Consider the following 56,314-nt stretch of genomic DNA (forward strand, 5'->3'; position numbering starts at 1 on the left):
GGCAAGGACGTCCGGGTGCTGGTGATCAAGCTGGCGGACCGGCTGCACAACATGCGGACGCTCGGCGTACGCTCGGCCGCCTCCCGGGAGCGGATCGCCCGCAAGACCCAGGAGGTGCTGGTCCCGCTCTGCGACCGGCTGGGCATCCAGACCCTCAAACGCGAACTGGACGACGTGGTGCTGCTGCACCTGCGGCCGGAGGAGCACGCGCGGATCGCCCGGTTCGTGCACGACCGGCCCGGCTGGGACGCCTACCTGGCCGACGTGGTGGCGCGCACCCGGGCGGCGTTGCGCCGCAACCGGGTCGACGCCGACGTCTCCCCCCGCCCCCGGCACCTCTACTCGATCTGGAAGGACACCGTCGCCGGCGACCACGCCGCCCCGTTCGACCTGCCCCGCATCGCGATCGTGGTGGACGGTCCGGCGACCGACTGTTACGCCGCTCTGGGCGCCGTGCACGGGCTGTGGCGGCCGGTGCCGGGCCGGTTCAAGGACTTCATCGCCTCCCCGAAGAACAACCTCTACCGATCCCTGCACACGAGTGTCTGCGGCCCGCAGGACCGCACCGTCGAGGTGCTGATCCGCACCACCGAGATGCACCGCTCCGCGGAGTACGGCGTAGCCGCCCACTACCGGTTCCCCCGGGCCGCGGGCCGGGGCGCCGACCGGGCGGACGAGCTGGCCTGGCTGCGCCGGGTGCTCGACTGGGAGCAGGAGACGGTCGACCCGACCCAGTTCATGGAGTCGCTGCGCTGCGACCTGTCCGAGGCGCAGATCCAGGTGGTGGCCGACGGGCGGCAGGTCGTGCTGCCGGCCGGGGCCACGCCGGTCGACCTCGCGTACGAGCTGGGCACCGAGCGCGGCGACCACTGCCTGGCCGCCCGGATCAACGGCCGGCTGGCACCGCTCTCCTCGGAACTGGAGGAGGGCGACGTGGTGGAGATCTTCACCGAGAACGACGCGGAGAGCGGCTTCGAGGCGGACGTGGCCCCGCGCGGCCCGCGCCGGGAGTGGCTGGGCTTCGTGAAGTCCCCGCACGCCCAGATGCAGATCAACCGCTGGTTCGCCGAGCACACCGAGCCGGGCATCTCGATCGCCGACAAGGTCCGGCTCGGCCGGGCCTCGATCGGCCTGGCGTTGCGCAAGCACAACCGGGGCCTGGCCAGCGACCTGCCGCTGCTGCGGCTGTCCGAGGAACTGGGCTACCCCGACCTGGAGACGCTGCTGGTGGCGGTCTTCGACCGCACCGTCGAGCCGGACACGGTGGTCCAGCAGTTGATCGATCTGGTCGACCACAGGCAGTAGACGGAGCCGGTCCGCGCCGGGACCACTAGCCTGGACGACATGATCCCCCGCGCGCGTGCCACCGGACGGGCCCTCGGCTACCAGATCTTCTACCGGCTTCCGGTCCCGCTGCGGCGGCGGCTGGTCCGGCTGGCCGTACCGAAGTACGTCGTCGGCGCGGTCACGCTGGTCAAGGACACGGAGGCCACCGGCGCGGGCCGGATCCTGCTGCTGCGCCAGCCGCCCGGCTACAGCTGGACGCTCCCGGCCGGGCTGCTGCAACGCGGCGAGGCCCCGGTGGTGGGCGCCGCCCGCGAGCTGTACGAGGAATCAGGCGTCCGCCTGTCCCCCGACGCGCTGCGCCCGGCGGTGCCGAACGCGGTGGTGCACGCCAAGGGCTGGGTCGACGTCGTCTTCGAGGCCGAGGTGCCGGCGTCGACCACCGAGCTGAAGGTGGACGGCGCCGAGGTGTTCGAGGCCGCCTTCCATCCGCTCGACGACCTGCCCCGGCTCAGCCGCGCCACCGCCAACCTGCTCGGCTACTACGGCATCGGCCCGCGCGCCGGCGAACACCCACCGGCCGCGTGAGCACCCCGTACGCGGGCACCGCGGCACCGGGGGTCGAGGTGTGCGCGGTGGTGCTTGCAGCGGGTGAGGGCACCCGGCTGCGCCCGCTCACCGAGCGGGTACCCAAGGCGCTCTGCCCGGTCGGGAACGTCCCGTTGCTGGACCGGGCGCTGGCCCGGCTGGCCGGGCTGGGTCTGACCGGCCCGGAGCGGGTCGCGGTGAACGCCTGCTACCTGGGCGACCAGGTGGTCGCGCGGGTCGGCGGACGGGCCCACCTGTCGGTCGAGCCGGACGCCCCGCTGGGCACCGCCGGGGGCGTGGGCCGGCTGCGGGACTGGATCGACGGCCGGGGCGTGCTGGTCGGCAACGCCGACGCGTACCTGTCCGACCCGCAGGCCCCGCCCGGCCCGGACATCGCCGCGCTGCTGGACGGGTGGGACGGGCACGGCGTACGCCTGCTCGGCCGGCCCGCCGACGACCCGCACGCCCCCGGAACCTTCGACGGCCACGAGTTCGTGGGTTTCTCGCTGCTGCCGTGGCGGCTGGTCCGCGACCTGCCGGCCACGTTCGGCGACCTGGTCCGGGCGGTGTGGCGGCCCGCGGAGGCCGCCGGGGCGCTCACCGTCGTGCCCTACCGAGGCACGTTCTACGACACCGGCACCCCGGCCGACTACCTGGCCGCCAACCTGCACGCGGCCGGCCCGGACGGGCTGGTGGACCCGGCGGCGACGGTGACCGGCCGGGTCACCGGCTCGGTGGTCGGCGCCGGGGCGCTGGTGCACGGCGACGTGGACCGGTCGGTGGTGTGGCCCGGCGCGAGCGTCGCGGCCGGGGAACGCCTGCGCGAGGTGATCCGGGCCGGTGACGACCTGACCGTCCCGGCGGCGCGGTGAGGGGCGCGGGCTCTAGCATGGGCCTCGTCGCCGACGAACGGAGAACCGTCCCGTGATCACCGCGATCGTGCTGATCGACTGCGCCACCGACTCCATCCCCGAGGTGGCCGAGACCCTGGCCAACCTGCCCGGCGTCAGCGAGGTCTACTCGGTGGCGGGGCACGTCGACCTGATCGCCATGGTCCGGGTCCGGGAGTTCGAGCAGATCGCCCAGGTCATCGCCGGCAGCATCTCGAAGGTGCCGGGCGTGCTGAACACCGAGTCGCACATCGCGTTCCGCGCCTACTCCCAGCACGACCTGGAGGAGGCGTTCGCGATCGGGCTGGCGAACGCCGACTGACACGAGCCGGTGACCGGCCTGCCCTCACGGGCGGACCGGCCACCGTGGACCGTGCGGTACGTCAGCTCTGGCTGGGCACCGGGGTCTCCGTGGTGCCCGGAGCGGGCTCCTCGGTCTCGGTGCCGCCCGGAGCCGGCGACTCGGTGCCACCCGGGGACGTGGTGCCGCCCGGGCTGGGCGTGCCGCTGGCGCTGGTCTGCGGAACCGGGACGCCCAAGGTCTGGGCCAGGGCCACGAGCGCGTCGTAGTGCGCCTGGAGGACCGGCAGCGCGTCCTGCGCGATCTGCACCACCGACTGCTCCGAGCCCTGCGAGATCTCGGTCTGGGTGGCCTGGATCGCCTGGACGTGGCCGGCGAGCTGCGCGGTCACCCACGCCTTGTCGAACTCGGCCCCGCTGAGGTTGTTCAGCTTGTCCAGGACCTTCTGCTGGTCGGCGGTCGGGTCGGCCGGCAACTGCACGTTGAGCTGCTGCGCGGTCGACTGCACCGTCTGGTCCAGCTGGGTGTGGTCCGTCACGAACATCTTGCCCAGGTCCTTGACCTGCTGGTTCTGACCCTTCTGCTGGGCCAGGTTACCGGCGGTGATCTCGAACAGGTTGACCTGGTGCACCGCCTGCAGGTACTGCGTGTCCTGCGTCGACGGCTGCGCCGCAGCCTGCGACGCGGCGGCGGGCGCCAGCCCCACGACCACCAGCGCGGCCAGCAGGCCCAGGCGTTTGATTCCCAACATTCGTTCCTCCCCCATGAGACGTCGGACCGCACGGATACCCGGCTGACCGGGGTTATTCCTGCGATTCCACCCGTCCGTGTCGGGGGCGACGGCCGTCCGCGCACCGGCCTCCCGGCGTGCGCGGGAGGGAACGGGACGACCGGGCGGAAACGGCAGTGGCGCCCGCCGGATGATCCGGCGGGCGCCACTGTCAGTCGTACCGGGGAGGGTCAGCGACGGCTCTCGCCGCTGCCGATCTCCTCCCGCTCCGGCCGGGCCTCGACCGGCGGGTGCCCCGGCGAGACCGGCGCCTCGGCCGGCTTCTCGATCGGGTAGAAGAAGCCCCGGATCGCCGGGCCGAGGGCACCGAGCCGGTTCATCTTCTTCGGCACCACCCAGCCGACGTAGTCCAGCGCCGGCGGGTGACCGTCGTGGCCGTCGGCCGAGGTGAGCGGCTGGTGGACCTCGACGAACCGGCCGTCGGGCAGCCGCTTGATGATGCCGGTCTCCACGCCGTGCGCCAGCACCTCCCGGTCGTGCTGCTGCAGACCCAGGCAGATCCGGTACGTGACGTAGTACGCGATCGGCGGCAGGATCAGCAGGCCGATCCGGCCGGCCCAGGTCATCGCGTTCAGGCTGATGTGGAACTTGTCCGCGATGACGTCGTTGGCGCCGGAGAGGGTCAGCACGATGTAGAAGGCGAGCGCCATGGCGCCCACGGCGGTCCGGGCCGGAACGTCCCGGGGCCGCTGGAGCAGGTTGTGGTGCTTGTAGTCCTTGAGGCGGCGCGCCTCCAGGAACGGATACATCGTCGACAGGCCGACCAGGATTCCGGGTAGCACCACAGTCGGCCAGAACAACGGTGGGATGACGTACCCGTTGCCGATCGGGATGTGGATCTCCCAGCCCGGCATGAGCCGGGTCGAGCCGTCGAGGAACATGACGTACCAGTCGGGCTGGCTGGCGGCCGAGACCACCCACGCCTCGTACGGGCCGAACAGCCAGATCGGGTTGATCTGGAACAGGCCACCCATCAGCGCGATCACGCCGAAGACGACCATGAAGAAGCCGCCCTGCTTGAGCGCGTAGCGCGGGAACATCCGCTCGCCGACCACGTTGGAGTTGGTCCGGCCGGGGCCGGGCCACTGGGTGTGCTTCTGCTTGAACACCAGGCCGAGGTGCACGCTGATCAGCGCCACCAGCAGACCCGGGACGAGCAGCACGTGGGCGATGAAGAAGCGGCTGATGATGATGGTGCCGGGGAACTCCCCGCCGAAGATCGACGAGCTGACCCAGGAGCCGATCACCGGGATCGACAGGATGATCGCGGAGGCGATCCGCAGACCGGTGCCGGACAGGCCGTCGTCCGGCAGCGAGTAGCCGGTGAAGCCGGCCAGGAAGCCGACCCAGAACAGCAGCGAGCCGATGATCCAGTTGGTCTCACGCGGCTTGCGGAACGCGCCGGTGAAGAAGACCCGCAGCATGTGGACCACGATGGCGGCCATGAACAGCAGGGCCGACCAGTGGTGCATCTGCCGCATGATCAGACCACCCCGGACATCGAACGAGATGTCCAGGCTGGAGGCGTAGGCGGCCGACATCGGGGTGCCCCGCAGCGGCGCGTAGCTGCCGTTGTAGATGACCTCGGTCATAGCCGGCTCGAAGAAGAACGTCAGGAAGACGCCGGTGAGCAGCAGGACGATGAACGAGAACAGCGCGATCTCGCCGAGCAGGAAGGACCAGTGGTCGGGGAAGACCTTGTTCAGCAGCTTGCGCAGGGGCGTGGCCACCTGGAAGCGGTCGTCCACCGCCCGCGCGCTCTTGGCCGGCAGCGCGGCCGCATCAAACTTTCGGCGCTTCATGGCCGCTCCCAGAAGTCGGGACCGATGGTCTCGGTGTAGTCGGACTTCGCCACGAAGAAGCCCTCCTCGTCCACCTCGATCGGCAGCTGCGGCAGCGGCCGGTTCGCCGGGCCGAAGATCGGCTTGGCGTTGTCGGTGATGAGGAACTGCGACTGGTGGCAGGGGCAGAGCAGGCGGTTGGTCTGCTGCTCGTAGAGGCTGGCCGGGCAGCCCGCGTGCGTGCAGATCTTGGAGAACGCGACGTAGTTGCCCCACATGTAGTCGCCGTGGCCCTTGCGCTCGTTCGCGGCGCGCGACTTCTGCGCGTCGTCCTCCCGCAGGTGGATGAGCAGGGTGGGCGAGTCGGCGTGCAGGTTGCTCACGCCGCCGTCGATGCCTGGGAACACGGTCAGCTGGCCGCCGACGCTGACGTCGGCCGGGCGGATCGGGCGGCCGTCCTCACGGATCAGCCGGATCTTCTTGCCGCCCTCGCCCGGCTGGAAGCCGGTGGTGAACATCTGGTTGTTCTTGTGCGGCTGCTCGATCAGGCCACCGATCAGCGGTGCCGCGGCCACCGCGCCCACCGGCGCCAGGCCGGCGAGCAGCGAGATGCCCAGCAGCGGCCGGCGGCGTACGCCCATCTCGTCGGCCAGGTAGAGCATGGTCTCGCCGGTGATCTTGCGACCCTCCGGGTCGTCGGCCTGGTCGTGCCGGTCCTGGATCGAGACCTCCTTGGGCAGCAGCTTCTTGCCCCAGGTCAGGATGCCGAAGCCGATGCCCAGCAGCGCGAGGCCGAGGGTCAGGCCGAGCAGCGGCGTGTAGAGCTTGTCGCCGCCGGTACCCGGCTCCCACTGCCACGGCCACCAGATGTAGACCACCAGGAAGGCCGTCGCGAAGACGCCGGTCAGCAGGAACATCAGGGCGACCGTGCGGGTCAGCCGGCGCTCGGCCTTGCTGCCCGGGACCACCTGCGGCTCGTAGTGGACGATCTCGATGTCGTCCCGCCGCGCGCCCTCCTGGACGATGTCGAACCGGGAGAGCCGGGGGTCGTTCACGTCGAGCGGCTCCGGGCCCTGCTGGGCCTGGTGCTCGGTGTGGGTGCTCATGCCGTCACCTCGCTACGGGTGACGCCGGGGGCCGGCGCCACAGCACTGGAAGCATTGATCCGTCCGGTCACGACTTGCCCGCGATCCACAGGCTCGCGAAGACCAGCGCGACGATGCCGACCAGGAAGATCGCGAGACCCTCGGTCGACGGGCCGTAGCGGCCCAGGTTGAAGCCGCCCGGGTCGCCGTCGTGCTTCAGCGTCTCCTGGATGTAGGCGATGATGTCCGCCTTCTCCTCGGGCGTGATCTGGTTGTCGCCGAACACCGGCATGTTCTGCGGGCCGCTCAGCATCGCGGCGTAGATCTGCCGGTCACTGGCCGGCGCCAGGCTCGGCGCGTACTTGCCGGAGGACAGCGCACCGCCGCCGCCGCTGAAGGCGTGGCACTGCGAGCAGTTGATCCGGAACAGCTCACCACCGGTGGACAGGTTGGCGCCCTCACGCAGGTCGCCGTTGGGGACCTCCGGGCCGCCGCCGAGCTCCTGGATGTACTGCCCGAGCTGGCGCACCTGCTCGTCGGTGAACTGCGGCGGCTTGCGCATGGCCTGGGCCTCCTGCCGGGCCATCGGCATGCGACCGCTGCTGACCTGGAACTCCACCGAGGCCGCTCCGACGCCGATCAGGCTCGGACCGCGGCCCTCGACGCCCTGGGCGTTGCGACCGTGACAGGTCACACAGCTCACGTCGAACAGCGCCTTGCCCTCGTTGCCTGCGGCGGTCAACGGAGGGTTGTCCTGCGCCTGCACGCCGGGGGCGAAGACGGTGTAGGCACCGCCGGCCAGCATCAGCGCGGCGAACAGCCGGACCGCGGCACCCAGCCGGCGGCGGCCCCTGCTGCGCGCTACGGGCCGCCCGCGCAGCCGCGCGAGCAGACCGCGTCGGCGGTCGTTGTCAGAAGTCATGACCTGTGTCCTTAACCGGTTGGACCTTGTCTCAGGGGACGGAGCAGCGGCGCGGTTCGTGACGCGCCAAGATCACTGGAGCCAGTAGATCATGGCGTAGAGCCCGATCCACACGACGTCCACGAAGTGCCAGTAGTAGGACACGACGATCGCCGAGGTCGCCTGGGCGGGGGTGAACCGGCCCATCGTGGTACGGATCATGAAGATCACGAAGGCGATGAGACCGCCGGTCACGTGCAGACCGTGGAAGCCGGTGGTGAGGTAGAACATCGACCCGTAACCGTCTTCGTTGATCTTCACACCCTCGTGCACCAGGGTCCGGTACTCGTTCAGCTGACCGAGCACGAAGATCAGACCCATCACGAAGGTGATCGTGAACCACCGGCGCAGAGCGTGGACGTCACCGCGCTCGGCCGCGAACACGCCGATCTGGCAGGTGATCGAGGAGAGCACCAGGATCACCGTGAACGTGGTCGCGTACGGGATGTTCAGCACCTCGGTGTGCTTCTCCCACTGCTCCGGCGCCGCCGCGCGGATGGAGAAGTACATCGCGAACAGCGCCGCGAAGAACATGAGTTCGCTGGAGAGCCACACGATCGTCCCGACGCTGACCATGTTGGGTCGGGTCAGGGAGTGGATCCGGCTCTTGTCAATGGCTGGGGCCGCAGTCACGCGGTCATTATTGCCCCTGACCGGGACCGACGATCAGCGGGGTGGCAAACCCGGCCCTTCCGTGGCCCGATCGTGGTGGTCCGCTTCGCCTGACCTACCCTGAAAAGCGTGCTGCACGTCGATCAGATCCGCGCCGTCACCTCGGCTGTTCCGGCGACGCTGGCGGCGGGAGGCGAGGGCGCCCCGCCGCCGTTCACCGTGACCCGGGTGTTCACGGAGACCCGGCTGGACAGCTGGCTCACGCTGGGCATCGTCCTGGCCGCCGGCCTCTACCTCTACGGGGTGCACCGGCTGCGGCTGCGCGGCGACCGCTGGCCGGTCATCCGTACCGTGTCGTTCCTCGGCCCGGGCCTCGGCGGCATCGCCCTGGTCACGCTCACCGGCCTCGGCGCGTACGACACCGCGCTGCTCTCGGTGCACATGGTGCAGCACATGGTGCTGTCCATGATCGCGCCGATCTTCCTGGCGCTCGGCGCCCCGATGACGCTGGCGCTGCGCACGCTGCCGGCACGGCCCCGCAAGCGGCTGCTCGCGATCGTGCACAGCAAGGTGATCCGGATCTACAGCTTCCCGCTTGTGGCGTTCGCCATCTTCGTGGTGAACCCGTTCGCGCTGTACTTCACCGACCTCTACGAGTTCACCCTGCGCCACGAGTGGGCGCACGAGCTGGTCCACGCGCACTTCATCGCCACCGGCTGCGTCTTCTTCTGGCCGCTGCTCGGCCTCGACCCGCTGCCCGGCCGCTGGCCGTACCCGGGCCGCGCGCTGCTCATGCTGCTCTCGGTGCCGTTCCACACCGTCCTCGGCCTGACCATCATGCAGAGCACCACGCTGTTCGGCGGCGACTGGTACCCGTCGCTCAACCTGTCCTGGTCCGACCCCTGGAACGACCAGGTGGTCGCGGGCGGGATCCTGTGGGCCGGCGGCGAGTTCGTCAGCGTCACCATGCTCGCCGTCCTGGTCGTCCAGTGGGTCAAGCAGTCCGAGCGCGAGGCCCGGCGGCTCGACCGCGAGCTGGACCGCCAGGAGGCCCGCCAGCGCGCCGCGGAGACGAGCGCCTGACGGCCCGTTCCGGGGTACGCCCCGAGCCCGCCGGGCGGGGCGACAGCCCGGATGTGACGACCGCTACGATCAGCGGGCAGCTACGAGGTGGGAGCCACGTCACGATGAGCGATCGTCTTTGCACCGTCCTGCTCTACAGCGACGACCCGAAGGTCCGCGACCGGATGCGGCTCGCCGTGGGCACCCGGCCGGCGCCCGGGCTCGAGATCGAGTTCGTCGAGGCCGACGACTACAACGCCTGCATCCGGCTGGTCGACGACTACGAGATCGACCTGCTCCTGCTCGACGGCGAGGCGACCCCGGGCGGCGGCATCGGCATCGCCCGCCAGATCAAGGACGACCGGGACGACGCGCCGCCCACCTGCGTGGTGCTCGCCCGCGCCGCCGACCGCTGGCTGGCCGCGTACGCCGAGGTCGACGCCACGCTGACCCACCCGCTGGACCCGGTGGTCGCCGGCAGCACCGTGGCGGAGCTGCTGCGCCGCACCCACGCCGCAGCCTGACCCCGCCGGTCTTCGCGCGCCACGGCGACGCGGCCGTGGCGCGCCCCAACCGCATTCCTCACGCCGCTCGGGAGGCCCGTCATGGGCGAACGGACCTGGCCGCTTCTGCTCAACGCGCTGCTGCGCGGCGAGGAGCTCTCCACCGCCGACACCGCGTGGGCGATGGGCGAGATCATGGCCGGCTCGGCCACCCCGGCGCAGATCGCCGGGTTCGCCGTGGCGCTGCGCACCAAGGGTGAGACCCCCGCCGAGCTGGGCGGCCTGGTCGAGACCATGCTGACCCGCGCGGTGCCGGTGCACCTGCCCGAGGACGTACGCGCGAGCGCGCTGGACGTGGTCGGCACCGGCGGCGACCTCGCCCACACGGTGAACATCTCCACCATGGCCGCGCTGGTGGTCGCCGGGGCCGGGGTCCGCGTGGTCAAGCACGGCAACCGGGCCGCCTCCTCCTCGTGTGGCACCGCCGACGTGCTGGAGCAGCTCGGCGTACCCCTCGACCTGGCACCCGAGCAGGTGGCCCGCTGCGTGACCGAGGCCGGCATCGGCTTCTGCTTCGCCGCCCGCTTCCACCCCGGCATGCGCCACACCGGCCCGGTCCGGCGCGAGATCGGCGTACCCACCGCGTTCAACTTCCTCGGCCCGCTGACCAACCCGGCGCGGCCCCGTGCGGGCGCGGTGGGCTGCTTCGACAAGCGGATGGCCCCGGTGATGGCCGCCGTGTTCGCGGCCCGGGGTGACTCCGCGATCGTGGTACGCGGCGAGGACGGCCTGGACGAGTTCAGCACCGGCGCCCCCACCCGGGTCTGGGTGGCGCAGCAGGGCACCGTCACGGAGGCCGTGCTGGACGCTACGGACCTCGGTGTGCCCCGGGCCACCCTGGCCGACCTGCGCGGCGGGGACGCGGTCTACAACGCCGACGTGGTCCGGCGCCTGCTCGCCGGCGAGACCGGGCCGGTACGGGACGCGGTGCTGGTCAACGCCGCCGTCGCGCTTGCCACCCAGGGGCCGCTCGACGGCGATCTGCACGAGGTGCTGCGGGCCAACCTGGACCGGGCCGCCGAGGCGGTCGACTCCGGTGCCGCGGCGGCAGCGCTGGACCGCTGGCTCGAGGTGGCACGCGCGGCCTGATGCCGTTGTTGTCGTACCCGCGTGCCAAACTACACGGGAGTTATTCTCCGTTTTCGGTCTATCCGTTTTCGGTCTTCGGTCCACCGACCGGCGGCTTCCCGCCCCGGCCGATGCCCGGAGCGAGAGGAGCCACCCGTGTCTGACCGCGAGCTGCACTGTGACACCTGCGAGGGCGTCGTGCTGTTCGAGGCGCCGCCGTGCGGCGACGGGCACGGCGCCGACTGCCCGGAGCTGATCTGCACCGGTTGCGGCGCGGCAGTGGTGATCGCCACGTTCACGTTCCGCGAGACCCGCCTGGCGAGCCGCCGCGCTTCCCGCCGCCCATCCCACCCCCAGGCCGCCTGACCTCCACCCCTTCGGCGCCCGTCTTCGCCCTTCCCGAGCCGCCCACGCTCCTCCCGAGCCGCGCCGTGCCCCTTCGGGCCACGGCGCGCGGCGAGATCTTGGAAGGAAACGGCCCTCATGGAGGCCGTTTCCTTCCAAGATCTCGTGTGGTCCTGGTGAGTGGAACGGTGCTCTTCGGCGAATGGAACAGCGCAGCGTGAGCCAGGCAGTGCGCGTCGGAGGTGAGCGGGAGAGCGCCAGGCTGACCGCATCAGGCGGTGACCATGAAGTTGGCGGGGACAAAAGGGACCGCCGGTGCCGTCAACTTCATGATCGACGCAGGCAGCGCGCGGGGACGGCGCGCGGGGCAGGCACGGGGAAAGCGACAGGCCCGCTACCCCGGGAGGGGGTGCGGGCCTGCGACTGTGCTTCGGGTCAGTGCTCGGCGGTGCGGCGGGTGCCCGAGTAGTACTCGAACAGCAGCCCGCAGGTGGCGAGGACGACCGCCACCAGGCCCAGTCCCAGCAGCCAGAACTGCCAGAACACCAGGCCGAGACCGGCGATCGCGGCGGCCAGCGCCAGCCCGAACGGCCAGTAGCTACCCGGGCTGAAGAAGCCGACCTCACCGGCGCCGTCGGCGATCTCGCCGTCCGGCCGGTCCTCGGGGCGCAGGTCGATACGGCGGGAGACGAACCAGAAGAAGCCGCCGCACATGGCGCAGAGCAGGAAGGACAGCAGCAGCGCCACAGTGCCGATCCACTCGACGTGGCCGCCGCTGTCGGCGTACGTCCAGGCGCCGTAGAGGATCGTCGCGCCGAGGAGGAACGTGGCGATGGTCAGGAAGATCTTCCACTCGGTCTTCATGCCGAACCCCTCAGCTTCCCGCGCCGGCCGACGCGTCGGACGGGTTGAAGTTGTTCACGTCGCGCCGGGTGTCGAACGGCTTCGTCTCGGTGGCGTACTCCGGCTCACCGATCGCGCCGAGCGCCTCCTGGGTCGACTTGCCGGCCTTCTTGGCCGCCAGGAACTGGTCGTACTTCTCCGGCGACACGACCCGCAGTTCGAAGTTCATGAAGGCGTGGTAGCTGCCGCACAGCTCGGCGCAGCGGCCGACGAACGCGCCCTCCTGGTCGATGCTGGAGACCTCGAACGTGTTGCGCACGTTGCCCGGCATGACGTCCCGCTTGAACAGCAGCTCCGGCACCCAGAACGAGTGGATGACGTCGCGGCTGGTCTCCTCGAAGCGGATCGAGCGGCCGCTGGGCAGCACCAGCACCGGGATGACCTCGCTGGTGCCGAGCACCGAGGCGACGGTGTTGGCCTCCGGGCCCTGACCGTCGCGGTAGTTGAACTGCCAGTTCCACTTGAACGCGACGACCTCGACGGTGACGTCCGGGTTCTTCGACTCCTTGTTCACGTCGGTCTGCACGACCGCCGTGTAGTAGAAGAGCACGGAGACCACGAGGATCGGCGCGATGGTGTAGAGGAACTCCATCGGCAGGTTGTAGCGGGTCTGCACCGGCAGCTCGTTGCCGCGCTTGCGGTAGCGGACCACGCACCAGAAGATCAGGCCCCACACGAACACGCCGACGGCGAGCGCCGCGATGCAGGACGCGATCCACAGGTCGTACATGCGGTGCGACTCGGGCGTGATGCCGCCCTGCGGCCAGCCGAACCCGCCGAACGTCTTGCCGACGTCACAGCCGGTGAGCGAGACCAGCAGCGCCGCCGCGCCGAGACCGAGCCCGGCGATTCGACCAGCACCACGCCGCCGGCGTCCACCGGCCCCCGGGGAAGCGCTGTGCCGTACGGCCGAGCGCCGTACCTCCGAACTCCTTGCGACCACCTGGTCCTGCCTCCCTAGCGCGCCGCGGCGGTTGTTCTCCTTGACACCGACGGCAAAGGCGTCACCGACGGTCGCAGATTACTCGACCATGACCGGCCAGGCCGTCTTGGGGTCGCTGTCCACCCCCATCGGGGGGATCTTGGGCGTAACCGGGCGATAGCGTGGAACCCCATGAGCGCCTCCCCGGTCTACCTCGACGCCGCCACCGCGGCGCCGCTGCATCCGGTCGCGCGGCAGGCGATGCTGGCCGCCCTGGACGACGGCTGGGCCGACCCGGCCCGGCTCTACTCGGCGGCCCGCCGGGCCCGCCAGCTCCTCGACGCCGCACGGGAGGCCGCCGCGCAGACGCTCGGCGTCCGCGCCGACGAGCTGTCCTTCACCCCCAGCGGTACGACGGCAGCGCACGCCGCAGTACTCGGTGGCCTGGCCGGGCGCCGGCGGGCCGGGGCGACGCTTGTGCACTCGGCGATCGAACACTCGGCGGTGCTGCACGCCGCCCAGCGGCACACGGCGGCCGGCGGCACGGCGGTGTCCGTACCCGTGGACCGGTCGGGCCGGCTGGACCTGGACGCCTGGTCGGCGGCGGTGGCCGCGCCCGGCGTGGCCCTCGCCGCGCTGATCGCTGCCAGTCACGAGGTGGGCACGGTGCAGCCGGTGCCCGCCGCGGCGGAGTCGTGCACCGAGGCGGGCGTACCGCTGTACGTGGACGCGGCGCAGCTGGCCGGCCGGGCACCGCTGCCGGCGGGCTGGTCGGTGCTGAGCGCCAGCGCGCACAAGTGGGGCGGGCCGCCCGGCGTCGGGCTGCTCGTGGTGCGCAAGGGCACCCGGTGGGAGTCGCCCTACCCGGCCGACGAGCGGGAGTCGGGACGTACCCCCGGGGTGGTGAACCTGCCGGCGGTGGTGGCGGCGGCGGCGAGCCTGCGCGCGGCGGCGGCCGACGCGGCGGCCGAGGCGGCCCGGCTGGGTCCGCTTGTCGACCGGATCCGGGCGCGGGTGGCGGCCGAGGTGCCGGACGTGGAGGTGGTCGGCGACCCGGTGGACCGGTTGCCGCACCTGGTGACGTTCTCCTGCCTGTACGTGGACGGCGAGGCGTTGCTGCACGCGCTGGACCGGCGCGGGTTCGCGGTGTCCTCCGGCTCGTCGTGCACGTCGTCGACGGTGCGCCCGTCACACGTGCTGGAGGCGATGGGGGTGCTGTCGCACGGCAACGTACGGGTGTCGCTGCACCGGGAGACCACCGAGGCGGACGTGGAGCGGTTCCTGGCCGAGCTGCCCGGGATCGTGGCGGACCTGCGGGTGGAAGCAGGGGTGACGGACCTGTGAGCGCGAGGAGTGAGCCGCTCCTGCGAGCCCCGCAGTCGGGAACGGAGACGGCACTGTGAGCGAGCCGGACGAGGTGCTGGACTGCCGGGGGCAGCGCTGCCCGCTGCCAGTGATCAATCTCGCCCGGCTGGTGCCCGGCCTGCCGGCCGGCGCGGTGGTGCGGGTGCTGGCCGACGACCCGGCGGCGGCCGTCGACATCCCGGCGTGGTGCCGGATGCGCGGCCACGAGTTCCTCGACGCGCACCCCGGCCCCGCCTACGACGTCCGGGTGAGCGGTTAGCGCAGGTACGCGAGGATGCCCGGCAACGGGTCGGCCGCCACGGCGGTGTCGACCACCAGGCGCGGGCCGATCAGCGGCTCGTACTCGGCCCGGCGGCGCAGCGTCTGCTCCCAGGTGCCGTGCTCCTCGGGCGGGCGGGCCTCGACGCGGCGGCGGTGCTCCTCCTCGTCGCCGCAGTGCACCTCGATCACCCGCAGCGGCACACCGGCCCGCTCGGCCACGTCGTGCCAGAGCCCTCGGGCGCTGGCGACCGGGTTCACCGCGTCGACCACCACGCTGAGCCCCAGGCCGAGCTGCACCTCGGCCAGCCCGGCGACCGCGCCGTAGGCGGCCATGCCGGGTACGTCGCCGGTGAGGCCGTAGCGGTGCAGGGCCCGCTCGACCGGGTCGACCGGCAGGACCGGGGCGCGCAGGGCGGCGCCGACCCGGGCGGCCAGGGTGGTCTTGCCCACACCGGGCAGCCCGGCGAACGCGACGAGGACCGGGCCGCCGGTGCCGGGGCGGACCTCCGGGTCCACCCCGCCGGCCGGGCCGGTCACAGCAGGTGCGGCCGGACGTCCTCGGCGGCCGCGTCACCGTACGACTCGGCGAGTCGCTTCACGAACAGGTCGCGGCGGACCTCGTACTCCTGGCCGCCGAAGTTCTCCAGCACGAGCGTGGCCAGCAGACAGCCGACCTGGGCCGCGCGCTCCAGGCCGACGCCCCAGTCGAGCGCGGCGAAGAAGCCGGCCCGGAAGCCGTCGCCGACACCGGTCGGGTCGACCGCCTGGATCTCCCGCGCGATCGGCACCCGGATCGTGCCGACCTCCCGACCGGCGATCTCCACGCCCTGCTTGCCCAGCGTGGTGACCCGCACCTTGACCCGGTCCAGCAGCTGCTCGTCGGAGAGGCCGGCCTTGCTCTGCAGCAGGGACTTCTCGTACTCGTTTGTCATCAGGTAGTCGGCGCCGTCGATCAGGCCGAGCACGTCCGCGCCGTCCATCCGGGCGAGCTGCTGCGACGGGTCGGCGACGAAGGCGTAGCCGCGGTCCCGGCACTCGCCGGAGTGCCGGATCATCGCGGCCGGGTCGTTGGCGCTGACCAGCACCAGGTCCAGCCCGCCGAGGCGCTGCGCCACCGGGGCCAGCTCGATGTTGCGGGCCTCGCTCATCGCCCCGGCGTAGAAGGAGGCGATCTGGCACATGTCGGTGTCGGTGGTGCAGACGAAGCGTGCCGTGTGCGCGATCTCGCTGACGTGCACCGAGTCGCAGTCGACGCCGTGGCGCTCCAGCCAGGAGCGGTAGTCGGCGAAGTCGGCGCCGACCGCGCCGAGCAGCACCGGGCGCAGGCCGAGCTGGGCCATGCCGAAGGCGATGTTCGCCGCGGTGCCGCCACGCCGGAGCACCAGTTCGTCGACGAGGAAGGACAGCGAGACCTTGTCGAGCTGGTCGGCGATGAGCTGATCGGCGAAGCGGCCGGGGAAGCTCATCAGGTGGTCGGTCGCGATCGAGCCGGTCACGGCGATCTTCATGTCAACCCTCGGGGTCGGGAGCACGGCGCGGTCAGCCTACCGGCCCCCGGACCGGACGGACGGCGGTCGGTCACCAACCGGTCGATCAGCGCACATCCGGGCGTCACACCCCTGGGGTACGACGAAGCGGCGGACCGCCCCACCCGGGACGGCCCGCCGCTGCCGGTCGGTCGTCGACTCAGCTGAAGGAGTCGCCGCAGGCGCAGGAGTTGCCCGCGTTCGGGTTGTCGATGGTGAAGCCCTGGGCGTCGATCCGGTCGGCGAAGTCGATGGTGGCGCCGGCCAGGTAGGGGGCGCTCATCCGGTCGACGACGACCTCGACACCGTCGAAGTCGGTGACGACGTCACCGTCGAGCGAGCGCTCGTCGAAGAACAGCTGGTACCGCAGGCCGGAGCAGCCACCCGGCTGCACGGCGACCCGGAGCCGCAGGTCGTCGCGGCCCTCCTGCTCGATCAGGGCCTTGACCTTCTGCGCCGCGACGTCGGTGAGGACGACGGTGCTGGGGGCCTTGGCCTCGGTCGACTCGGTCTGCGCTGGCGTGGTCACGTGGAAGTCTCCCTGCGCGGTATGAGGTCCGGACGTCCTGGCCAACGCCGCACGTCCGCCAGTGATTCCCGGTGTGGTCCGTCTTTCGATCGTACGCCGCCTCCGGCGCCGCCACCCGGCGGCGTGACCAGCGGAACCGGTCAGCGGCTCCACTGCCGGGCAAGGCGGGCGCCGAGTGCGCGCAGCCCCTCGGCCGGGCGGGTCATCGCCGCCTCCACTCCCCCGTGTTCCTCGCCGCCGAAGTGCTCGACCAGGCTGTACGCCTCGGTGACGCCTGCTGCCGCGGCCTCCCGTCGCCCGGTGCTCACCCGTCCTGCCAGCACCACGCAGGGCACGCCCCGGTCCCGGGCGGCCCCGGCCACTCCGGCGACCACCTTGCCGCGCAGCGACTGGTGGTCGAACGAGCCCTCGCCGGTGATCACCAGGTCGGCGGCGTCGAGCGCGGCGTCCAGTTTCACCGCGCGGGTGACCAGGCCGATGCCCGATTCGCACCGGCCGCCGAGCGCCAGCACCGCCGCGCCGAGGCCGCCTGCGGCGCCGCCGCCGGGCAGCGCGCCCAGCCCGGACGGGCAGCCGGGCAGGCGTTCGGTCAGCACCTCCGCCCAGCGGGTCAGCGCGGCGTCCAGCAGCAGCACGTCCGCCCGGTCGGCGCCCTTCTGGGGGCCGAAGACGCTGCTCGCGCCGTGCAGCCCGAGCAGCGGGTTGTCGACGTCGGTGGCGGCGACGAGCGTCGTGCCGCGCAGCCGGGGCTCCCCGTCGAGCGCGGCCACCTCGGCCAGCGCCGCGCCGCCGTACGGCAGGGCCCAGCCGGCGCCGTCGAGCGGCGTGACGCCCAGCGGGACGAGCATCCCGGCGCCGCCGTCGTTCGTGGCCGAGCCGCCCAGCCCCACCACCACGGTCCGCGCGCCCGCCTCGACCGCGGCGGCCACGAGCAGCCCCAGCCCGTACGAGGTGGTCGCCTTCGGGTCGCGTTCGGCGGCGGTGAGCAGGTGCAGTCCGCACGCCTGGGCGCTCTCCAGGTACGCCGTGCCGTCGTCGGTGAGCAGGATCTCACCGGCGGCCGGGCGGCCCAGCGGGTCGACGGTGGGCACCGGCACCCGGCGCCCGCCCAGCGCTCCGGCGAGCACGTCGACGAACCCCGGTCCGCCGTCGGCGAGTGGCCGGGCCAGCAGGTCGTCGCCGGGGGCCACGTCACGCCAGCCGTCGGCCACCGCGGCGGCCACGTCGGGGGCCGGCAGCGTGCCGGCGAACTTGTCCGGACAGAGCAGCACGCGCATGCGCAGCAGTGTGGCAGGCCACATCCGAGGCGGCTGCGGCGCGGGCGCGCTGTGGGACCATGGGGTCGTGACTTCGACCTGGGTTGAGCCGTCCAACACCGCCACGGCGCTGCTGCTCCTCGGCCGCGGCAGCGACCCCGCCACCGAACGTGGCGTGGAGTGTCCGGGTGATCTCCCCGCGCCGAGCGACCCCGACCTGGTGGCCCGCGCCGCCGCCGCGAAGGCCGCGCTCGGCACGAAGGTGTTCGTCCTGGGCCACCACTACCAGCGCGACGAGGTGATCCAGTTCGCCGACGTGACGGGCGACTCGTTCAAGCTGGCCCGGGAGGCGGCGGCGCGCCCGGACGCGGAGTACATCGTCTTCTGCGGCGTGCACTTCATGGCGGAGAGCGCGGACATCCTCACCTCGGACGCGCAGAAGGTGATCCTGCCCGATCTCGCCGCCGGCTGCTCGATGGCCGACATGGCGGTGCTGTCGCAGGTCGAGGCCGCGTGGGACACGCTCACCGACCTGGGCATCGCGGCCGAGACCGTGCCGGTGACGTACATGAACTCCTCGGCGGACATCAAGGGCTTCGTCGGCCGCAACGGCGGCGTGGTCTGCACCTCGTCGAACGCCAAGCGGGCCCTGGACTGGGCCTTCGAGCAGGGCCGCAAGGTGCTGTTCCTGCCCGACCAGCACCTCGGCCGCAACACCGCCGTGCTGGAGATGGGCTTCTCGCTGGACGACTGCGTGCTCTACGACCCGCACAAGCCGAACGGCGGGCTGACCCCGGAGCAGCTGCGGGACGCGAAGATGATCCTGTGGCGCGGCCACTGCTCGGTGCACGGCCGGTTCACGCTCGACAGCGTCAAGGACGTCCGCGAGCGGGTGCCGGGCGTGAACGTGCTGGTGCACCCGGAGTGCCGCCACGAGGTGGTGAACGCCGCCGACCTGGTCGGCTCGACCGAGTTCATCATCAGGACGATCGAGGCGGCCCCGGCCGGCTCGGCGTGGGCGGTCGGCACCGAGCTGAACCTGGTGCGCCGGCTCGCCCTGGCCCACCCGGACAAGCAGATCATGTTCCTCGACCGGGCGGTCTGCTACTGCTCGACGATGAACCGGATCGACCTGCCGCACCTGGTCTGGGCGTTGGAGGAACTAGTCGCCGGGCGCGTGGTCAACCAGATCACGGTGGACCCGGAGACCGCCCGACACGCCCGGTCGGCGCTGGACCAGATGCTCGCCCTTCCGGGAGCCTGATCACCGTCGGTGACCCCGCTGGCACGGAAACGCACCGGACACCCCGGTTCGTGCCCTCGCTGGCGATGTGACCGATTCCATTCCCGTCACGGAGGGCTATGCTGCCGGGGCGACGACACACGCGGCCCGTTTTTCCATGACCGCGTTCCGGGTAGCGATGAACTTCGTGCACCCATCACTAGACACGGCAGCACCCAACGCGCTGGAGGTTGCGTTGACCGACGACGTCCTGGTCGTACACGGAGGCACTCCGCTTGAAGGGCGGATCCGCGTGCGCGGCGCGAAGAACCTGGTGTCCAAGGCGATGGTGGCCGCCCTGCTGGGCGACACACCGAGCCGGCTGTTCGACGTGCCGCGTATCCGTGACGTCGAGGTGGTCCGCGGTCTGCTCGGCCTGCACGGCGTCAAGGTCAGCGACGGCGTGGAGGAGGGCGAACTCGTCTTCGACCCCTCGAACGTCGAGAGCGCCAGCACCGACCAGATCAACGTGCACGCCGGGTCCAGCCGGATCCCGATCCTGTTCTGCGGCCCGCTGCTGCACCGGCTCGGCCACGCCTTCATCCCCGACCTGGGCGGCTGCCACATCGGCCCGCGCCCGATCGACTTCCACCTCCAGGCGCTGCGTGAGTTCGGCGCCACCGTCGAGAAGACCCCGGAAGGGCTGCACCTGTCCGCGCCGAACGGGCTGCACGGCACGAAGTTCGCGCTGCCGTACCCGAGCGTGGGCGCCACCGAGCAGGTGCTGCTCACCGCGGTGATGGCCGAGGGCGTCACCGAGCTGCGCAACGCGGCGGTCGAGCCGGAGATCATCGACCTCATCTGCGTGCTGCAGAAGATGGGCGCGATCATCAAGGTCCACACCGACCGGGTGATCGAGATCCAGGGCGTCAAGAAGCTGCACGGCTACACCCACCGGCCGATCCCGGACCGGATCGAGGCGGCCAGCTGGGCGGCGGCGGCGCTGGCCACCCGCGGTCACGTCGAGGTGCTTGGTGCCCAGCAGGCCGACATGATGACCTTCCTGAACATCTTCCGGTCGGTCGGTGGCGAGTACGAGGTCACCGACCTGCGCCCGCCGCGCGGCGGCAGCCCGGGCCAGGAAGGCGGCATCCGGTTCTGGCACCCGGGCGGCGAGCTGAACGCGGTGGCGCTGGAGACCGACGTGCACCCCGGTTTCATGACCGACTGGCAGCAGCCGCTGGTGGTCGCGCTCACCCAGGCCCGGGGCCTGTCGATCGTCCACGAGACGGTCTACGAGCAGCGGCTCGGCTACACCGAGGCGCTGAACACGATGGGCGCCAACATCCAGGTCTACCGGGACTGCCTCGGCGGCACCCCGTGCCGCTTCGGCCGGCGCAACTTCAAGCACTCCGCGGTGATCGCCGGGCCGAGCAAGCTGCACGCCGCCGACCTGGTCATCCCGGACCTGCGTGCCGGGTTCAGCCACCTGATCGCGGCGCTGGCCGCCGAGGGCACCTCCCGGGTGTACGGCGTGGACCTGATCAACCGTGGCTACGAGGACTTCGAGGCCAAGCTGGCCGACCTCGGCGCGCACGTCGAGCGTCCCTGACCGTCCCGTTCACTCGTCCGGCCGCGCCCGGTGCACCCGTGATGTGCACCGGGCGCGGCCGGTTGGCTACCCTTGCCGCGTGCCGTCGCTGTTTCGCCGCAAGCCCGCCGACCTCGTCGAGGAGTCCGTCACCACGGTGACGACCGACGAGGAGTCCGCCGCCCGCCCCCGGGGCTACACGCCCAGCAAGAAGGAACTCGGGCAGGTCACGCCGAAGCGCCCGGTCGCCGGTCGCCGGCCGACCGCGCCGGCGAAGCCGCTGACCAAGGAGGAGGCCCGCGCGCAGCGCCGCGCCGCCCGCGCCGAGGCCGCCGCCGAGTTCCGCCGCGAGGGCGGCCCGCGTGACCGCGGCCCCGAGCGGCTGCTGGCCCGCAACGTGGTCGACTCCCGCCGTACGATCGGCACCTGGTTCTTCGGCGGCGCGCTGATCGTGCTGTTCGGCTCCAACCAGGCCATGCCGCCGATCGTGCGGCTGCTGTCGAACGTGCTCTGGGGCGCGCTGGCACTCGGCGTGCTGATCGACTCGATCCTGATCTCCCGGAAGATCAAGCGGCTGGTCCGCGAGCGCTTCCCGAAGAGCACCGAGAAGCTCGGCTCGCTCTACTTCTACGCGATCATGCGGTCGATCACGTTCCGCCGGATGCGCGCTCCCGCGCCCCGGGTGAACATCGGCGACAAGGTCTGACCCGGCGTCAGGCCACGCCGAGCAGGCGCAGCACCGCGGTGGTGGCCGCCGCCGCGACCACGACCAGCACGAACGGCGCCCGCCGCCAGGCGAGCACCAGGCCGACCAGCACCCCGGCGGGCCGGGCGTAACCGGCGAAGCCGCCGGCCTCGGTGAGCGCCGCGGTGGCGGCGAGCGCGGCCAGCAACGTGGCGGCGCCGACCGGCAGCAGGTGACGGGACCACTCGGGCAGGTCCAGCCGGTCCCGCAGCAGCACCCCGGCGACCCGGAAACCGTAGGTGCCGGCGGCCAGCGCCAGGATCACGGCGATCAGCACGAGACCTCCCCGGCCCGCGCACTCCGCCGAGCCCCGCCGTCGTCCACCGGTCCGCCGCCGGCCGCGTCCGGCACGGCGACGGGACCGCCGCCCGGCGCGGCGTCCGGGTCGGACGGCACGACGGACCGGTCGGCGGACGCGGGGTTCGGGTCGGCGGCCGGCGAAGCGGGTGGGCGGCGGCGGGCCAGCAGCGGCAGGACCAGCGCGGCGAGCGCGAGCAGCACCGGCAGCCCGGCCGGCAGCAGCGGGGTGGCCAGCACGGCCAGGCCGGCGCCGAGGACCGCCACCCGGCGGGTCTCCCGGTCGCGCAGGCTGGGCAGCAGCAGGGCGGCCAGCCCCGCGGGGAACGCGGCATCGAGTCCCAGCGTTGCCGGGTCGCCGGCCGCGCCACCGGCGAGCACGCCGAGCGCGGTGCCGGCGTTCCAGGCCAGGAACAGCAGCACCCCGGCGAGCCAGAACGCCCGCCGCCGCTGCGGACCGGCCGGGCGGGCCAGCGCGAACGCGGTCGCCTCGTCGGTCATCAGGTGGCTGCCGAGCAGCCGCTGCGCGCGCCGGGTGCCGAGCGCACCGCCGAGGGCCAGGCCGAACGGCAGGTGCCGGGCGTTGAGGAGCAGGCCGGCGAGGACCGCAGCGAACGGGCTGCCGGCCGCGACGAGCCCGACGGCCATGAACTGGGCGCCACCGGCGTAGACGACAGCGGACATGGCGAGCGTGGCCCAGACGGGCAGGCCGGCGGCCACCGCCACGGCACCGAACGAGGCGCCCACGGCGAACATCGCCGCGCCGATGGCGGCGACGTCGCGGAGCACCCGGGCGTCGCCCGTTCGATCTGCCGTACGCATGTCCATTATCCTGAACGGGAGCCCGCTGGTTCGTCAAACCGAACAAAACGACCGATGGAGCGAACACATGGCGATCGACCCCGCTCCCCCACTCGCCACCATCGCCGCCGCGCTGCGCCGCGAGCGCGAGCGGGCGGGGCTGTCGCTCACCGAACTGGCCCGCCGCGCCGGCATCGCCAAGTCCACCCTGTCCCAGCTGGAGTCCGGGTCCGGCAACCCCAGCGTCGAGACGCTCTGGGCGCTCGGCGTGGCGCTCGACGTACCGTTCAGCCGCCTGGTCGAACCACCCACCGCCGCCGTCCGGGTGGTCCGGGCCGGGCAGGGGCCCCGGATCCGCTCCGAGCACGCCGACTTCTCGGCCACCCTGCTCGCCGCCGGAGCGCCGCACGCCCGCCGGGACGTCTACGTGATGGAGCTGGAACCCGGCGCGGTACGGATCGCCGAGGCGCACACCCCGCGCAGCGTCGAGCACGTCGTGGTAGCCGCCGGGCGGATGCGCGTGGGCCCCGAGAGCGACCTGGTCGAGCTGGAACCGGGCGACTACGCCACCTTCCCGGGCGACACCCCGCACCGCTACGAGGCGCTGGCCCCGGGCACCTTCGCCGTACTCGTCATGGAGCACCCGTGACCGCGGCCGGCGCCCGATAGAGCCGGGTCACCACCTCCTCGATGTCCGGCTCCACGATCGAGATGTCCCGCAGCGTGGTCAGGCCGGCCAGCCCGGCCACCACCTCGGCGACGCTCGCCCGTTCCAGCGCGAAGACCAGCCGCCGCCCGTCCGCCTCCACCCGCTGCACCGGCGCGCCGGGCAGCACCGGCGGCTCGGGCAGCGCCGCGTCCAGCTCGGCGACCACCATCCGGCGCGAGCCGTACCGGCGGTGCAGCTCCGCGATCGACCCGTCGTGCACCACCCGCCCGTGGTCGATCACCACGAGCCGCCGGCACAGCCGCTCGATGTCGGCCAGGTCGTGCGTGGTCAGCACGAGCGTGGTGTCCCCGGCCCGGCCCAGCTCGGCCAGGAAACCGCGTACCGCCTGCTTGCTGACCACGTCCAGGCCGATCGTCGGCTCGTCCAGGAACAACACCTCCGGGCCGTGCAGCAGCGCCGCGGTCAGCTCACCGCGCATCCGCTGACCCAGCGAGAGCTGCCGGACCGGAGTGTCCAGGAACCCGTCCAGGTCGAGCAGGTCCCGGCAGCGGGCCAGCCGGGCCGCGTGCTCGCCGGCCGGCACCCGGTAGACGTGCCGCAGCAGGTCGAACGAGTCCCGCAGCGGCAGGTCCCACCAGAGCTGCGAGCGCTGCCCGAACACCACCCCGATACGCAGCGCCAACCGGGTCCGGTCGGCCACCGGGCGTAGCCCGCACACCCGGGCCCGCCCGGACGACGGCGTCAGCACACCGGTGAGCATCTTCAGCGTGGTCGACTTCCCGGCGCCGTTCGGGCCGATGTAGCCGAGCATCTCGCCGCGCTCCACCCGCAGGTCGACCCCGTCGACGGCGGTCACCGTCCGCTTCTCGCGCCGCAGCGGACCGGCCTTCACCCGGACCGTGAACTCCTTGCGCAGGCCGTCCATCTCGATGACGCTCATGACCCCGTACTCCGGTAGTGACGGACCCCGACGCGCCAGGCCAGGGCGGCCAGCGCCGCGGCGACCACCGCGACGCCCGGCGCGGCCCAGCCCGTCCACTGCGGCAGGCCGAGCGGGTCGGCGCGGCCCAGCAGCGCCAGCGCCGGGTGGTAACTGACGAAGGCGAACCCCATCCCGTACGCGAACAGCGCGCGGAACCACCCGCCGTACACGGTGACCGGGTACGAGGTGAAGTCGCGCCCGCCGTAGGTGACCGCGTTCGCCAGCTCGCCCGAGTCGACCCAGTAGAACGACACGGTCGCGGTCAGCACGAAGACCGAGCCGAAGAAGACCACCGCGGCCGCCGGGGCGACCACCGCCAGCGCGATCCGCCCCGGCGTCCAGTCGATGCCGGCCGAGATGAGCGCGAACAGCAGCACGGCGAGCCCGAACACGGCCCGGGACAGCTTGCGCAGCGGCAGATCCATCAGCAGCAGTTGCGGCAGCGCCCCGAGCGGGCGGACCAGCACCGCGTCGAAGAGGCCGGTGCGCACGTACCGGGGAAGCCGTTCGATGTTGCCGACCAGCAGGTCGGCGGTGGCGAAGCCGCACGACGACAGGCCGACCACGACGAGCGTCTCGCGCAGCGTGAAGCCGCCCAGCTCCCGCGTCACGCCGAAGATCACCAGGACGGTGACCACGTCGAACACGGTGGCGCCCACGTTGCCGACCAGGTCCACCACGAACGACGTGCGGTACGCGGCCTGCGAGCGCGCCTGCGCACCGAGCAGCGCCCGGTACGCGCGCAGTTCAGCCAGGTCAGCCACCCTGGGCGCGCTGCCGCGCTCAGCCACCCTGGGGGCGCTGCCGCGCTCAGCCACCCTGGGGGCGCTGCCGCGCTCAGCCACCCTGGACCACCAGGCGGCGCTCGGCTCGGCGCTGCACCAGCCGGCACAGCGCCAGCAGCAGCACCGCCCAGCCGGCCTGCACCCCGACCAGGGTGAGACCGGTGGCCATCGGCTCCCGCTCGACGAGCACGTCCAGCGGCACCTGGAGGATGCTGGGGAAGGGGGTGCCGTACCGCAGGACCGCCTCCAGCGGGCCGGGCAGGAACCCGAGCGGGAAGTAGAGCCCGGCCAGCACGCCCGAACCGAGCGTCCACAGGATCATCGGGCCCCGGACGTCCTGCAACCAGTACGCGGTCGCGTTGACCAGGTAGCGGCAGCCGAAGCAGACCACCACCGCGAGCAGCGCGGAGAGCAGGAACAGCGGCACCGTGGCCCAGTGCCGGGGTACGTACACGGCGAAGAAGAACGGGCCGACCACCAGCGGCGGCACCAGCCGGGCCAGCGACGCGAACCCGGCCCGGCCCAGGTCGGTGGCGAGGTAGCTGGTCACCGGATGCACCGGCCGCAACAGGTCGGCGGCGACCTCGCCGGTACGGATCCGGTCGGCCAGATCGGTCCAGCCCCAGATCGCGATCACCGCCAGCAGACCCTGGCCGGCCCAGACGAACGTGGCGAGCTGCGCCCTGTCGTAGCCGGCCACGGTGCCCGCCGCACCCGTCGCCGCGAGGAAGATGTAGCACCGCAGGAAGCCGAACACGGTGTTGGTGCACAACCCCGCCAGGGCGGCCTGACGGTAGGTCGCGTGCCGCCGGAACCCGGCCGCCGCGATCGCGCCGAATGTCCGAAACCATGGGGTAACGTGTGCGCCGGTGGGTGGTGCCACAGTGGCGGTGACCGAGCCCACGCCGTTACCCTCCTTCCGCAGCCATGACGTGCTGGACCGGGCGACTGTACCGGCACGTCCGGCGCCCCAGCGCGAGAATTTCCAATGAGGTGACACCGCCGTGAGCGAGCGACGCGAGCCGGCCCCGGGGCCGTCCCGCGCGAGCGGCCGGAGGGGTTGCCGATGAGCGGCTGGGGGAGCTGGCGCGAGCCGGCCGAACCGGCCTGGGCCGCCGAGCCCACCCACGAGTGGCAGCCGCAGTTCCCCGGGCAGCGCTACCCGGGTGACATCGGCATCGAGAACCTGACGCCGCGTCCGCGCGCCGTGATCGGCCGGGCCGAGGTACGCCCGGTCAGTCCCGCGCCGGACGAGGAGACGTACCCGGTGAGTCCCGCCGGTTCCCGGCCCTCCGGGTACGAGGGCGGGCGCCCGGTGAGTCCGGCCGGTGGTCATCCGGTCAGCCCGGCCGCCCCGCGCGGCGGTGAGCCGGTCAGTCCGGCCGGTCCGCGCGGCGCACACCCCGTCGGTGCCGGTCCGCGCGATGCGTCTCCGACCGGCTCCGCTCGTCCACGGTGGGCGGACCCGGTCAGCCCGGCCGGCCCGCGCGAGGCGCACCGCGCGGGCCCGGACGCGTACCCGGTCAGCCCGGCCGGTCCGCACGGCGCGTACCCGACCAGTCCGGCGGCGCCGCGCGAGGCGTACCCGATCAGTCCCGCGGTCCCGCCCGGCGTGCACCCGACAAGCCCCGCCGGGCCACGCGGCGCGCACCCGGACGGACCGGCAGGTCCAGGCGGCGCGCACCCGAACAATGCGGTACCGCGCGGCGGGCACTCGGACGGATCGGCGGGACCACGCGGCACGTACCTGGACGGGCCGGGTGCCTCGCGCGGGGCGTACCCGATCGGTTCCGCCGGTCCCGGCGGGCAGCGCGCCGCGGGGCCGGACGAGCGGCGCGGGCATCCGGACGGCCCCGGCGCGGACGGCCGCCGGCCCCACCGTCCCGGTCCGCCGCCGGAGCGGCTCGACCAACGCTGGGTACACCCCGACGGCCCGCCCCGTCGGGTCGCCCAGCCGGGCTGGATGCCGGAGCCGAACGAGGCTCCGCACCGGGCCGATCGCCCGGCGGACGGCGGGCGCACCCCGGCCGACGGCCGTCCGGCGGCTTCCGGCGACCGGTGGGGCAAGGCGCCCGACGCTCGTCGTGACCACTCCCCCGCCGCGCGTGGCGGTCCCCTGCCCGACGGGCGTCGCGGCCCCTTCCCGGAGCCGTCACAGGTCGATCCCGCCCGTGGGGGGCGCGGTCCCGGCGTGGAGGGGCGGGACGAGGCCGTGCCGCCCTCGGAGCGCAGCGCTGCCGGCCGGGTCGAGCCGGGTCGGCGCGAACCGGGCTGGGCCGATCCGGCTCGTGACGGCCGGCGCGAACCAGGCTGGAGCGAGCCGGGCCACGGCGGCCCTGGTTGGGGCGGTTCGGGCCACGACGGCCGGCGCGAGTCCACGCGTGACGGCTGGCGCGAGCCCGGCCCACGTCTCCCGGCGGACCGGCGCGACCCGGCCGGTGGCCGGTGGGACGACCGTGCGCCGGGCCGCGAGGCCGCCGCGTACCCAGAGACCCAGCGCCGGGCACCCGGGAACGGGCGGCCCGCGCCGCAGAGCGAGCCCGACCGGTACGGCGCGCAGGGATACCGCCCGGCCGACCCGCAAGCGTCCGCCCCGGCGCGACCGGGCGCCGACCAGCGTCGGCCGCGCCCGCACCAGGGCGAGTGGCCCGTCATCGAGCCCCGCCCCCGGCCGGAGCCCGACGCGTACCGGCCGGACGAGCGGCACCGCCCACCCGCGGAGCGGCCCGTACCGCCCCGGCACCCGATGCCGCCCGCCGACGGTCCACGCCCCGACGCGCGGCGTCCCGGGCAGGACGGTCCCGTCCGTCCGGACCCACGCGACGCTCGGCCTGCCGGTACGGGCGCGCAGCCCGACGGCACCGGTCCGCGTACCCACGCCACCCGGCCGCCCACCGCCCCGACCCGCCCCGAGACCGGGCGGTCGCAGCCGGAGCAGGACCGTCACCGGCCGGGCGAGGTCGCCGCGCGTTCCGAGTCCCGGCCGCAGCAGTGGCCGGTACGGCCCGACGAGCGCCGTCCGGACACCCCGGACCAGGCGGCCGCGCGTTCCGACGACCGTGCCCGCCCTGCCCCGGCGGTACCGGATCCACTGTCGGCACCGCGTACGCCCGCGCGCCCCGGCGACGGCTCGCCGTCGACCGGCCCGGCCCCGCTGCGGCCCGTGCCACCAGCCGGTTCGGACGAGCAGCACCGGACGCCGGCGCCGGGCCGGACCGAGGAACGTCAGGGACTTCCTCCGGCCGGTCCCGCCCAGCCGACCCAGGCCACGCCGGCTCGTCCCGCGCCGCCCACCTATCCGGGCCCCGCCCAGGCCGGTCCGACCGCGCCACCACCGGTTGTCCCACAGACGCGCCCCGCCGAACCGGCGCCGCGCCCCGCCGAACCGGCGCCGCGCCCCGCCGAACCGGCGCCGCGCCCCGCCGAACCGGAAGCACAGGCGGCTCGGCCCACGGCAGGCACGAGCGCCCGTCCCGTTCCGCACACGGACGCCGACCGCCTCGAAGCCGACGCCGGAGCGACCCCCGGAGTGGGCACCCGACCCGAGCCGGCCACGGGCACCGGGACGGGGACGGGCACGGGCACCGGGACAGGCACTGGCGGTCCGGGATCCGGCGCGTACTCCGGCGCGACGCCCGACACGAGCGCCCGCGCGGTCCCGGACATGAGGGCCGATCGCCCGGTAGCCGACCCGCGTCCCCGAACCTCGCCCGGCACCCCGACTACGCCTGGCACGGACACCGACCGTCGGGCGGTCGACGCGCACGCCGAGACGACGCAGCCCCGGACGGTCACCCAGGCCACGCCGACCGCCGGCACCGGCCAGCCCGAGACCGATGTGCACGTCCCGGTCGAGGACGGCGACCGGCAGGCCGGTGCAGTCACCCGGCCCGAGTCCCGCTCAGACGGAGGCCGGCCCGATGCCGAAGCGGACGTGAAAGCCGCGTCCACTACGGACATCGTCTCTCCGGAAGCCGACGCCGACACCCGGCCCGCACAGGGCGCGGACCGGCTCGGAGCCGAGGCGTCCTCCGGCCGGAGTGACAAGCCGTCGGAGAACGGCCGACCGGCGGAGAAGACACCTCCGCCGTCTCCCGGCGCCGAGGCATGGTTCCGCCCGAACCAGCCCGCCGAAGCTCCGAAGCCGGAGATCTTGGACGATTTCGGCCCCTCTGGGGGCCCTTTCGTACCAAGATCTCTAGCCGGCCAGGAGTCGATCGTGCCGGCGGAGGCTTCGGCGGAGACGAACACAGCGGACGGTAGGAAGTCTCCGGAACTCGATGCCGTGGTGCCTCCAGCACCGGCGTCCACTGCCGACTCGACCGCACCCACACCCGCGCCTGAACCGGCGCCGGACCCCGCACCGGTCGTCACCGCGTCCGCCCTGGACGACGCCGATGCCCGCCGTGCCCGGTCCGGAGGAGCTACCGCGTCAACTGCCGGCGCACCGGCCGATGCCACAACGACCACCGGCCCACCGGCCGAACCCGTGCCCGCGCCGATCACCCCGCCGCCGGCCGAGCCGACGACGGCGGACACCAGCGTCCCCGCACCCGACGGCCCGCCTGCCGAGCCCGAGCCGCACGACGCGATTGCTACGGCACCCGAGCAGTCCAGCCCTCCGCCGGAGCGCAATCCGAACGATGTCGCCACCTCCGGCACCACCGAGGCCCGGCAGGACGGCGCGGCACCGGAGACCACTGCCGACGAGACGACGCGGGAGACCATCGCCGACCGCACAGCCCAGGAACCAGCGGCGGCCGACGGCACCGGCCACTCCCCGCCCACACCGTCCACCCCGGAGCCGGTCGCCACGGCCGCTGATGCGGACGCCACCGCCGCCGCGCTCCCGCAACAGGCGCAAGCACAGGCCGAAGACACCGAACCGACCCCGGCCGGCACCGAGCACGACGCCGAACACGCCGGCAGCGCCGAGCACACCAACGGCGAAGACGAAGGCGACGCGCAGGATCCGCGTACCCCCGAAGTCGGAGCCCACGACGGCGCCGAACCGGCGGCGGACGCCGAACCGCCGCCTTCCGTCGACCCGGAGCAGGCCCTCGCGGCGGTCGGCTGGGAACTGGATCCGCTGACGCTGCGCGAGCGGGCCCCCGACCCGGCGCACCTGCGGGTGATCCGGGACGGGCTCACCGGCAAGCTGGACACCACACTCGACAACCGCAGCCGGGCCCGGCTGCTCAGCCTGCGCGCGGTGGCGTCGCGGATCCTCGGTGACCTGGACGACGCGCTCGGGGACGCGCGGCTGGCCGTCACGTACGCGGAGGCCACCGGCGAGTTCCGGCGGACCGCGCTGGCCCGCGCGCGTCTCGCCGAGGCGCTGCGGTGGCGGGGCGACCACGCGGAGGCGGACCGGCTCTTCGCCGAGGCCAACTCGCCGGAGCTGCCGGACCGGCTGCGCGCGCTGCTGCACGAGCACGCCGGGCGGTGCTGCTTCGACCAGGGCCGGCTGACCGAGGCGTGCCTGCACTTCGAGCGGGCGCTGGACCTGCGTCACGGCGAGGACGCGCAGCTCAACGCCCGGGTCGAGGTCGCGCTGGACGCGGTCGCGACGCGGGCCGCCGCCGACGGCTTCGGGCCCGCGCCGCGCCGGCCCGAGGAGGTGCTCGGCACGCCGCGTCCGCCGATGCCGACGTTCGACGAGGAGCAGGAGCTCTGGGGGTACGCGGACGCCGACGGCGAGATGGTCATCGCGCACCGGTACGCCGAGGCGCAGCCGTTCCACGAGGGACTGGCCTGGGTACGGCGGCCGGAGGCGTCCCGGTGGGCGCTGATCGACCCGTCCGGCGCGGCGCTGATCGAGGCGAACAACGGCTACCGGGCGGTGGTGCCCTTCTCGGACGGGCTGTCCTGGGTGTCGATGGACGGCAAGAGCCGGTGGATGGCCGTCGACCGGATGAACATCGTGAAGATCCCGCCCGGGTACGAGGAGGCCAGGCCGTTCCGCAACGGCCTGGCGGCGGTACGGCAGAACGGCGGCTGGGGCGCGGTGGACCTGACCGGCGAGGTGGTGGTGCCGACCCGCTACCACCGTCTCGGCACGCCGCTCGCGGACGGGCGTGAGGTCGACGGGTTCACCGCCGACGGACTGGCGGTGGTCGAGCTGGCCGGCCGCCGGGGCGTGGTGGACCGGACCGGCCGGGTGGTGGTGCCACCGGCGTACCCGACGGTGGTGGTGCACCCGGTGGCGTTCCTGGTCGCCGCCGAGTCGGGCCGGTGGGGCGCGCTGGACCGGCGCGGCGAGCCGCTCATCGACCCGGTGCACCCGGGGCGCACGGCGGTGGTCGCGGAGATCGACCGGCTGCTCGCCGACGCCAGCCCGGTGCTCTGACCGGGGCAGGTCTAGGGTCGGGAGCATGGAATTCCGTCACCTGGGCCGTTCCGGCCTTATGGTCAGCGAGATCTCGTACGGCAACTGGATCACCCACGGCTCGCAGGTCGAGGAGGACGCGGCGGTCGCGTGCGTCCGCGCCGCGATCGACAGCGGCATCACCACCTTCGACACCGCCGACGTGTACGCGGGCACCCGCGCCGAGTCGGTGCTCGGCCGCGCGCTCAAGGGCGAGCGTCGCGAAGGGCTGGAGATCTTCACCAAGGTCTACTGGCCGACCGGTCCCGGCCGCAACGACCGGGGGCTGTCCCGCAAGCACATCATGGAGTCGATCGACGGCTCGCTGCGTCGCCTCCAGACCGACCACGTGGACCTGTACCAGGCTCACCGCTACGACTACAGCACCCCGCTGGAGGAGACGATGGAGGCCTTCGCCGACGTCGTACGCTCCGGCAAGGCGCACTACATCGGCGTCTCCGAGTGGAAGGCGTCCCAGCTGCGTGAGGCGCACGCGCTGGCCCGTGAGCTGCGCATCCCGCTGATCTCGAACCAGCCGCAGTACTCGATGCTGTGGCGGGTCATCGAGACCGAGGTGGTCCCCACCAGCGAGGAGCTGGGCATCGGCCAGATCGTCTGGTCGCCGATGGCCCAGGGTGTGCTGTCCGGCAAGTACCTGCCGGGACAGCCGCCGCCCGCCGGTTCGCGCGCCACCGACGAGAAGTCCGGCGCCGGGTTCATCGCCCGGTTCATGACCGACGAGGTGCTCACCCGGGTGCAGCGGCTCAAGCCGCTGGCCGAGCAGGCCGGGCTGACCATGCCGCAGCTCGCCGTCGCCTGGGTGCTGCAGAACCCGAACGTCTCGTCGGCGATCATCGGCGCGTCCCGGCCGGAGCAGGTGCACGACAACGTGAAGGCGGCGGGCGTGAAGCTCGACGCCGACCTGCTCAAGGCGATCGACGAGATCGTCGAGCCGGTCACCGAGCGGGACCCGGCGAAGACCGAGAGCCCGGCTCAGCGCCCGTGACCTCGCGTCGTTCCCGGGCCGGCTCGCACCGGCCCGGGAACGACCGGGCCGGCTACTCCCAGAAGCGGATCAGGGCGTAGCCGATCTGGTACAGCTCGCGCGGCAGGCCGAGCGCGTCGCCGACGGCGAAGACCGCGCCGAAGAACGCCCGGTTGATCTGCGGGCTCCACAGCAGCGCGAAGAGCAGAATGAAGCCGTACGGGGCGAACAGGTCGTACATCCGCCGGTAGGCGGGGCTGAGCCAGGGCTGGAGCATGTTGCCGCCGTCCAGACCGGGCACCGGCAGCAGGTTGAGCACGCTGGCGGTGAGCTGGAGGAACGCGAGCAGCCCGACGCCGGCCCAGAACTCCAGCGGCCCGCCCAGCTCCGGCCCCCACGCCACCGCCGCGACCAGCACCAGCGTGAACAGCACGTTGGTCGCCGGACCGGCCAGGCTGACCAGCGTGTGCCGCAGCCGGCCGGGGATCGCGTGCCGGTCCACCCAGACCGCGCCGCCGGGCAGGCCGATGCCGCCGAGCAGCACCACGACCACCGGCAGGACGATCGACAGCAGCGGGCTGGTGTACTTCAGTGGGTTCAGCGTGAGGTAGCCGCGGTGCGCGATGTCCCGGTCACCGGACCGGTACGCGACCACGGCGTGCGCGTACTCGTGCAGGCACAGCGAGACCAGCCAGCCGGACACGACGAAGAGGAACACGTCGAAGCCGACGTTGCCGTACCGGTTCCACGTCATCACCCCGGCGGCGACGAACAGCGCCACCAGGGCCAGGAAGATCGGGCTGGGCCGGAACGCCGCCCGGGGCACGCCGAGGATCAGCGGCTCGCCCGGGCGGTCGTAGCCCGTCATTCGGCCGGGGGTTGCAGGCTCATCCGGTAGTCCACCCGGTCGTCCTCGACCAGCACGACCGTGGTGACGCCGGATGCCGCGAGCTCCCGCCAGGTCTGGCCGATCCACGACTCGGCGTCCGCCTGGCTCGTGAACGACTCGGCCGGCCCGTCGGCCGCGTCGCCGTTCGTGCCCTCGTACCGCCAGCTCCACGCCATGCCGCGTCTCCCCTCGCCGCCGTCGTCCCGTGGGACGCCAAACCTCCGCAAGCCTAGTCGGCCCCGCCGACGACGGCCCGTCACCACATGGATCATGCCGACCTGCCCCGCCCACCGCACCGTCGATCTTGCGGTTGGTGCCCCGGCAGAGCGGTCATTCCCGGCATCCCGGGGGCCGCAAGTGCAAGATCGGCGGCGGGGAGAGGGTGGGGCGCGGGCGGGGAGAGGGTGGGGCGCGGGCGGGGAGAGGGTGGGGCGCGGGCGGGGCGGGGGTGGGGAGGGGCGAGCTGCCCGGAACGCGGGCGGGCGAACTAAGGTACGGGCATGTCCGTTGACGGGTGGCACACCCTCCTGGTGCTCGGCGGTATCCGCTCCGGCAAGTCCGAGTTCGCCGAGTCACTGGTCGCCGACGCGCCCACGGTCCGGTACGTGGCCACCGCCCCGGCCGGCGATCCGGAGGACACCGAGTGGGCGACCCGCCTCGCGGCGCACCGCGCCCGGCGGCCGGGGAGCTGGAGCACCGAGGAGACCGCTGCGGACCCGGGCCGGCTGGTCGAGGTGATCGCCGCCGCCGGGCCGAACGAGACGCTGCTCGTGGACGATCTGGGCGGCTGGGTGACAGTGCTGCTCGACCCGGCCCACCAGCCCGCTGACGACACCGCGACGATCGCCGAGCTGGCCGGGGCGGTGCGGTCCAGCACGGCCCGGCTGGTGCTGGTCAGCCCCGAGGTGGGCCTGTCGCTGGTGCCCACCACGCCGCTGGGCCGGGCGTTCACCGACGCGCTGGGCGCCACGAACCGCGCGGTCGCCGACGCCTGCGACGCGGTCGCGCTCGTCGTCGCCGGTCAGACCGCCTGGCTGAAGCCGGCCACCCCGGCCCCCGCGCACGCCGTGCCGCCCGCCGCCACGTCGCCCGAGGCCGAGCCGGGCCGCGCCACGACGCCCAGGACAGATCGCGGCCACGCCCCGGCGCCCTGGGCCGGGGCCCCCGAGGCCACGCCGGCCCAGACCGCAGCGCCCGAGACCGCGCCCTCCCGGACCACGTCCGGCCGGGCCGACTTCGGCGCCGGGGACGTGACGCTGCCCGAGGTGCTCACCCCCGCCGCCGCCCCGGTGCCCGCCCCGGCCGCACACGACTCGTCGAGTACGGGCGACTGGGCCGCACCCACGATGGCGTTGCCGATGATCGCCACCGGCCTGGTGATCCAGCCGGGCATGGAACTGCCGATGCCCGACGACTACACCGGACCGCAGGCGGTCGACCGGCTCGCCACCCTCGACATCCCCGGTGCCGGTCTCGGCGTGCTGGAGCAGGTGGTCGGCTTCGCCGCCGCCACCCAGGGCACCTCCACGCCGCGTCCGTGGGACTCGGTGCGCGTACTGCTGATCCAGGGCGACCACGAGGGCGGCGCGTCGGCCGGCGCGACGCCCGGTGAGTCGGCCCGCCGTGCCCGGCAGGCCCGGGCCGGCCGGGGCGCGCTGGCCCGGCTCGCCGCCGAGAACCGGGCCGGCCTGCAGATCGTCGAGGCGCCCGTCTCGGCGCCGATGGAGGACGGCCCCGCCCTGCCCGCCGACGAGGTCGAGGCGGCGCTGCGCTACGGCTGGCGGCTCGCCGAGCAGGCCGCCGACGCCGGGGTGCAGCTACTGGTGCTCGCCGCGTGCGGCGCGGGCGCCGAGGCCGCCGCCGCGGCGGTGCTCGCGGCCACCGCCGGCGCGGAGCCGCCGACGGTGCTCGGCCGGGTGATCACCGAGCAGGGCGAGATCGACGACACCGCCTGGATGGTCCGCTGCGCGGCGGTGCGGGACGCGCTGCACCGCACCCGGCGCTCCGCCCGGGAGGCCAAGGACGTGCTGGCCGAGCTGGGCGGCGGCGACATCGCGCTGGCCACCGGCGTGCTGCTGGGCGCCACCGCCCGCAAGGTGCCGGTACTGCTGGACGGGCCAGTCGGCACCGCCGCCGCGATGGTCAGCCGCGACCTGGCCGGGCAGGCGCGGCACTGGTGCCTGCTGCCCGACCACGGCGGCCGTCCGGGCGTGCGGCTCGCCGCCGACGTGCTCGGCCTGACGCCGCTGGTGGACCTGCGGCTCGACCTGGGCGAGGGGGCGACCGCGCTGGCCGCGCTGCCGCTGCTGCGCTCCGCGCTGACGCTCGCCGCCACGCTGCCGGTGCACCCGTCGCTGGGCGGCCCCGGCGACAGCGACACCGACGACGCCGTCGGCGACCGCACCAGCCCCGGTATCGGCGAGCCCACCGGCGACGACGACTGGACCGGCGGCGGGGCCGAACCGGACTTCACCGAGCCGGAGCCGGCCGGGCCGGGACCGACCACGATCGGGTCCGACGAGCCGGTCTTCCCCGGCCGACGTGCCGACTGAGGCGCGGCTCGCCGACGGCATCCGGCTGGCGTTCACCACGTTCACCACCCTCCCGGTACGCGCCGGCCGGGTCGACCGGGCCGCCGCCGGTACCGCGATGGCGCTCGCGCCGCTGGTCGGGGCGCTGCTCGGCGCCGTACTCGGCGGGGTGCTGCTGCTCACCGGGGCGCTCGCGCCACCGCTCGTCGCCGCAGTGGTCACCGTGGGGCTGGGCGCGCTGCTCACCCGGGGCCTGCACCTGGACGGGCTGGCCGACACCGTGGACGCGCTCGGCTCGTACCGGCGTGGTCCGGCCGCGCTGGAGATCATGAAGCAGCCGGACGTCGGCCCGTTCGGGGTGGTCGCGCTGGTGGTCGTACTCCTGCTGCAGAGCGCGGTGCTCGCGGAGCTGGCCGGCCGGGACGCCCTCGCCGCGTTCGCCGCCGTGGTCGCGGCCACCGCGGCCGGGCGGCTCGCCGTGGGCCTGGCCTGCCGGCGCGGCGTGCCGGCGGCCCGGCCGGAGGGCCTGGGCGCGCTCGTCGCCGGCACCGTCGGGTGGGCCGCGCCGGCGCTCGGCGCGGTCGCCGTCGCGCTGGCGGCGGTGCCCGCGGTGCCGGACCGTCCGTGGCAGGGTCCGCTCGCCGTCCTCGCCGCGCTCGCCGTCGCGGCCGGGCTGCTGCGGCACCTGGTACGCCGCTTCGGCGGCATCACCGGCGACGTGCTCGGGGCGCTCGTGGAGATCGTCACCACGCTGTCCTACCTGGGACTGGTGCTGACCGGCTGAGCGCCACCGGTCCGGGCGGGTAGCGTTCGGGGCGAGTGCACCGGCGCGGTCGAGGGGGACGGCATGCTCATCACGGACGACTTCCTGCCGGTACCGGTGCCCGAGTCGCTCGACGCGACGTACCTGGTACCGATCACGGGGCTGCCGAAGGTGAGCCCGAAGACAGCAGTGGAAGGGCTGGCCGGCCGGCTCGCCGAACCGGTGCACGGGCTGGCCCGGCAGATGCTCGACAGCCCGCTGATGACGGTGGACACCCGCACCGTCGACGAGTTCCCCGAGCTGCCGCCGGACCTGCTCACCGCGTTCGGCGCCACCGAGGAGCAGCTGGCCCGGCTGGCCGCCGCCACCCACCTCGTGGTGGTGCAGGCCGAGTACCGGCCGGGCTGGCCGCCGGCGCACGAGTGGGCCGCCCGCGCGGTGGCCGCCGCGGTCGCCGAGACCGTCGGCGGGGACGTGGTGGACGTCTTCGGGCTCCAATTCCTCGACCCGGCGGCGGCGCTGCGCTCGCTGCCCGACGAGCAGGGCCGGATCCGGCTCGTCGACTGGGTGCTGGTGCCCTACTCCTCGGACTCCGACGGGCTCTGGTTCACCACGAAGGGGCTGCGCCGGTTCGGGCTGCTGGAGTTGCAGGCCCAGGGCGTGCCGGACCACCTGACCCGGGCGTGGGGCGCGGTGATGACCGGCGCGGCCCGGCGGCTGCTGCGGGACTGGACCGACGGGCTCACCGGTGAGGAGGTGCCGGCGTTCGTGCAGCTTCCGGTGCTGGCCACGGTGACCGGGCACGACATCGCCGTGGCGTACGGCAATCCGGAGCAGCACGGCGCGACCGCACCGGTGCTGCTGCGGCTGGAGCTGGACCCGGCCACCGACCCGGACGCCGACTCGTTCCTGAGCCTGAACCCGCCGCCCGGGCATCCGGGTCCGCCCGGCCGCTACTTCGCCGCCGCCTGCGCGACGCTGTTCAACGGCATCCAGCCGGACGTGCGCTACACCCGCACCGGCGACGCGATGAGCCGCGCGGTGGAGACGGCCCGGGAGGCGCTCGGCGACATCCGGGCCCGGTTCCTGGCCGGGCGGCTGCCCGAGGAGAGCCAGCTCGTGGTCAAGTACGGCCTGCCCGGCGACGACGGCCCCGAGTACGTCTGGGCCGGGGTGACCTCGTGGGACACCCCGGAACGGATCGTCGGCGCCAGCGCCAGCGACGCCAACACCGACCCGAGCGTGCGGATCGGCTCGCCGGTGGTGGTGGAGGCGACGGACGTCGTCGACTGGGCCGTGCTGGACGGCACCGGCGTGCTGGAGGGCGGCTGGACGCAGGCAGTCCTCGACGCCGGGGAGCGCGGCGAGGACTGACCCGCGCGGCTCAGCGCACCGAGGGGGGTCCGCCTCGGGGCTCAGCGCACCGAGGGCTTGACGAACGGCGGCCGGGTCAGGCGCATCCGGGCGCGGCGGCCACGGATGTCCACCTCCAGCTCGTCGCCGTCGGCAAGCTTCGGGTCGGTGTCGACCAGCGCCAGCGCGACGCCGTGCTTGAGCGTCGGGCTGAACGTGCCGCTGGTGACGGTGCCGACCTGGCGGTCGCCCGCGTACACGGCCATGCCGGGGCGCGGGATGGCCCGGTCGACGGCGGTGAGGCCGCGCAGCGTACGGGCCGGGCCGGCGGCCTTCTCGGCGCGCAGCGCGTCGCGGCCCCAGAACGCCGGCTTGTCCCAGCCCACCGCCCAGCCGGAGCGGCCCTGCACCGGGGTGATCTCCGGGGACAGGTCCTGCCCGTGCAGCGGGTAGCCCATCTCGGTGCGCAGCGTGTCCCGGGCGGCCAGGCCGCAGGCGCGTACGTCGCCTGCCGCGGCGAAGAGCGCGTCCCAGACGGCGACCGCGTGCTCGGCCGGTACGACCAGCTCGTAGCCCAGCTCGCCGGTGTAGCCGGTGCGGCACACGGTCAGCTCCACCCCGTCGAGCGTGGCGGTGGAGAAGCTCATGTAGTCGTGGCCGGTGGGCAGGCCGAGCGCGCCCAGCAGGTCCGCCGAGCGCGGTCCCTGGACGGCGAGCACCGCGTACGCCTCGTGCTCGTCGGTGACGGTGACGCCGGCGGGCGCGGCGGCGCGCAGCCGGCGGGCCACCTCGGCGGTGTTCGCGGCGTTGGGGATCAGGAAGACGTGGTCGTCGGCGTGCAGGTAGGCGATGATGTCGTCCACCACGCCGCCGGTGGCGTCGTCGCAGCAGAGCGTGTACTGCGCCTGGCCGGGGGCGATCCGGCCGAGGTCGTTGGTGAGGCAGGCGTTGACGAAGTCCGCCGCGCCCGGCCCGGTGACCCGGATCTTGCCCAGGTGCGAGACGTCGAACACGCCGACGCCCTCGCGGACGGCCGTGTGCTCCTTGAGCACGCCGCCACCGGCGTACTCCAGCGGCATCTGCCAGCCCCCGAAGGGGGCGAACTTCGCGCCGAGCGCGGTGTGCCGCTCGTGCAGCGGGGAGCGGCGCAGCCGGGTCTCGGCGGCGTCGGAGGTCACCTCGGTCATGGGTGGCAACTTACCGGCCCGGACCGCTGTGGTTAGCATCGGCGGGATCCCGTCGGCACGCATCGGCGGGACAGCCACGCCTCCCGGCGGGTAGGTTGCCGCCGGAGAGACCTTCATCGCCGGTACGCGACTACGCGGCCGGCCCGGCCCGCCCGGAGTAGCTTTCGTGACATCGCCCCGCACCACCCTCAGCCTGGTCGACACCGACCCCGCCGAACTCGCCGTCGACGCGATCGTGATCGGCGTGCACAGCCAGACCACCGAGCCGGGCAGCGGCGCACCCGCCCACGCCCTGCTGCTGGCCACCGGCGGGGAGAGCATCGCCGCCGCGTTCGACGGAAAGCTGACCGAGACGCTGGCCCTGCTCGGCGCGACAGGTGGCCCGGGCGAGGTGATCAAGCTGGCCACGCTGGGCACCGTGACCGCGCCGCTGGTCGTCGCCGTCGGCCTCGGCCCCGAGCCCTCGGGCGCCGCTCCGGCGCCGGAGTCGCTGCGCCGGGCCGCCGGTGCCGCGGTGCGGGCGCTGGCGGGAGCCCCGCGCGTCGCGCTGGCCCTGCCGCTGCCCGACGACGCCGACGCCCCGGCCGCGCTGCGCGCGGTCGCCGAGGGCGCGCTGCTGGGCGGCTACCGGTTCGCCGGCTACAAGACCAAGCCGCAGCCGGCCCGGCGTGAGCCGGTGGCCGAGGTGCTGGTGGCGGTGCCGGACGCGGCGGACGCGACCGCCCAGGCCGAGATCGCGCGGGCGCAGGCCGTGGCCGGCGCGGTGCGGACCAGCCGGGACTGGGTCAACACCGCGCCGAACGAGCTGCGTCCCCCGGCGTTCGCCGACGTCGTCTCCGCCGCCGCCCGCGAGGCGGGGCTGGAGGTCGAGGTGCTGGACGAGGCGGCGCTGAAGGCCGGCGGCTACGGCGGCATCCTCGCCGTCGGACAGGGCTCCGAGGCCCCGCCGCGGCTGGTGAAGCTCACCTGGACGCCCGCCGGCGGCGGCAACGGCAAGCGGGTCGCGCTTGTCGGCAAGGGCATCACGTTCGACACCGGCGGCATCTCGATCAAGCCGGCGCAGGGCATGTGGGAGATGAAGTCGGACATGGCCGGCGCGGCGGCGGTCGGCGCGGCCATGCTGGCGGTCGCGGCGCTCAAGCCGTCGGTCACCGTCACCGGCTACCTGCCGATGGCGGAGAACATGCCGTCGGGCACCAGCTACCGGCCGGGCGACGTGATCAGCATGTTCAACGGCAAGAAGGTGGAGGTGCTCAACACCGACGCCGAGGGCCGGATGGTGCTGGCCGACGCGATGGCGCGGGCCTGCGCGGACGGCGCGGACTACCTGTTCGAGACCTCCACGCTGACCGGCGGCCAGGTGATCGCGCTGGGCAAGCGGATCGCCGGTGTGATGGGCACCCCGGAGCTGTGCGAGCGGGTACGGGTGGCAGGTGACGCGACCGGCGAGCCGGCCTGGCCGATGCCGCTGCCGGACGACGTGCGCAAGGGCATGGAGTCGGACGTCGCGGACATCTCGCAGGTCAACGCCGGGATGGACCGGGCCGGGCACATGCTGCAGGGCGGCGTGTTCCTGCGCGAGTTCGTCACCGACGACGTGGCGTGGGCGCACATCGACATCGCCGGTCCGGGTTACCACTCGGGCGAGGCGACCGGCTACTGGACCAAGGGTGGCACCGGCGTGCCGGTGCGTACGCTCGTGCACCTGGTCGAGGACGTCGCCACCAACGGCTGACCGACGTGTACGACAAGGGGCTCCCGGCGTCGCCGGGGGCCCCTTTCGCGTGGTCTCAGTACAGCTCGGGGCGGCGCTTGCGGCGCTCGTTGTAGTCGCGCATGCGCTGCGGATAGCCCATCAGCCGCACGTCGTAAATCGGAATGGCGATCCGGTGCGCCCAGCGGCGGGCCTCGTCCGGCCCGCCGACACGCCGCCGGGTCCACTCGCCGTCGTCGGCGATCAGCATGATCGTGGTCTCGGTGACAGTCGTACGAGGCTCGATGTACGCCTCGACGCCCTTGCGGGTCCGGACGAAGTTCTCCAGATGGTCCAGATCGGCGCGGTCGGCGGCGCGGTCGCGGCTCGCCGGGGCCGCCCGCTTGCGTCGTCGGAACAGCCCCACCGAATCCACTCCTCCCCCAAGCCGTCATCGAAGACGGTGCCAAGGGTACGTGTCACCGACGTGTCGTTGGGCACCTCGGTACGCGCTCGGTCCGTGGTGGTGACAAGATGACCGAGGTGGGGTGTGCCTGTTACTCCGCCGTAACCCCCGATGCAGTGACGCGACCTGGGAGTTGGATGTGAGCGAGCCGAACGACACGACCTTCGACATCGTCATCCTCGGAGGTGGTAGCGGCGGCTACGCGGCGGCGCTGCGTGCCGCCCAGCTGGACCTCTCCGTCGCCCTCATCGAGAAGAGCAAGCTGGGCGGGACCTGCCTGCACAACGGGTGCATCCCGACCAAGGCGCTGCTGCACGCCGCCGAGATCGCCGACCAGACCCGCGAGTCCGAGCAGTTCGGCGTGAAGGCCGAACTGGTCGGCATCGACATGAAGGCGGTCAACTCGTACAAGGACGGCGTGATCTCCCGCCTGTACAAGGGTCTCCAGGGCCTGGTGGGCAGCAGCAAGAAGATCACCTTCGTGGCCGGCGCGGGCAAGCTGGTCGGCAAGAACGTCGTCGAGGTGGACGGCAAGCGCTACACCGGCCGCAACGTCGTGCTGGCCTCCGGCTCGTACGCGAAGAGCCTGCCCGGCCTGGACGTCGACGGTGAGCGGATCATCACCAGCGACCACGCCCTGACCCTGGACCGCGTCCCGTCGTCGGCGATCGTCCTCGGCGGCGGCGTGATCGGCGTCGAGTTCGCCAGCGTCTGGAAGTCCTTCGGCGTGGACGTGACCATCGTCGAGGCGCTGCCCCGCCTGGTCGCCGCCGAGGACGAGGAGTCGTCGAAGGCGCTGGAGCGGGCATTCCGCAAGCGGAAGATCAACTTCAAGGTCGGCAAGCCGTTCGAGAAGGTCGAGAAGACCGACAAGGGCGTGAAGCTGACCATTCAGGGCGGCGACACGGTCGAGGCCGAGCTGCTGCTGGTCGCCGTGGGCCGCGGCCCGAACACCGCCGGCCTCGGCTACGAGGAGCAGGGCGTCAAGATGGACCGCGGCTACGTGCTGACCGACGAGCGGCTGCGCACCAGCGTGCCGAACGTCTACGCGGTCGGCGACATCGTGCCCGGCCTGCAGCTCGCGCACCGCGGCTTCCAGCAGGGCATCTTCGTCGCCGAGGAGATCGCCGGGAAGAACCCGGCCGTGATCGACGAGGCCGGCATCCCGCGCGTCACCTACTGCGACCCGGAGCTGGCGTCGGTCGGCCTGACCGAGGCGAAGGCCAAGGAGCAGTACGGCGCCGACAAGATCAAGACCTACAACTACAACCTGGGCGGCAACGGCAAGAGCCAGATCCTCAAGACCGCCGGCCACGTGAAGCTGGTCCGGGTGGACGACGGCCCGGTGGTCGGCGTGCACATGGTCGGCGCCCGGGTCGGTGAGCTGATCGGCGAGGCGCAGCTCATCTACAACTGGGAGGCGTACCCGGCCGAGGTGGCGCAGCTCGTGCACGCCCACCCGACGCAGAACGAGGCTCTGGGCGAGGCGCACCTGGCCCTGGCCGGCAAGCCGCTGCACGCGCACGCCTGACACGACAACCGCGGCGTCCGGCGACGGGCGATGATCCCACCAGGGGAATGAAGGAGTCTGGAGAACATGCCGGTATCGGTCACCATGCCCCGGCTCGGCGAGAGCGTCACCGAGGGCACCGTCACGCGCTGGCTCAAGCAGGAGGGTGACACCGTCGAGGTCGACGAGCCCCTGCTCGAGGTGTCGACCGACAAGGTCGACACCGAGATCCCGTCCCCCGCGGCGGGCGTGCTGAGCCGGATCGTGGTCGGCGAGGACGAGACCGCCGAGGTCGGCAGCGAGCTGGCGGTCATCGCCGGCGAGGGCGAGGACGCGGGCGCGGCTCCCACGGAGAAGGCCGAGCCGGCCACCGAGCCGACGGCCGCCGCCGAGGGCACCGGCCCCGAGCCGGAGCAGGAGGCCGAGCAGGCCGCCGCCGAGCCGGGCGCCGAGGCCGAGCAGCCGGCCGTCGAGGAGCCGGCCCAGCCCGCCGCGTCGTCGGGCGAGGGCACGCCGGTGACCATGCCGGCCCTGGGCGAGAGCGTCACCGAGGGTACGGTCACCCGCTGGCTCAAGCAGGTCGGCGAGACCGTCGAGGTGGACGAGCCGCTGCTGGAGGTCTCCACCGACAAGGTCGACACCGAGATCCCGTCGCCGGTCGCCGGCACGCTGCAGGAGATCAAGGTCGCCGAGGACGAGACCGCCGACGTCGGCGCCGTGCTGGCGATCGTCGGGGTGGCCGGTGCCGCCCCCGCGAAGGCGGAGCCGAAGCCCGAGCCCAAGCCGGAGCCCAAGGCCGAGGCGAAGCCCGAGCCGAAGCCGGAGCCGAAGGTCGAGGAGCCGACGCCGGGCGCGTCCTACAACGAGCCGGCCGCTGAGGCGGAGAAGGCAGCGCAGCCGGCCAAGGCCGAGGCGGCAGCCCAGCCGTCCGCGCCGGCCGCCGCGCAGCGTCCGAGCGTTCCGGCCGAGTTCGGCGAGGACTCCGCCGGGTACGTGACGCCGCTGGTGCGCAAGCTCGCCGCCGAGCACGGCGTGGACCTGGGCTCGCTCAAGGGCACGGGCGTGGGTGGTCGCATCCGCAAGCAGGACGTGCTGGAGGCGGCCGAGAAGGCGAAGGCCGCCAAGCCGGAGCCGGCCGCCGCCGCGCCGGCCGCCAAGACCGAGGCCCCGGCAAAGCCGGCCGCCAAGCCGGAGCCGAGCGCCAAGCGGGGCACCACGGAGAAGCTGCCGCGCATCCGGGCCACCATCGCCAAGCGGATGCAGCAGTCGCTGCACGAGACGGCGCAGCTGACCACCGTCGTCGAGGTCGACGTCACCAAGGTCGCCAAGCTGCGGGCGCGGGCCAAGGACTCGTTCCAGGCCAAGCACGGCGTGAAGCTGTCCTTCCTGCCGTTCTTCGCGCTGGCCGCGATCGAGGCGCTCCAGACGTACCCGATCGTCCAGGCCAGCATGGACCTGGACGGCGGCACGATCACCTACCCGGCCGCCGAGCACCTGGGCATCGCGGTGGACACCGAGCGCGGCCTGCTCGTGCCGGTCATCCACAACGCCGGCGACCTCAACATGGGCGGCATCGCCAAGCGGATCGCCGATCTGGCCGAGCGCACCCGGGCCAACAAGATCACTCCGGACGAGATGGCCGGGGCGACCTTCACGATCACCAACACCGGCAGCCGGGGCGCGCTGTTCGACACCCCGATCGTGCCGTCGCCGCAGTCGGCGATGCTCGGCACGGGTGCCGTGGTGAAGCGCCCGGTCGTGGTCAACGACCCGGAGCTGGGTGAGGTCGTCGCGATCCGGTCGATGGTCTACCTGGCCATGTCGTACGACCACCGGCTGATCGACGGCGCCGACGCGGCCCGCTTCCTCACCGCTGTGAAGCAGCGGCTGGAGGGCGGCAACTTCGAGGCCGAGCTGGGTCTGTAGATCCCGTACGGCGAGGGGGCGCGCGGCGACATGCCGCGCGCCCCCTTCGTCGTGTGCGGCCTCAGCCCTTCAGGTGCTCCTCGGATACGGTCCAGAGCTGCTCGGCGGCCTCCGGGTCCCGGGCGTACGGGGCCCAGCCGGTCCGCGTGCCCGGCTGGTTCGGCCCGGCCTCCTGGCAGTCCTCGAAGTACCGGCCGCCGACGCCGTCGAGCAGCGGTGAGGCGGCGACCAGCACCGAGGTCGCCGCGCCCTGCTCGGGGGTCTTGAACGAGGCCGCGCCGCCACCGCTCTGCGCGCGCATCCGGACCAGTTCCTCCTCGGTGATGTAGCGCTGCAGGTTGGTCCGGATCGCGCCGGGCATCAGCGCGTTGGTCCAGATGCCGTCGTCGGCCCAGCGACGGGTCGCCTCCACCGCGAACAGCACGTTCGCGGTCTTGGACTGCCCGTACGCCAGCCACGGGTCGTACGGCCGCTGCCGGAAGTGGATGTCGGAGAACACCACAGGTGAGCGCAGGTGCGCGGCCGAGCTGACCGAGACGATCCGCGCCCCGTCGGCCGCGGCGAGCGCCGGGCGCAGCCCGGTGGCGAGCGCGAAGTGGCCGAGGTGGTTCGTCGCGAACTGCATCTCCCAGCCCTGCTCGGTACGCATCTCGGGCGACGCCATGATCCCGGCGTTGTTGACGAGCATGTGCAGCGGCCCGTCCCAGTTCCGGACGAACGCGGCGACCGACGCGAGATCGTCCAGGTCGAGCGGGGCGACCAGGATCCGGTCGTTGCCGGTGGCGCCGGTGATCTCGGCGGCGGCACGCTGCCCGGCCTCGGTGTTGCGGACGGCGAGTGTGACGTCCGCCCCGGCGGCGGCGAGCGCCCGGGCGGTCTCCACGCCGATCCCGGACGCGCCGCCGGTGACGACGGCCCGCCGGCCGGTCAGGTCCAGGTCGCGGACCACCTCCAGGGCTGTGGTCTCGGCGGAGAACGGGGTGGTGACTGGTGTCGGGGTTGTCATGGTCCATCCTTGTCGACGGCGACGCGGACCGATGTCCGCCCGCTACGATGAGAAGCGGAGGATCCTCCGTTACTCCGCCAGCATAACCGGAGGACACTCCGGTTACCATCGTGCCGGGCCGGCGACCCGGTCGAGGGAGGAGAGCCCGTGCCCGACCGACCGCTGCGCGCGGACGCGCTGCGCAACCGGCAGCGGCTGCTGGACGCCGCGGTCCAGGCGTTTTCCCAGGACGGCCCCGAGGTAACGCTGGACCGGGTCGCCAAGGAGGCCGGCGTCGGCATCGGCACGCTCTACCGCCACTTCCCGAGCCGGGAGGCGCTGATCGAGGCGGCGTACCGCAACGAGCTGGAGAAGCTCTGCGACGCCGCCCCGGCGCTGCTCGCGACCGAACCCGCCGACGCGGCGCTGCGCGCCTGGATGGACCGGTTCGTCGACTACCTCGCCACCAAGCGGGGCATGGCCGACGCGCTGCGGCTGGTGATCGCCTCCGGCGCCAACCCGTACGCGCAGAGCCGTGACCGGCTGCTGGCCGCACTCGGCGAACTGCTCGCGGCCGGCGCGGCGGCCGGTGTCCTGCGCGCCGACGTGGCCGCCGCCGACGTGCTCGCCAGCCTCAGCGGGGTCTCCCTGGTGGCGGGCGAACCGGACCAGCGCGCCCAGGCCGGCCGCCTGCTCGACCTGCTGATGGACGGCCTGCGCCACCGGCCGGGCTGACCGAATCGGCCACCCGGCCCGACCTGCGCTGACAGACTCGGCCGGTGGGCTCGAACCGGTGGCGGGGACGCCTGGGGCCGGCGGTGCCGGTGGCCCCGGGCGCCCGGGTCGACCGGTTCGAGATCTTCTTCGACCTGGTCTTCGTCTTCTCGTTCTTCATCATCACCCGGGCCACCGCCCTCCAGGTGACCGGCGGGGCGCTGCTGCACGCGCTGCTGGTCCTCGCCGTGCTGTGGTGGTCGTGGGTGGTGCACAGCGTGGTCGCCACCCGGGTACGCCTCGGCGAGGGCTTCGTCCCGGTGCTCATGACCGTCGGCATGGCCGCGCTGTTCACGTTCGCGCTCTCGCTGCCGAACGCGTTCCGCGACCCGCGCGGCAACGCGGCCGGGCCGATGGTCGCGGCGCTCAGCTACACCGTCCTACGGCTGGTGCACCTGCTGCTCTACCGGCACGCCGTCCGGGACAGCCCGAACGAGCGCCGGCAACTCCTCCGGTTCGCTCCGGAACTGCTCGGCAGCACCGCGCTGCTGCTGGTCGCCGCGCTGCTGCCGCCGAGGATCGACGACCTGTTCTCCGCGGCGGTGCTCCGCGACGTGCTGTGGGGCGGGGTCGTCCTGCTCCAGTACGGCAGCGGCATGATCGCCGGCACCTGGGGCTGGGGCGTCGCGTCCGCCGAACACTGGACCGAGCGGTACGACCTCATCCTGATCATCGCGCTGGGCGAGTCCGTGATCTCGGTCGGCGTCGGCAGCAACCTGCTCGGCCAGCCGCCCACCTGGCCGGCCGTGGCCGCGGCGGTACTCGGCATCTTCTTCACCGCCGCGCTCTGGTGGGCGCACTACGACATGGTCGGGCCGGCCGCCCGGATCGCCCTGCACGTCGCGCAGGACGGCCCCCGGGTGGCGATGGCCCGGGACGCGTACGCGTACCTGTTCCTGCCGATGATCGCGGGCATCATCCTGTTCGCGCTCGGCGCCGAGACGATCGTGCACGGCATCGCCGACCCGAACGTGCCGCCGAGCGAGCCGGCACACGGCCCCGGCGTACCGCTGCTCTACGGCGGCGTCATCTGCTACCTCTGCGGCAACATGCTGTTCCAGCTGCGTACCTTGCGCACGCTGAGCTGGACCCGGATCGGCGCGGCGCTGCTGCTGGGCGTGCTCATCCCGGTCGCGGAGCGCGTGCCGGGGCTGGCCGCGCTGGGCATGCTGACCGCCGTCACCGTGGGTATGGTGGCCGTCGAGGTGATCGTCTTCGCCGAGGGCCGGCAGGCGCTGCGCAAGCTGGTCTTCGAGGAACGCACCAGCCACGAGGCGCACGAGGCGGCCTGGCGGGCCCGCTGGCTCGAGAAGCCCGAGGACCGCGACGAAGGCGAGTGAACCGGCTGCCCCTCGCCCCCGTGGTACCTGTCGGCCCCGCAGTGGGGCCGCAGACGAGGGATACGGGGGCCACATGACCATCGACACCGTCCACGCCGGCGCGGCCGGCACCTGGCAGCTCGGCGACCTGACCGTAAACCGGATGGGCCTGGGCGCGATGCGGCTGACCGCGAACGCCGACGGCAGCCCGAGCGACAGGGACCGGGCCGTCGCCGTACTGCGCCGCGCCGTCGAGCTGGGCGTCAACCACATCGACACGGCCGCGTTCTACTTCTCGCCGCTGCGCTCGGCCAACGAGCTGATCAACCGGGCGCTGTGGCCGTACCCGGAGGATCTGGTCGTCGTGACCAAGGTCGGGCCGGGCAAGGACCCGTCCGGGCAGTGGCTGCCGGCGGCCCGCCCGGACCAGCTGCGCGGGCAGGTGGAGGAGAACCTGCGTCAGCTCGGCCGCGACCACCTGGACGTGGTGAACCTGCGGGTGCACGGCCCGGAGCCGCTGTCCGAGCACTTCGGCGCGCTCGCCGAGCTGCGCGACGCCGGGTTGATCCGGCACCTCGGCGTCTCCGCCGTACGCCCGCACCAGGTCGCCGAGGCGCGCGCCATCGCCCCGGTGGTGTGCGTGCAGAACTCGTACGGCCTGGGCTACCGCCGTCAGCACGACGAGCTGATCCGCGACTGCGCGGCGCACGGCACCGCTTTCGTACCGTTCTTCTCCCTCGTCACCAGCGGCCGGGAGGCCGGCGCCACCGGCGAGGAGCACCCGGAGGTGCTCGCGGTGGCCCGGGAGCACGGCGTGACGGCTACTCAGGTCCGGCTGGCCTGGACGCTGGCCCGGGGCCCGAACGTGCTGGCCATCCCGGGCACCGGTGACCCGGCGCACCTGGAGCAGAACGTCGCCGCCGCCGCGCTGCGCCTGTCCCCCGCCGACCTGGCCCGCCTCGACGCGGTGTGACGTTCGGCCGTCGGCAGAATCGGCGCGTGCGGGGTGGCCTGCGGCCCGGCGCGCGCCGATGCTGAGGCGATGGCGACTTTCTCCGTACAGGCCCAGCCCACCGACGCGGCGAGCTGGACCGAGCTGGCCCGTACCGTCGAGGCGGCCGGTTTCGACGCGCTGTTCGCGGCCGACCACCCCGGCTCCTGCGCGTCGCCGTTCGTCGCGCTGGCCGCCGCGGCGGCGGTGACCAGCACGCTGGGCCTCGGTTCGTACGTCTCCAACGCCGGCGTCCGCGAGCCGATCCTGCTCGCCGCCGACGTCGCCACACTGGACGTGGTCTCCGGCGGGCGGGCCCGGTTCGGCGTCGGCGCCGGCCACACGCCGGCCGAGTGGCGGGCCGTCGGGCGCGAGCGCCCGGACGTCGCCGGCCGGGTCCGCCGCTGCGTCGCGGTGACCGAGACGGTACGGGCACTGCTGGCCGGCGACGAGGTCACTGTGGACACCGAGGACCTGGCGACGTACGCGGCACGGCTCGACCGGCCCCGCCCGGTGCAGGACCGGATCCCGCTGACCGTCGGCGCCTCCAACTCGACGCTGCTGCGCTGGGCCGGAAGGCACGCCGACGTGGTCGGCCTGGCCGGCCTGGGCCGGACGCTGCCCGACGGCCACCAGCACACCGTCCGCTGGCGGGCCGACCAGATCGAGGCGCAGCTCGCGCACGTGGCGGCCGGGGCGGCCGGCCGGGACACACCGCCGGTCCTGGAGGCGCTGGTCCAGCACGTCGCCGTCACCGACGACGCCGAGGCGGCCGCCGCCGAGACGGCCGCCGAGACCGGACTCACCCCGGCGGAGGTGCTGGCCACCCCGTTCGTACTGGCCGGCACGCCCGACGAGATCGTCTCGGCGGTCGCCGGGCACCGGCGCCGCTGGGGCGTCACCCGCTTCGTGGTACGCGCCGGAGCCGTCGACGCGCTCGCCCCGCTCCTGCCCCGGCTGGCGGAAAAAGAGCTGGACTTCGAGCACACTCGAAAGTGAACACTTGGCGCATGACGACGACACGACGGCTGGGCCGCAGTGGCATCGAGGTCAGCGCGATCGGCATGGGTTGCTGGGCGATCGGCGGCCCGCTCTGGGACGGCACCCAACCGCTCGGCTGGGGCGAGGTGGACGACGACGAGTCGGTGCGTACCGTCCACCGGGCTCTCGACCTGGGCGCGACGCTGTTCGACACCTCCAGCAACTACGGCGCCGGGCACAGCGAGCGGGTACTCGGGCGCGCGCTGGCGGGCCGCCGGGACCGGGCGGTCATCGCGACCAAGTTCGGCTACCCCACCGACGAGGAGACCCGCCAGGCGCTCGGCGAGGACGCCAGTCCCGAGTACGCGCGGCGCAGCCTGGAGGGTTCGCTGCGCCGGCTCGGCACCGACCACGTCGACCTCTACCAGCTCCACCTGGGCGGTCTGCCGGTGCCACGGGCGCTGGACCTCGTCGGCACGCTGGAGGACCTGGTCGCGGAGGGGAAGATCCGGGCGTACGGCTGGAGCACCGACGACCCCGCCTCGGCACGCGCCTTCGCCGAGGCCGGACCGCACTGCGCGGCGATCCAGCACGACCAGTCGGTGCTGCGGGACAACGCCGCCATGCTCGCGGTCTGCGCGGAGTTCGACCTGGCGAGCCTCAATCGAGGGCCGCTGGCGATGGGCCTGCTCACCGCGAAGTACCAGGACGCGCCGACCGCCCGGGGCGGCGACGACGTACGCGGTGTGGCACCGGAGTGGCTGGACTGGTTCGCCGGCGGCGTACCGCGCGCCGAGTGGGCGCAGCGGGTGGCCCGGGTCCGTGAGGCGCTGACCGCCGACGGCCGCACGCTGGCCCAGGGTGCGTTGGGCTGGCTTCTCGCCCGCAGCCCGCACACGCTGCCCATCCCCGGCTGCCGCACCGTCGCGCAGGCCGAGGAGAACCTCGGAGCGCTGGCGTACGGGCCGCTGCCGCAGGACGCGTTCGCCGAGGTGGAACGCCTGCTCGCCGAGCTGCGTACCGCCCCGGCCGACGCCTGACCCGCTCGACCGCACCGGCAGCCACACCGCAAGGTGTGTAGCACTTCGTAGCACACAGGCGGTAGGCTGCCGGTGTGGCCGAGCACGCTCATCGCGAGATCACCCAACGTGAGCTGCGCAACGACTCCGGCGCCATCATGCGCGGAGTCGAGCGCGGAGAGTCCTTCACCATCACCCGCAACGGCACGCCGATCGGACGCTTGATCCCGATCCGGCGGCGCACGTTCGTCCCGCGAGCCGAGGTTCTCGCGGCCTTCGCCAGCGCGCCCCGGTTGGACGAGGCACGCTTCCGGGCCGACCTCGACGGCGGGATCGACCAGGAGCTGGCCAGCCGTGACTGGTGACCTCCCCGTCCGCGGTCTGATCGACACCAACATCGTCATCCATCTGGGCGGACTCGACGGGGCGGAACTGCCCGACGAGATGGTCATCAGCGCGGTCACGCTTGCCGAACTCTCGGCCGGTCCACATCACACCGACGATCCGCGCGAGCGCGCCCGCCGGATGAGCGTCCTGCAGCACGTCGAGGCCACCTTCGAGCCGCTTCCGTTCGACGCCGAGGCGGCGCGGGCCTTCGGTCTGGTCTCGGCGGCGGTGCTCGCCGCCGGGCGGGGAACGCGGCGCCGGGTAGCGGATCTGATGATCGCCTCCGTCGCACACGCAAACGCGCTTCCCCTCTACACCACGAACCCCGCCGACTTCCTCGGGCTCGACGGTCTGATCACCGTGCATCCGGTCAGCAGGCCGACCGGCTGAGGCCGGCCGTCGGCGCGTGACGGGTGGGGCGTGACGAGTGAGTGATTTCGCTCAACGCATCCGAATCGCGCCGCGTACTCGAAGATGTGAGCATGCGGATCCTCATGGCCGGCGCGTCCGGTTTCCTCGGCACCCGACTGGTCGACTGCCTCACCGCGGACGGCCACCAGGTCACCCGCCTGGTCCGCCGCCCGCCACGCACCCCCGCCGAACGGCAGTGGAACCCGTCCGCCGCGCAACTGGACCCGCAGTGCGTCGCCGACGCGGACGCGGTGGTGAACCTGGCCGGCGCCGGGGTGGGCGACAAACGCTGGAACGACGAGTACCGGAAGCTGATCCGGACCAGCCGGGTGGACAGCACCACCACGCTCGCCATCACGATCGCCGGCCTACCCGCCGCCGACCGGCCCGCGGTGCTGCTGAACTCCTCCGCGGTCGGCTGGTACGGCAACACCGGCGACCGGACGGTCACCGAGGAGGCGCCTGCGGGTGAGGGGTTCCTCGCCGACGTCTGCCGGGTCTGGGAGGCCGCGACCCGCCCGGCCGAGGACGCGGGCGTACGGGTGGTGCGCCTGCGTACCGGACTGCCGCTGCACCGCGACGGCGGCCTGCTCAAGCCGCAGCTGCTGCCGTTCCGCCTCGGTGTCGGCGGCAAGCTGGGCAACGGGCGGCAGTGGCTGCCGTGGATCTCGATGCGGGACTGGCTCGACGCCGCGAAGTTCCTGCTGGCCCGCGACGGCATCGCCGGCGCGGTGAACGTGGTCGGCCCGGCGCCGGTCACAAACGCCGAGTTCACCAAGGAGCTGGCCCGCCAGCTGCACCGCCCGGCGATCATGCCGATCCCGGCGGTGGCGCTGAAGGTGGCACTCGGCGGTTTCGCACAGGAGGCGCTGACCAGCGCGCGGGTGCTGCCCGCCGTGCTCGACAGGGCCGGGTTCCCGTGGGCACACCCGGACCTGGCGGGCGCGTTGCGCGCCGCCCTGACCGAGTGAGCGGGCGAGGGCGGCGCGACGCGGCGGATCAGCAGCCGATCACCCAGTACGCGGGCCCGGTCTGCTTCAGCGTGCTCGTGTAGAAGGTGTTGTAGAGGCCCATCCGCTGCCCGCTGCCGAGCGCGTAGGCGTACCCGCCGGACTGGTAGGCCCGCCCGGCCACCACGTGCGCGTAGTTGCTCGCGGTGACGCAGACCGGTGCGCCGGTCGGCGTGGGCGACACGGTCGGTGACGCGGTCGGGGTGGGTGACGCGGTGGCCGTCGGGGTCGGGCTCGGCGAGGCGCCGCCACCGCCGAGCCCGAAGAAGACCGCGTCCCGGTACGTCGAACAGATGGTGTCCAGGAAGTACGCCCCGGCGGTGCCGCACTGGTCCGCGCCCGTACCCGGGTCGACGGGGGTGCCGTGGCCCATCCCGGAGACCCGGTAGAGGCGGACCTGGTCGTTGCCGTAGACCTCCAGGCTGGTGCCGGCCGGCAGCGTGGACGTGCTGGCCGGGGTGGTCGACACGCCCAGCACGTTCGTCCACTGGTCCCGCGACTCGGCGGCGTTCGCGGTCGCCACAGTGGTGTCGCTGGTGCCGTGCCAGATCGCCACCCGCGGGCGCTTCCCGGTGTATCCGGCGTACGCGCCGCGGACCAGGTCGCCCCACTGCGCCGGGGTCTTGTCCACGCCCGGGTTCATGCAGCTGAACGCGGTGACGGTGCTGGTGGCGCAGCGGTACGGGATGCCGGCGACGATCGAGCCGCCGGCGAAGACGTCCGGGTAGGCGGCGAGCATGGCCGCGCTCATCGCGCCGCCTGCGGACAGCCCGCTGACGTAGACCCGGGCGCCGTCGGTGCCGTAGGTGGTCTTGGCGTAGTCGACCATCTGCTTGATCGACAGCGCCTCGCCCTGGCCGCGCGCGGTGTCACCGGTCTCGAACCAGTTGAAGCAGGAGTTGGCGTTGTTGGCGCTGGGCTGCTGCGGCGCGATGAGCGTGAACTTCCACTGGTCGGCGTACTTCTGCCAGCCGGAGTTGGCGACGTACGTCGAGGCGTTCTGCACGCAGCCGTGCAGCAGCACCACGGCGGGCGCGCCGGCGGCCAGGCCGTCCGGGCGGTACGCGTACATGGCCAGGTTGCCGGGGTTGGAGCCGAACCCGGTGACCTGGGTCAGCGAGGCGGCCTGGGCGGGAAGGGCGGCTACCAGCGCGGTGGCCGCGGCCAGCACGACCCCGGCCGCCGCCCCGGCGACGCGGGCGATGAGAGAAGAGGAGCGGGGCACGGAGACCTCCCGATCGTGGAATGTGAACTGAGTCACCTCCGAGTTGCCGCGACGTTACGGCCGCGTTTCGTCACACCGGAATGGCCGCCACTCACACATTCACGACCACCGAAGTGTGCGGCGAGTTCCGTGTCCGGGCGGTCTGCCCAGGTCCGGTTGGTAACGTCCGCTGCGTGCCCTCCTCCCCGTCCCCGGCCGCCGGCCCGGCGCCGACACGCGTCCGCGACCGGCGCGCCGACCTGCTGGTCACGCTCGCCGCGCTGGCCCTGGCCCTCTGGGTGACGAGTGGCATGTGGCGGGATCCGAACAGCCGCGCGATCACCGTCAACTCCAGCGACCAGGCGCTGTTCGAATGGCTGCTGGCGTTCGGCGGGCACGCGCTGACCCACGGGCAGAACCCGCTGTACACCACCTTGATCAATGTCCCGGACGGGGTGAACCTCGCGGTGAACACCTCGATCACCGTGTACGCGGCGGTCTTCGCGCCGCTCACGTACCTGATCGGGCCGCCCGCGACGTTCCTGGTCATCCTCACGCTCAACCTGGCCGCGACGGCGGTGGCCTGGTACTGGCTGCTCAGCCGGCACCTGGTCCGCAGCCGGCTGGCCGCCGGTGTGGGCGCGCTGTTCATCGCCTTCTGCCCGGCGATGGTGTCGCACGCCAACGCGCACCTGAACTGGACCGCGGGCTGGCTGGTGCCGCTGCTGATCTGGGGCGTGTTCCGGCTGCGCCGTCCGGGCCGGGCGGTCACCGGCGGGATCGTGCTCGGGCTGCTGGTGGCTGTCGCGTTCTCGATCGCCGCCGAGGGGCTGTTCTTCACCGCGCTGGCGCTCGGCGTCTTCCTCGCCGCGTGGGCGCTGCACCCGGCCCGCCGGTCCGAGGTACGCGCCGCGCTGCCCCGGATGGCGGCCGGGCTGGGCGTGACAGCCCTCGTCGCCGGGGCGCTGCTGGCGTACCCGCTCTGGCTGCACTTCCTCGGACCGCAACGGTTCCACGGCACCGGGTTCGACCCGCTGATCCACTCCGAGGACATCGCCGCGTACGGCTCGTACCCGCGCCGGTCGCTCGCCGGCTGGGCCGGGTGGGGCACCTCGCTGGCGCCCAACCCGACGGAGGAGAACTCGTTCTTCGGCGTACCGCTGCTCCTGCTCGCCGTCGCCTGCTTCGCGCTGCTGTGGCGGCGCGCGGACCGCGCGTTCCGGGCCACGCTGGCCGCCCTCGGCGTGACCGCAGTGGTCTTCGCGGTGCTGTCGTGGGGGCCGACGGTGAAGTGGAACGGCCGGCGTTTCGACCAGATGCTGCCGTTCGGGGTGCTGGACAACCTGCCGGTGATCAACGCGGCGTTGCCGTCCCGGCTGGCGCTCGTCGTCGCGCCGGTCATCGGCCTGCTGCTGGCGTACGCGATCGACTCGCTGCGCGCCCGGCCGCCCCGGCACCGGGCGAGCGGGCTCGCCTGGGCGCTGGGCTTCGCCGCCGCACTGCTGCCGCTGGTGCCGACCCCGCTGCTGACAAGCGTCCGCGAACCGATTCCGCAGTTCATCACCAGTGGCGCCTGGCAGCGCTACGTCCCGCCCGACGGGGTGCTGACCCCGCTGCCGCTGACCGTTGACGTCTACCCGGACGGGCAGCGCTGGCAGGCGTACGCGCTCGCCCACCGGCAGGGTGAGTTCCGGATCCCGTCCGGCTTCTTCCTCGGGCCGGGCGGCCCGGAGGGCCGGGGCCGGATCGGCCCGGTGCCGCGCACCTTCGACTCGCTGATGGACCAGGCGGGCCGGACCGGGCTGGTGCCGATCATCACCGACGGCAGCATCCGCGAGTCCCGGGCGGACCTGCGCTACTGGGGCGTCCAGGCGGTGGTGCTTCCCGACCGGGTGCACGGCGCGAAGTTCGACGTCGACGAGGAGGCGCTGCGGCGCACCGCCACCGCTCTGCTCGGCCCGCCCGAGCGGGTGGAGGACGTCTGGCTGTGGCGGGTGCCGGACTGACGCGACGAGGCTCACGGGTCCGGTTCCCGGAGGGCGGGACTAGGCTGGACGGGTGAGCGTGACGACTTCCGGGCTGACCGCCGTCCGCGCCGGCCTGCTCGACTACCAGGCCGCCTGGGACGAGCAGCGCCGGCTGCACGAGGCGGTGGTGGCCGGCGAACAGGGCGACACGGTGCTGCTGCTGGAGCATCCCAGCGTCTACACCGCCGGCAAGCGCACCGAGCCGTGGGACCGCCCGATGGACGGCACCCCGGTGGTGGACGTGGACCGCGGCGGAAAGATCACCTGGCACGGTCCGGGGCAGCTCGTCGGCTACCCGATCGTCCGGCTACCCGACCCGGTCGACGTGGTCGCGTACGTCCGGCGCACCGA

The 56,314-nt window shown here is 73.5% G+C and carries 54 protein-coding genes (2 of these 54 only partly in view); 32 read left to right on the forward strand and 22 right to left on the reverse strand.

Going from position 1 to position 56,314, the window contains the following annotated elements; translation table 11 throughout:
- The 4 genes in view from O7546_RS20470 to O7546_RS20485 are tightly spaced (at most 52 nt apart) and all read left to right on the forward strand, a layout consistent with a single transcriptional unit that may run on beyond the window.
- On the forward strand, positions 1-1,305 hold the 3' portion of the coding sequence (locus tag O7546_RS20470; protein WP_194801296.1) for an HD domain-containing protein. 483 nt of this gene lie to the left of the window's left edge; only the last 1,305 of its 1,788 coding nucleotides appear in the window; its start codon lies beyond the left edge, outside the window; its stop codon occupies positions 1,303-1,305.
- Between the two features lie 39 nt (positions 1,306-1,344).
- Positions 1,345-1,872 carry an NUDIX domain-containing protein gene (locus tag O7546_RS20475; protein ID WP_194801164.1) on the forward strand — a complete coding sequence of 176 codons (528 nt, stop codon included), beginning with the start codon at positions 1,345-1,347 and terminating at the stop codon, positions 1,870-1,872.
- Positions 1,869-2,744: an NTP transferase domain-containing protein gene (locus O7546_RS20480; RefSeq protein WP_194801163.1), complete on the forward strand. Its 876-nt coding sequence runs from the start codon at positions 1,869-1,871 to the stop codon at positions 2,742-2,744. Before O7546_RS20475 ends, O7546_RS20480 begins: the two co-directional genes overlap by 4 nt.
- Before the next feature lie 52 nt (positions 2,745-2,796).
- On the forward strand, positions 2,797-3,084 hold the full coding sequence (locus O7546_RS20485; RefSeq protein WP_013287689.1) for an Lrp/AsnC ligand binding domain-containing protein: 288 nt from the start codon (positions 2,797-2,799) through the stop codon (positions 3,082-3,084).
- A 61-nt stretch (positions 3,085-3,145) separates the two neighbouring features.
- On the opposite strand, the gene O7546_RS20490 is transcribed toward O7546_RS20485, so the two are convergent.
- The 5 genes from O7546_RS20490 to O7546_RS20510 all read right to left on the reverse strand — a co-directional run bounded on the left by O7546_RS20490 (position 3,146) and on the right by O7546_RS20510 (position 8,313).
- Positions 3,146-3,814 carry a DUF4142 domain-containing protein gene (locus O7546_RS20490; protein ID WP_120568762.1) on the reverse strand — a complete coding sequence of 223 codons (669 nt, stop codon included), beginning with the start codon at positions 3,812-3,814 and terminating at the stop codon, positions 3,146-3,148.
- 209 nt (positions 3,815-4,023) lie between these two features.
- Complete coding sequence (locus tag O7546_RS20495; RefSeq protein ID WP_194801162.1) at positions 4,024-5,655, reverse strand: cytochrome b N-terminal domain-containing protein; 1,632 nt, start codon at positions 5,653-5,655, stop codon at positions 4,024-4,026.
- Positions 5,652-6,740 (reverse strand): Rieske 2Fe-2S domain-containing protein, encoded by a 1,089-nt coding sequence (locus O7546_RS20500; protein WP_194801161.1) that lies wholly within the window; start codon positions 6,738-6,740, stop codon positions 5,652-5,654. The genes O7546_RS20495 and O7546_RS20500 overlap by 4 nt, the downstream gene beginning before the upstream one ends.
- A gap of 67 nt (positions 6,741-6,807) precedes the next feature.
- Complete coding sequence (locus O7546_RS20505; RefSeq protein WP_013287693.1) at positions 6,808-7,641, reverse strand: cytochrome c; 834 nt, start codon at positions 7,639-7,641, stop codon at positions 6,808-6,810.
- Positions 7,642-7,713: 72 nt separating this feature from the next.
- The gene (locus O7546_RS20510) at positions 7,714-8,313 is read right to left on the reverse strand and encodes a heme-copper oxidase subunit III (protein WP_013287694.1); all 600 of its coding nucleotides are present in this window, start codon (positions 8,311-8,313) and stop codon (positions 7,714-7,716) included.
- Between the two features lie 126 nt (positions 8,314-8,439).
- Between O7546_RS20510 and O7546_RS20515 the strand changes: the two genes are divergently transcribed.
- From O7546_RS20515 to O7546_RS20530, 4 genes are all read left to right on the forward strand, one after another.
- Positions 8,440-9,375 carry a cytochrome c oxidase assembly protein gene (locus O7546_RS20515; RefSeq protein ID WP_269698134.1) on the forward strand — a complete coding sequence of 312 codons (936 nt, stop codon included), beginning with the start codon at positions 8,440-8,442 and terminating at the stop codon, positions 9,373-9,375.
- Positions 9,376-9,479: 104 nt separating this feature from the next.
- Entirely contained in the window at positions 9,480-9,878 is a 399-nt protein-coding gene (locus O7546_RS20520) for a hypothetical protein (protein WP_194801159.1), read from the forward strand.
- A gap of 81 nt (positions 9,879-9,959) precedes the next feature.
- Positions 9,960-11,006: an anthranilate phosphoribosyltransferase gene (gene trpD / locus O7546_RS20525; RefSeq protein WP_194801158.1), complete on the forward strand. Its 1,047-nt coding sequence runs from the start codon at positions 9,960-9,962 to the stop codon at positions 11,004-11,006.
- A 135-nt stretch (positions 11,007-11,141) separates the two neighbouring features.
- Positions 11,142-11,351 (forward strand): hypothetical protein, encoded by a 210-nt coding sequence (locus tag O7546_RS20530; protein WP_194801157.1) that lies wholly within the window; start codon positions 11,142-11,144, stop codon positions 11,349-11,351.
- A 414-nt stretch (positions 11,352-11,765) separates the two neighbouring features.
- Here the strand turns inward: O7546_RS20530 and O7546_RS20535 are convergent, their stop codons facing one another.
- Both O7546_RS20535 and coxB read right to left on the reverse strand, forming a co-directional pair.
- A complete protein-coding gene (locus O7546_RS20535; protein WP_013287699.1) occupies positions 11,766-12,194 on the reverse strand; it encodes a cytochrome c oxidase subunit 4 in 429 nt (142 codons plus the stop codon).
- Between the two features lie 10 nt (positions 12,195-12,204).
- Positions 12,205-13,176: a cytochrome c oxidase subunit II gene (gene coxB / locus O7546_RS20540; RefSeq protein WP_194801156.1), complete on the reverse strand. Its 972-nt coding sequence runs from the start codon at positions 13,174-13,176 to the stop codon at positions 12,205-12,207.
- Positions 13,177-13,347: 171 nt separating this feature from the next.
- Here coxB and O7546_RS20545 point away from each other — a divergent pair, with 171 nt between their 5' ends.
- Entirely contained in the window at positions 13,348-14,499 is a 1,152-nt protein-coding gene (locus tag O7546_RS20545; RefSeq protein ID WP_194801155.1) for an aminotransferase class V-fold PLP-dependent enzyme, read from the forward strand.
- A gap of 55 nt (positions 14,500-14,554) precedes the next feature.
- Positions 14,555-14,779 (forward strand): sulfurtransferase TusA family protein, encoded by a 225-nt coding sequence (locus tag O7546_RS20550; protein WP_194801154.1) that lies wholly within the window; start codon positions 14,555-14,557, stop codon positions 14,777-14,779.
- On the opposite strand, the gene O7546_RS20555 is transcribed toward O7546_RS20550, so the two are convergent.
- The 4 genes from O7546_RS20555 to O7546_RS20570 all read right to left on the reverse strand — a co-directional run bounded on the left by O7546_RS20555 (position 14,776) and on the right by O7546_RS20570 (position 18,137).
- Entirely contained in the window at positions 14,776-15,318 is a 543-nt protein-coding gene (locus O7546_RS20555; RefSeq protein ID WP_135241351.1) for an ATP-binding protein, read from the reverse strand. The two genes, O7546_RS20550 and O7546_RS20555, sit on opposite strands and share 4 nt — an antisense overlap.
- The gene (locus tag O7546_RS20560) at positions 15,315-16,289 is read right to left on the reverse strand and encodes a carbohydrate kinase family protein (protein ID WP_194801153.1); all 975 of its coding nucleotides are present in this window, start codon (positions 16,287-16,289) and stop codon (positions 15,315-15,317) included. The genes O7546_RS20555 and O7546_RS20560 overlap by 4 nt, the downstream gene beginning before the upstream one ends.
- Positions 16,290-16,467: 178 nt before the next feature.
- Positions 16,468-16,836, reverse strand: coding sequence for an iron-sulfur cluster insertion protein ErpA (erpA, locus tag O7546_RS20565; protein ID WP_013287705.1), 369 nt, complete (start codon positions 16,834-16,836; stop codon positions 16,468-16,470).
- Between the two features lie 140 nt (positions 16,837-16,976).
- Complete coding sequence (locus O7546_RS20570) at positions 16,977-18,137, reverse strand: glycerate kinase (RefSeq protein ID WP_281599954.1); 1,161 nt, start codon at positions 18,135-18,137, stop codon at positions 16,977-16,979.
- A gap of 43 nt (positions 18,138-18,180) precedes the next feature.
- On the opposite strand from O7546_RS20570, the gene nadA reads away from it, so the two are divergent.
- From nadA to O7546_RS20585, 3 genes are all read left to right on the forward strand, one after another.
- The gene (gene nadA / locus O7546_RS20575) at positions 18,181-19,356 is read left to right on the forward strand and encodes a quinolinate synthase NadA (RefSeq protein ID WP_194801151.1); all 1,176 of its coding nucleotides are present in this window, start codon (positions 18,181-18,183) and stop codon (positions 19,354-19,356) included.
- 214 nt (positions 19,357-19,570) lie between these two features.
- Positions 19,571-20,926 (forward strand): UDP-N-acetylglucosamine 1-carboxyvinyltransferase, encoded by a 1,356-nt coding sequence (gene murA, locus O7546_RS20580; RefSeq protein WP_135241354.1) that lies wholly within the window; start codon positions 19,571-19,573, stop codon positions 20,924-20,926.
- Between the two features lie 79 nt (positions 20,927-21,005).
- The gene (locus tag O7546_RS20585) at positions 21,006-21,611 is read left to right on the forward strand and encodes a DUF3043 domain-containing protein (protein WP_194801150.1); all 606 of its coding nucleotides are present in this window, start codon (positions 21,006-21,008) and stop codon (positions 21,609-21,611) included.
- Positions 21,612-21,618: 7 nt separating this feature from the next.
- On the opposite strand, the gene O7546_RS20590 is transcribed toward O7546_RS20585, so the two are convergent.
- Positions 21,619-21,927 (reverse strand): AzlD domain-containing protein, encoded by a 309-nt coding sequence (locus tag O7546_RS20590; RefSeq protein ID WP_194801149.1) that lies wholly within the window; start codon positions 21,925-21,927, stop codon positions 21,619-21,621.
- On the reverse strand, positions 21,921-22,769 hold the full coding sequence (locus tag O7546_RS20595) for an AzlC family ABC transporter permease (RefSeq protein WP_228532185.1): 849 nt from the start codon (positions 22,767-22,769) through the stop codon (positions 21,921-21,923). The genes O7546_RS20590 and O7546_RS20595 overlap by 7 nt, the downstream gene beginning before the upstream one ends.
- A gap of 67 nt (positions 22,770-22,836) precedes the next feature.
- Here O7546_RS20595 and O7546_RS20600 point away from each other — a divergent pair, with 67 nt between their 5' ends.
- Positions 22,837-23,397, forward strand: coding sequence for an XRE family transcriptional regulator (locus O7546_RS20600; protein WP_194801148.1), 561 nt, complete (start codon positions 22,837-22,839; stop codon positions 23,395-23,397).
- Here O7546_RS20600 and O7546_RS20605 read toward each other — a convergent pair.
- The 3 genes from O7546_RS20605 to O7546_RS20615 all read right to left on the reverse strand — a co-directional run bounded on the left by O7546_RS20605 (position 23,381) and on the right by O7546_RS20615 (position 26,089).
- Positions 23,381-24,358: an ATP-binding cassette domain-containing protein gene (locus O7546_RS20605; protein ID WP_194801147.1), complete on the reverse strand. Its 978-nt coding sequence runs from the start codon at positions 24,356-24,358 to the stop codon at positions 23,381-23,383. The two genes, O7546_RS20600 and O7546_RS20605, sit on opposite strands and share 17 nt — an antisense overlap.
- Positions 24,355-25,155 (reverse strand): ABC-2 family transporter protein, encoded by an 801-nt coding sequence (locus O7546_RS20610; RefSeq protein ID WP_194801295.1) that lies wholly within the window; start codon positions 25,153-25,155, stop codon positions 24,355-24,357. The genes O7546_RS20605 and O7546_RS20610 overlap by 4 nt, the downstream gene beginning before the upstream one ends.
- 82 nt (positions 25,156-25,237) lie before the next feature.
- Positions 25,238-26,089, reverse strand: a complete 852-nt coding sequence (locus O7546_RS20615) for an ABC-2 family transporter protein (protein ID WP_281599955.1) — start codon at positions 26,087-26,089, stop codon at positions 25,238-25,240.
- A 3,585-nt stretch (positions 26,090-29,674) separates the two neighbouring features.
- On the opposite strand from O7546_RS20615, the gene O7546_RS20620 reads away from it, so the two are divergent.
- Both O7546_RS20620 and O7546_RS20625 read left to right on the forward strand, forming a co-directional pair.
- Positions 29,675-31,534 carry a WG repeat-containing protein gene (locus O7546_RS20620; RefSeq protein ID WP_281599956.1) on the forward strand — a complete coding sequence of 620 codons (1,860 nt, stop codon included), beginning with the start codon at positions 29,675-29,677 and terminating at the stop codon, positions 31,532-31,534.
- Between the two features lie 25 nt (positions 31,535-31,559).
- A complete protein-coding gene (locus tag O7546_RS20625; RefSeq protein ID WP_269697383.1) occupies positions 31,560-32,558 on the forward strand; it encodes an aldo/keto reductase family protein in 999 nt (332 codons plus the stop codon).
- A 52-nt stretch (positions 32,559-32,610) separates the two neighbouring features.
- On the opposite strand, the gene O7546_RS20630 is transcribed toward O7546_RS20625, so the two are convergent.
- Both O7546_RS20630 and O7546_RS20635 read right to left on the reverse strand, forming a co-directional pair.
- The gene (locus O7546_RS20630; protein WP_135241362.1) at positions 32,611-33,405 is read right to left on the reverse strand and encodes a site-2 protease family protein; all 795 of its coding nucleotides are present in this window, start codon (positions 33,403-33,405) and stop codon (positions 32,611-32,613) included.
- Positions 33,402-33,602 (reverse strand): hypothetical protein, encoded by a 201-nt coding sequence (locus tag O7546_RS20635; protein ID WP_194801142.1) that lies wholly within the window; start codon positions 33,600-33,602, stop codon positions 33,402-33,404. Before O7546_RS20635 ends, O7546_RS20630 begins: the two co-directional genes overlap by 4 nt.
- Positions 33,603-33,926: 324 nt before the next feature.
- Here O7546_RS20635 and O7546_RS20640 point away from each other — a divergent pair, with 324 nt between their 5' ends.
- The 3 genes from O7546_RS20640 (at position 33,927) to O7546_RS20650 (ending at position 38,094) form a co-directional block, all read left to right on the forward strand.
- Positions 33,927-35,978: a bifunctional adenosylcobinamide kinase/adenosylcobinamide-phosphate guanylyltransferase gene (locus tag O7546_RS20640; RefSeq protein ID WP_194801141.1), complete on the forward strand. Its 2,052-nt coding sequence runs from the start codon at positions 33,927-33,929 to the stop codon at positions 35,976-35,978.
- Positions 35,968-36,741: an adenosylcobinamide-GDP ribazoletransferase gene (gene cobS / locus O7546_RS20645; protein WP_269697385.1), complete on the forward strand. Its 774-nt coding sequence runs from the start codon at positions 35,968-35,970 to the stop codon at positions 36,739-36,741. Before O7546_RS20640 ends, cobS begins: the two co-directional genes overlap by 11 nt.
- 63 nt (positions 36,742-36,804) lie before the next feature.
- Positions 36,805-38,094, forward strand: coding sequence for a DUF2314 domain-containing protein (locus O7546_RS20650; RefSeq protein ID WP_194801139.1), 1,290 nt, complete (start codon positions 36,805-36,807; stop codon positions 38,092-38,094).
- A gap of 41 nt (positions 38,095-38,135) precedes the next feature.
- Here the strand turns inward: O7546_RS20650 and gcvT are convergent, their stop codons facing one another.
- Entirely contained in the window at positions 38,136-39,260 is a 1,125-nt protein-coding gene (gcvT, locus tag O7546_RS20655; protein WP_269697386.1) for a glycine cleavage system aminomethyltransferase GcvT, read from the reverse strand.
- 166 nt (positions 39,261-39,426) lie between these two features.
- Between gcvT and O7546_RS20660 the strand changes: the two genes are divergently transcribed.
- Entirely contained in the window at positions 39,427-40,995 is a 1,569-nt protein-coding gene (locus tag O7546_RS20660) for a leucyl aminopeptidase (RefSeq protein ID WP_194801137.1), read from the forward strand.
- A 55-nt stretch (positions 40,996-41,050) separates the two neighbouring features.
- On the opposite strand, the gene O7546_RS20665 is transcribed toward O7546_RS20660, so the two are convergent.
- Positions 41,051-41,380 (reverse strand): hypothetical protein, encoded by a 330-nt coding sequence (locus O7546_RS20665; protein ID WP_064448299.1) that lies wholly within the window; start codon positions 41,378-41,380, stop codon positions 41,051-41,053.
- Positions 41,381-41,558: 178 nt separating this feature from the next.
- Between O7546_RS20665 and lpdA the strand changes: the two genes are divergently transcribed.
- Positions 41,559-42,950, forward strand: coding sequence for a dihydrolipoyl dehydrogenase (gene lpdA / locus O7546_RS20670; protein WP_269697387.1), 1,392 nt, complete (start codon positions 41,559-41,561; stop codon positions 42,948-42,950).
- A gap of 66 nt (positions 42,951-43,016) precedes the next feature.
- Positions 43,017-44,855 carry a 2-oxoglutarate dehydrogenase, E2 component, dihydrolipoamide succinyltransferase gene (sucB, locus tag O7546_RS20675; RefSeq protein WP_194801135.1) on the forward strand — a complete coding sequence of 613 codons (1,839 nt, stop codon included), beginning with the start codon at positions 43,017-43,019 and terminating at the stop codon, positions 44,853-44,855.
- 61 nt (positions 44,856-44,916) lie between these two features.
- Here sucB and O7546_RS20680 read toward each other — a convergent pair whose 3' ends face one another.
- Positions 44,917-45,861: an SDR family NAD(P)-dependent oxidoreductase gene (locus O7546_RS20680; RefSeq protein ID WP_194801134.1), complete on the reverse strand. Its 945-nt coding sequence runs from the start codon at positions 45,859-45,861 to the stop codon at positions 44,917-44,919.
- Positions 45,862-46,008: 147 nt separating this feature from the next.
- On the opposite strand from O7546_RS20680, the gene O7546_RS20685 reads away from it, so the two are divergent.
- The 8 genes from O7546_RS20685 (at position 46,009) to O7546_RS20720 (ending at position 52,693) form a co-directional block, all read left to right on the forward strand.
- Positions 46,009-46,575: a TetR/AcrR family transcriptional regulator gene (locus O7546_RS20685; protein WP_194801133.1), complete on the forward strand. Its 567-nt coding sequence runs from the start codon at positions 46,009-46,011 to the stop codon at positions 46,573-46,575.
- 44 nt (positions 46,576-46,619) lie between these two features.
- Positions 46,620-47,954, forward strand: a complete 1,335-nt coding sequence (locus O7546_RS20690; protein WP_269697388.1) for a low temperature requirement protein A — start codon at positions 46,620-46,622, stop codon at positions 47,952-47,954.
- A 73-nt stretch (positions 47,955-48,027) separates the two neighbouring features.
- Positions 48,028-48,906, forward strand: a complete 879-nt coding sequence (locus O7546_RS20695; RefSeq protein WP_194801131.1) for an oxidoreductase — start codon at positions 48,028-48,030, stop codon at positions 48,904-48,906.
- 69 nt (positions 48,907-48,975) lie between these two features.
- Positions 48,976-49,923: an LLM class flavin-dependent oxidoreductase gene (locus O7546_RS20700; RefSeq protein WP_194801130.1), complete on the forward strand. Its 948-nt coding sequence runs from the start codon at positions 48,976-48,978 to the stop codon at positions 49,921-49,923.
- A gap of 11 nt (positions 49,924-49,934) precedes the next feature.
- Positions 49,935-50,945, forward strand: a complete 1,011-nt coding sequence (locus tag O7546_RS20705) for an aldo/keto reductase (protein ID WP_194801129.1) — start codon at positions 49,935-49,937, stop codon at positions 50,943-50,945.
- 74 nt (positions 50,946-51,019) lie between these two features.
- Positions 51,020-51,289, forward strand: coding sequence for a type II toxin-antitoxin system prevent-host-death family antitoxin (locus O7546_RS20710; RefSeq protein ID WP_194801128.1), 270 nt, complete (start codon positions 51,020-51,022; stop codon positions 51,287-51,289).
- Positions 51,279-51,701 (forward strand): type II toxin-antitoxin system VapC family toxin, encoded by a 423-nt coding sequence (locus O7546_RS20715; protein ID WP_135241378.1) that lies wholly within the window; start codon positions 51,279-51,281, stop codon positions 51,699-51,701. Before O7546_RS20710 ends, O7546_RS20715 begins: the two co-directional genes overlap by 11 nt.
- Before the next feature lie 92 nt (positions 51,702-51,793).
- Positions 51,794-52,693, forward strand: coding sequence for a TIGR01777 family oxidoreductase (locus O7546_RS20720; RefSeq protein ID WP_194801126.1), 900 nt, complete (start codon positions 51,794-51,796; stop codon positions 52,691-52,693).
- A 28-nt stretch (positions 52,694-52,721) separates the two neighbouring features.
- Here the strand turns inward: O7546_RS20720 and O7546_RS20725 are convergent, their stop codons facing one another.
- Positions 52,722-53,957, reverse strand: a complete 1,236-nt coding sequence (locus tag O7546_RS20725) for a PHB depolymerase family esterase (RefSeq protein ID WP_194801125.1) — start codon at positions 53,955-53,957, stop codon at positions 52,722-52,724.
- 173 nt (positions 53,958-54,130) lie between these two features.
- Between O7546_RS20725 and O7546_RS20730 the strand changes: the two genes are divergently transcribed.
- Both O7546_RS20730 and lipB read left to right on the forward strand, forming a co-directional pair.
- On the forward strand, positions 54,131-55,942 hold the full coding sequence (locus tag O7546_RS20730; protein WP_281599957.1) for a DUF2079 domain-containing protein: 1,812 nt from the start codon (positions 54,131-54,133) through the stop codon (positions 55,940-55,942).
- A gap of 52 nt (positions 55,943-55,994) precedes the next feature.
- Positions 55,995-56,314, forward strand: partial view of a lipoyl(octanoyl) transferase LipB gene (gene lipB / locus O7546_RS20735; RefSeq protein WP_194801123.1) — the 5' portion only. Its footprint extends 322 nt past the window's final position; the window shows 320 of its 642 coding nt (coding positions 1-320); it begins with the start codon at positions 55,995-55,997; its stop codon lies off the right edge, out of view.

Source organism: Micromonospora sp. WMMA1976 (assembly GCF_027497335.1).
GTDB classification, from domain to species: Bacteria; Actinomycetota; Actinomycetes; order Mycobacteriales; family Micromonosporaceae; genus Micromonospora; species Micromonospora aurantiaca.

What these genes read in the sequence shown, in the direction of transcription:
- sucB (WP_194801135.1), top strand. Translation starts at nt 43,017, where the DNA reads ATGCCGGTATCGGTCACCATGCCCCGGCTCGGCGAGAGCGTCACCGAG.
- O7546_RS20695 (WP_194801131.1), top strand. Translation starts at nt 48,028, where the DNA reads ATGACCATCGACACCGTCCACGCCGGCGCGGCCGGCACCTGGCAGCTC.
- O7546_RS20605 (WP_194801147.1), bottom strand. Translation starts at nt 24,358, where the DNA reads ATGAGCGTCATCGAGATGGACGGCCTGCGCAAGGAGTTCACGGTCCGG.
- O7546_RS20535 (WP_013287699.1), bottom strand. Translation starts at nt 12,194, where the DNA reads ATGAAGACCGAGTGGAAGATCTTCCTGACCATCGCCACGTTCCTCCTC.
- O7546_RS20475 (WP_194801164.1), top strand. Translation starts at nt 1,345, where the DNA reads ATGATCCCCCGCGCGCGTGCCACCGGACGGGCCCTCGGCTACCAGATC.
- O7546_RS20680 (WP_194801134.1), bottom strand. Translation starts at nt 45,861, where the DNA reads ATGACAACCCCGACACCAGTCACCACCCCGTTCTCCGCCGAGACCACA.
- O7546_RS20650 (WP_194801139.1), top strand. Translation starts at nt 36,805, where the DNA reads ATGCTCATCACGGACGACTTCCTGCCGGTACCGGTGCCCGAGTCGCTC.
- O7546_RS20720 (WP_194801126.1), top strand. Translation starts at nt 51,794, where the DNA reads ATGCGGATCCTCATGGCCGGCGCGTCCGGTTTCCTCGGCACCCGACTG.
- trpD (WP_194801158.1), top strand. Translation starts at nt 9,960, where the DNA reads ATGGGCGAACGGACCTGGCCGCTTCTGCTCAACGCGCTGCTGCGCGGC.
- gcvT (WP_269697386.1), bottom strand. Translation starts at nt 39,260, where the DNA reads ATGACCGAGGTGACCTCCGACGCCGCCGAGACCCGGCTGCGCCGCTCC.
- O7546_RS20640 (WP_194801141.1), top strand. Translation starts at nt 33,927, where the DNA reads ATGTCCGTTGACGGGTGGCACACCCTCCTGGTGCTCGGCGGTATCCGC.
- O7546_RS20520 (WP_194801159.1), top strand. Translation starts at nt 9,480, where the DNA reads ATGAGCGATCGTCTTTGCACCGTCCTGCTCTACAGCGACGACCCGAAG.
- O7546_RS20700 (WP_194801130.1), top strand. Translation starts at nt 48,976, where the DNA reads ATGGCGACTTTCTCCGTACAGGCCCAGCCCACCGACGCGGCGAGCTGG.
- O7546_RS20635 (WP_194801142.1), bottom strand. Translation starts at nt 33,602, where the DNA reads ATGGCGTGGAGCTGGCGGTACGAGGGCACGAACGGCGACGCGGCCGAC.
- O7546_RS20490 (WP_120568762.1), bottom strand. Translation starts at nt 3,814, where the DNA reads ATGTTGGGAATCAAACGCCTGGGCCTGCTGGCCGCGCTGGTGGTCGTG.
- O7546_RS20495 (WP_194801162.1), bottom strand. Translation starts at nt 5,655, where the DNA reads ATGAAGCGCCGAAAGTTTGATGCGGCCGCGCTGCCGGCCAAGAGCGCG.
- O7546_RS20600 (WP_194801148.1), top strand. Translation starts at nt 22,837, where the DNA reads ATGGCGATCGACCCCGCTCCCCCACTCGCCACCATCGCCGCCGCGCTG.
- O7546_RS20560 (WP_194801153.1), bottom strand. Translation starts at nt 16,289, where the DNA reads ATGAAGATCGCCGTGACCGGCTCGATCGCGACCGACCACCTGATGAGC.
- O7546_RS20630 (WP_135241362.1), bottom strand. Translation starts at nt 33,405, where the DNA reads ATGACGGGCTACGACCGCCCGGGCGAGCCGCTGATCCTCGGCGTGCCC.
- O7546_RS20545 (WP_194801155.1), top strand. Translation starts at nt 13,348, where the DNA reads ATGAGCGCCTCCCCGGTCTACCTCGACGCCGCCACCGCGGCGCCGCTG.
- O7546_RS20500 (WP_194801161.1), bottom strand. Translation starts at nt 6,740, where the DNA reads ATGAGCACCCACACCGAGCACCAGGCCCAGCAGGGCCCGGAGCCGCTC.
- O7546_RS20570 (WP_281599954.1), bottom strand. Translation starts at nt 18,137, where the DNA reads ATGTGGCCTGCCACACTGCTGCGCATGCGCGTGCTGCTCTGTCCGGAC.
- O7546_RS20595 (WP_228532185.1), bottom strand. Translation starts at nt 22,769, where the DNA reads ATGCGTACGGCAGATCGAACGGGCGACGCCCGGGTGCTCCGCGACGTC.
- O7546_RS20705 (WP_194801129.1), top strand. Translation starts at nt 49,935, where the DNA reads ATGACGACGACACGACGGCTGGGCCGCAGTGGCATCGAGGTCAGCGCG.
- O7546_RS20505 (WP_013287693.1), bottom strand. Translation starts at nt 7,641, where the DNA reads ATGACTTCTGACAACGACCGCCGACGCGGTCTGCTCGCGCGGCTGCGC.
- O7546_RS20625 (WP_269697383.1), top strand. Translation starts at nt 31,560, where the DNA reads ATGGAATTCCGTCACCTGGGCCGTTCCGGCCTTATGGTCAGCGAGATC.